The sequence below is a fragment of the Telluria sp. ZB2R32 genome (assembly GCF_059685715.1).
The window spans coordinates 57,672-113,686 of sequence record NZ_JCASIG010000010.1 but is presented as its reverse complement, the minus strand read 5'-3'; the positions used below and the strand labels follow the sequence as shown (position 1 = coordinate 113,686).

Annotated in this window: 51 protein-coding genes (1 of these 51 only partly in view); 25 read left to right on the top strand and 26 right to left on the bottom strand. The window is 66.3% G+C overall.

The annotated features are described in order from the left end of the window. Positions 1-461 precede the first annotated feature (461 nt). Positions 462-2,564 carry a TonB-dependent receptor domain-containing protein gene (locus AC56LG_RS23395; protein WP_497168434.1) on the top strand — a complete coding sequence of 701 codons (2,103 nt, stop codon included), beginning with the start codon at positions 462-464 and terminating at the stop codon, positions 2,562-2,564. After that, the gene (locus AC56LG_RS23390; protein ID WP_497168433.1) at positions 2,564-2,959 is read left to right on the top strand and encodes a MerC domain-containing protein; all 396 of its coding nucleotides are present in this window, start codon (positions 2,564-2,566) and stop codon (positions 2,957-2,959) included. Before AC56LG_RS23395 ends, AC56LG_RS23390 begins: the two co-directional genes overlap by 1 nt. Here the strand turns inward: AC56LG_RS23390 and AC56LG_RS23385 are convergent. Continuing rightward, on the bottom strand, positions 2,956-3,324 hold the full coding sequence (locus AC56LG_RS23385; RefSeq protein ID WP_497168432.1) for a Fur family transcriptional regulator: 369 nt from the start codon (positions 3,322-3,324) through the stop codon (positions 2,956-2,958). The genes AC56LG_RS23390 and AC56LG_RS23385 overlap by 4 nt on opposite strands. Positions 3,325-3,654: 330 nt before the next feature. On the opposite strand from AC56LG_RS23385, the gene AC56LG_RS23380 reads away from it, so the two are divergent. The 3 genes from AC56LG_RS23380 to AC56LG_RS23370 are packed head-to-tail and all read left to right on the top strand — an operon-like array spanning position 3,655 to position 7,183. Continuing rightward, the gene (locus AC56LG_RS23380; protein WP_497168431.1) at positions 3,655-4,398 is read left to right on the top strand and encodes an ABC transporter ATP-binding protein; all 744 of its coding nucleotides are present in this window, start codon (positions 3,655-3,657) and stop codon (positions 4,396-4,398) included. After that, on the top strand, positions 4,395-5,831 hold the full coding sequence (locus AC56LG_RS23375; protein ID WP_497168430.1) for a DUF3526 domain-containing protein: 1,437 nt from the start codon (positions 4,395-4,397) through the stop codon (positions 5,829-5,831). Before AC56LG_RS23380 ends, AC56LG_RS23375 begins: the two co-directional genes overlap by 4 nt. After that, on the top strand, positions 5,831-7,183 hold the full coding sequence (locus tag AC56LG_RS23370) for a DUF3526 domain-containing protein (RefSeq protein ID WP_497168429.1): 1,353 nt from the start codon (positions 5,831-5,833) through the stop codon (positions 7,181-7,183). Before AC56LG_RS23375 ends, AC56LG_RS23370 begins: the two co-directional genes overlap by 1 nt. Before the next feature lie 201 nt (positions 7,184-7,384). On the opposite strand, the gene AC56LG_RS23365 is transcribed toward AC56LG_RS23370, so the two are convergent. Then, positions 7,385-9,799 (bottom strand): TonB-dependent receptor plug domain-containing protein, encoded by a 2,415-nt coding sequence (locus AC56LG_RS23365; RefSeq protein WP_497168428.1) that lies wholly within the window; start codon positions 9,797-9,799, stop codon positions 7,385-7,387. A gap of 362 nt (positions 9,800-10,161) precedes the next feature. Here AC56LG_RS23365 and AC56LG_RS23360 point away from each other — a divergent pair, with 362 nt between their 5' ends. Both AC56LG_RS23360 and prfH read left to right on the top strand, forming a co-directional pair. Then, positions 10,162-11,355, top strand: coding sequence for an RNA ligase RtcB family protein (locus tag AC56LG_RS23360; RefSeq protein ID WP_497168427.1), 1,194 nt, complete (start codon positions 10,162-10,164; stop codon positions 11,353-11,355). Then, positions 11,355-11,978, top strand: a complete 624-nt coding sequence (gene prfH, locus AC56LG_RS23355; RefSeq protein WP_497168426.1) for a peptide chain release factor H — start codon at positions 11,355-11,357, stop codon at positions 11,976-11,978. Before AC56LG_RS23360 ends, prfH begins: the two co-directional genes overlap by 1 nt. Positions 11,979-11,989: 11 nt before the next feature. Here prfH and AC56LG_RS23350 read toward each other — a convergent pair whose 3' ends face one another. The 4 genes from AC56LG_RS23350 to AC56LG_RS23335 form a co-directional block, all read right to left on the bottom strand. Next, positions 11,990-12,598, bottom strand: coding sequence for a PH domain-containing protein (locus AC56LG_RS23350; protein WP_497168425.1), 609 nt, complete (start codon positions 12,596-12,598; stop codon positions 11,990-11,992). A 43-nt stretch (positions 12,599-12,641) separates the two neighbouring features. Next, positions 12,642-13,241: a hypothetical protein gene (locus tag AC56LG_RS23345; RefSeq protein ID WP_497168424.1), complete on the bottom strand. Its 600-nt coding sequence runs from the start codon at positions 13,239-13,241 to the stop codon at positions 12,642-12,644. 24 nt (positions 13,242-13,265) lie between these two features. Next, on the bottom strand, positions 13,266-15,095 hold the full coding sequence (locus AC56LG_RS23340; protein WP_497168423.1) for an acyl-CoA dehydrogenase: 1,830 nt from the start codon (positions 15,093-15,095) through the stop codon (positions 13,266-13,268). Positions 15,096-15,160: 65 nt separating this feature from the next. Beyond that, on the bottom strand, positions 15,161-16,126 hold the full coding sequence (locus AC56LG_RS23335) for a hypothetical protein (protein WP_497168422.1): 966 nt from the start codon (positions 16,124-16,126) through the stop codon (positions 15,161-15,163). Between the two features lie 225 nt (positions 16,127-16,351). Here AC56LG_RS23335 and zwf point away from each other — a divergent pair, with 225 nt between their 5' ends. Then, on the top strand, positions 16,352-17,827 hold the full coding sequence (zwf, locus tag AC56LG_RS23330; protein WP_497168421.1) for a glucose-6-phosphate dehydrogenase: 1,476 nt from the start codon (positions 16,352-16,354) through the stop codon (positions 17,825-17,827). A gap of 11 nt (positions 17,828-17,838) precedes the next feature. Here zwf and AC56LG_RS23325 read toward each other — a convergent pair whose 3' ends face one another. After that, positions 17,839-18,411: a hypothetical protein gene (locus tag AC56LG_RS23325; RefSeq protein ID WP_497168420.1), complete on the bottom strand. Its 573-nt coding sequence runs from the start codon at positions 18,409-18,411 to the stop codon at positions 17,839-17,841. Positions 18,412-18,747: 336 nt separating this feature from the next. On the opposite strand from AC56LG_RS23325, the gene AC56LG_RS23320 reads away from it, so the two are divergent. From AC56LG_RS23320 to AC56LG_RS23305, 4 genes are all read left to right on the top strand, one after another. Further along, entirely contained in the window at positions 18,748-21,780 is a 3,033-nt protein-coding gene (locus AC56LG_RS23320) for a reprolysin-like metallopeptidase (RefSeq protein ID WP_497168419.1), read from the top strand. 94 nt (positions 21,781-21,874) lie between these two features. Then, the gene (locus AC56LG_RS23315; RefSeq protein ID WP_497168418.1) at positions 21,875-22,477 is read left to right on the top strand and encodes a cohesin domain-containing protein; all 603 of its coding nucleotides are present in this window, start codon (positions 21,875-21,877) and stop codon (positions 22,475-22,477) included. A 270-nt stretch (positions 22,478-22,747) separates the two neighbouring features. Continuing rightward, complete coding sequence (gene mqo / locus AC56LG_RS23310) at positions 22,748-24,337, top strand: malate dehydrogenase (quinone) (RefSeq protein ID WP_497168417.1); 1,590 nt, start codon at positions 22,748-22,750, stop codon at positions 24,335-24,337. Between the two features lie 226 nt (positions 24,338-24,563). Continuing rightward, positions 24,564-25,259: a trimeric intracellular cation channel family protein gene (locus tag AC56LG_RS23305; protein WP_497168416.1), complete on the top strand. Its 696-nt coding sequence runs from the start codon at positions 24,564-24,566 to the stop codon at positions 25,257-25,259. Here the strand turns inward: AC56LG_RS23305 and AC56LG_RS23300 are convergent. The 9 genes from AC56LG_RS23300 to AC56LG_RS23260 form a co-directional block, all read right to left on the bottom strand. Then, positions 25,256-26,152, bottom strand: a complete 897-nt coding sequence (locus AC56LG_RS23300) for a cupin-like domain-containing protein (RefSeq protein ID WP_497168415.1) — start codon at positions 26,150-26,152, stop codon at positions 25,256-25,258. The two genes, AC56LG_RS23305 and AC56LG_RS23300, sit on opposite strands and share 4 nt — an antisense overlap. A gap of 258 nt (positions 26,153-26,410) precedes the next feature. Then, positions 26,411-27,544, bottom strand: coding sequence for an FMN-dependent L-lactate dehydrogenase LldD (gene lldD / locus AC56LG_RS23295; RefSeq protein WP_497168414.1), 1,134 nt, complete (start codon positions 27,542-27,544; stop codon positions 26,411-26,413). 227 nt (positions 27,545-27,771) lie between these two features. Further along, a complete protein-coding gene (locus AC56LG_RS23290) occupies positions 27,772-29,088 on the bottom strand; it encodes an MFS transporter (RefSeq protein WP_497168413.1) in 1,317 nt (438 codons plus the stop codon). 390 nt (positions 29,089-29,478) lie between these two features. Then, positions 29,479-30,864, bottom strand: a complete 1,386-nt coding sequence (locus AC56LG_RS23285) for a beta-barrel domain-containing protein (protein ID WP_497168412.1) — start codon at positions 30,862-30,864, stop codon at positions 29,479-29,481. Further along, positions 30,861-32,459, bottom strand: coding sequence for an FHA domain-containing protein (locus AC56LG_RS23280; protein ID WP_497168411.1), 1,599 nt, complete (start codon positions 32,457-32,459; stop codon positions 30,861-30,863). Before AC56LG_RS23280 ends, AC56LG_RS23285 begins: the two co-directional genes overlap by 4 nt. A gap of 12 nt (positions 32,460-32,471) precedes the next feature. Continuing rightward, on the bottom strand, positions 32,472-33,893 hold the full coding sequence (locus tag AC56LG_RS23275; RefSeq protein WP_497168410.1) for an efflux transporter outer membrane subunit: 1,422 nt from the start codon (positions 33,891-33,893) through the stop codon (positions 32,472-32,474). Between the two features lie 24 nt (positions 33,894-33,917). After that, entirely contained in the window at positions 33,918-35,870 is a 1,953-nt protein-coding gene (locus tag AC56LG_RS23270; RefSeq protein WP_497168409.1) for an HD domain-containing phosphohydrolase, read from the bottom strand. 6 nt (positions 35,871-35,876) lie between these two features. Continuing rightward, positions 35,877-36,305: a DUF4399 domain-containing protein gene (locus tag AC56LG_RS23265; RefSeq protein ID WP_497168408.1), complete on the bottom strand. Its 429-nt coding sequence runs from the start codon at positions 36,303-36,305 to the stop codon at positions 35,877-35,879. Positions 36,306-36,347: 42 nt separating this feature from the next. Then, positions 36,348-36,824 (bottom strand): DUF4399 domain-containing protein, encoded by a 477-nt coding sequence (locus AC56LG_RS23260; protein ID WP_497168407.1) that lies wholly within the window; start codon positions 36,822-36,824, stop codon positions 36,348-36,350. Between the two features lie 119 nt (positions 36,825-36,943). Here AC56LG_RS23260 and AC56LG_RS23255 point away from each other — a divergent pair, with 119 nt between their 5' ends. Beyond that, positions 36,944-38,083 (top strand): formylglycine-generating enzyme family protein, encoded by a 1,140-nt coding sequence (locus tag AC56LG_RS23255; RefSeq protein ID WP_497168406.1) that lies wholly within the window; start codon positions 36,944-36,946, stop codon positions 38,081-38,083. Positions 38,084-38,093: 10 nt separating this feature from the next. On the opposite strand, the gene AC56LG_RS23250 is transcribed toward AC56LG_RS23255, so the two are convergent. Then, positions 38,094-40,175 carry a serine/threonine-protein kinase gene (locus AC56LG_RS23250; RefSeq protein WP_497168405.1) on the bottom strand — a complete coding sequence of 694 codons (2,082 nt, stop codon included), beginning with the start codon at positions 40,173-40,175 and terminating at the stop codon, positions 38,094-38,096. A gap of 338 nt (positions 40,176-40,513) precedes the next feature. On the opposite strand from AC56LG_RS23250, the gene AC56LG_RS23245 reads away from it, so the two are divergent. The 11 genes from AC56LG_RS23245 to AC56LG_RS23195 all read left to right on the top strand — a co-directional run bounded on the left by AC56LG_RS23245 (position 40,514) and on the right by AC56LG_RS23195 (position 45,025). Continuing rightward, the gene (locus tag AC56LG_RS23245) at positions 40,514-40,789 is read left to right on the top strand and encodes a hypothetical protein (protein ID WP_497168404.1); all 276 of its coding nucleotides are present in this window, start codon (positions 40,514-40,516) and stop codon (positions 40,787-40,789) included. 51 nt (positions 40,790-40,840) lie between these two features. Continuing rightward, positions 40,841-41,140 carry a hypothetical protein gene (locus AC56LG_RS23240; RefSeq protein WP_497168403.1) on the top strand — a complete coding sequence of 100 codons (300 nt, stop codon included), beginning with the start codon at positions 40,841-40,843 and terminating at the stop codon, positions 41,138-41,140. A 17-nt stretch (positions 41,141-41,157) separates the two neighbouring features. Next, positions 41,158-41,409, top strand: coding sequence for a hypothetical protein (locus AC56LG_RS23235; protein WP_497168402.1), 252 nt, complete (start codon positions 41,158-41,160; stop codon positions 41,407-41,409). Positions 41,410-41,486: 77 nt separating this feature from the next. Beyond that, positions 41,487-41,690 (top strand): hypothetical protein, encoded by a 204-nt coding sequence (locus tag AC56LG_RS23230; RefSeq protein ID WP_497168401.1) that lies wholly within the window; start codon positions 41,487-41,489, stop codon positions 41,688-41,690. A gap of 246 nt (positions 41,691-41,936) precedes the next feature. Then, a complete protein-coding gene (locus AC56LG_RS23225) occupies positions 41,937-42,128 on the top strand; it encodes a hypothetical protein (protein WP_497168400.1) in 192 nt (63 codons plus the stop codon). A 464-nt stretch (positions 42,129-42,592) separates the two neighbouring features. Then, complete coding sequence (locus AC56LG_RS23220; protein WP_497168399.1) at positions 42,593-42,868, top strand: hypothetical protein; 276 nt, start codon at positions 42,593-42,595, stop codon at positions 42,866-42,868. A 51-nt stretch (positions 42,869-42,919) separates the two neighbouring features. Beyond that, entirely contained in the window at positions 42,920-43,195 is a 276-nt protein-coding gene (locus AC56LG_RS23215) for a hypothetical protein (protein WP_497168398.1), read from the top strand. Positions 43,196-43,268: 73 nt separating this feature from the next. Continuing rightward, positions 43,269-43,517 carry a hypothetical protein gene (locus AC56LG_RS23210; protein WP_497168397.1) on the top strand — a complete coding sequence of 83 codons (249 nt, stop codon included), beginning with the start codon at positions 43,269-43,271 and terminating at the stop codon, positions 43,515-43,517. Positions 43,518-43,564: 47 nt separating this feature from the next. Beyond that, positions 43,565-43,843 (top strand): hypothetical protein, encoded by a 279-nt coding sequence (locus AC56LG_RS23205; RefSeq protein WP_497168396.1) that lies wholly within the window; start codon positions 43,565-43,567, stop codon positions 43,841-43,843. Between the two features lie 100 nt (positions 43,844-43,943). Then, positions 43,944-44,228 carry a hypothetical protein gene (locus AC56LG_RS23200; RefSeq protein ID WP_497168395.1) on the top strand — a complete coding sequence of 95 codons (285 nt, stop codon included), beginning with the start codon at positions 43,944-43,946 and terminating at the stop codon, positions 44,226-44,228. Between the two features lie 38 nt (positions 44,229-44,266). After that, positions 44,267-45,025 carry a PP2C family protein-serine/threonine phosphatase gene (locus AC56LG_RS23195; RefSeq protein ID WP_497168394.1) on the top strand — a complete coding sequence of 253 codons (759 nt, stop codon included), beginning with the start codon at positions 44,267-44,269 and terminating at the stop codon, positions 45,023-45,025. Positions 45,026-45,383: 358 nt separating this feature from the next. Here the strand turns inward: AC56LG_RS23195 and AC56LG_RS23190 are convergent, their stop codons facing one another. The 5 genes from AC56LG_RS23190 to AC56LG_RS23170 form a co-directional block, all read right to left on the bottom strand. Further along, positions 45,384-46,664 (bottom strand): sigma-54 interaction domain-containing protein, encoded by a 1,281-nt coding sequence (locus AC56LG_RS23190; protein ID WP_497168393.1) that lies wholly within the window; start codon positions 46,662-46,664, stop codon positions 45,384-45,386. Next, positions 46,661-49,723 (bottom strand): peptidase domain-containing ABC transporter, encoded by a 3,063-nt coding sequence (locus AC56LG_RS23185; protein ID WP_497168392.1) that lies wholly within the window; start codon positions 49,721-49,723, stop codon positions 46,661-46,663. Before AC56LG_RS23185 ends, AC56LG_RS23190 begins: the two co-directional genes overlap by 4 nt. A gap of 49 nt (positions 49,724-49,772) precedes the next feature. Next, complete coding sequence (locus AC56LG_RS23180) at positions 49,773-50,534, bottom strand: peptidylprolyl isomerase (protein ID WP_497168391.1); 762 nt, start codon at positions 50,532-50,534, stop codon at positions 49,773-49,775. A 69-nt stretch (positions 50,535-50,603) separates the two neighbouring features. Next, on the bottom strand, positions 50,604-52,061 hold the full coding sequence (locus tag AC56LG_RS23175) for an FAD-binding oxidoreductase (protein WP_497168390.1): 1,458 nt from the start codon (positions 52,059-52,061) through the stop codon (positions 50,604-50,606). Between the two features lie 36 nt (positions 52,062-52,097). Further along, on the bottom strand, positions 52,098-52,394 hold the full coding sequence (locus tag AC56LG_RS23170; protein ID WP_497168389.1) for a hypothetical protein: 297 nt from the start codon (positions 52,392-52,394) through the stop codon (positions 52,098-52,100). Here AC56LG_RS23170 and AC56LG_RS23165 point away from each other — a divergent pair. Next, entirely contained in the window at positions 52,369-52,806 is a 438-nt protein-coding gene (locus AC56LG_RS23165) for a group III truncated hemoglobin (protein WP_497168388.1), read from the top strand. The genes AC56LG_RS23170 and AC56LG_RS23165 overlap by 26 nt on opposite strands. On the opposite strand, the gene AC56LG_RS23160 is transcribed toward AC56LG_RS23165, so the two are convergent. The 4 genes from AC56LG_RS23160 to AC56LG_RS23145 form a co-directional block, all read right to left on the bottom strand. Beyond that, positions 52,736-54,406 (bottom strand): phytoene desaturase family protein, encoded by a 1,671-nt coding sequence (locus tag AC56LG_RS23160; protein WP_497168387.1) that lies wholly within the window; start codon positions 54,404-54,406, stop codon positions 52,736-52,738. The genes AC56LG_RS23165 and AC56LG_RS23160 overlap by 71 nt on opposite strands. A gap of 68 nt (positions 54,407-54,474) precedes the next feature. Beyond that, positions 54,475-54,906, bottom strand: a complete 432-nt coding sequence (locus tag AC56LG_RS23155) for an HD domain-containing protein (protein ID WP_497168386.1) — start codon at positions 54,904-54,906, stop codon at positions 54,475-54,477. Positions 54,907-54,963: 57 nt separating this feature from the next. Next, positions 54,964-55,449: a hypothetical protein gene (locus AC56LG_RS23150; protein WP_497168385.1), complete on the bottom strand. Its 486-nt coding sequence runs from the start codon at positions 55,447-55,449 to the stop codon at positions 54,964-54,966. Positions 55,450-55,653: 204 nt separating this feature from the next. Further along, on the bottom strand, positions 55,654-56,015 hold the 3' end of the coding sequence (locus AC56LG_RS23145) for a T6SS phospholipase effector Tle1-like catalytic domain-containing protein (RefSeq protein WP_497168384.1). Its footprint extends 1,753 nt past the window's final position; the window shows 362 of its 2,115 coding nt (coding positions 1,754-2,115); its start codon lies beyond the right edge, outside the window; it ends in the stop codon at positions 55,654-55,656.

Below are 56,015 nucleotides of genomic sequence, written 5' to 3'. Positions count from 1 at the left end.
GCATGGTCGATCGGCGTCGCGTGTCCAGCCTGCCTGTCTCCAGCCTGCCTATCTTTTCTTGCGCCTGCCGGCCGCACGCCCCGTGGCTCGCCTGCCCTGCGCTCCCCGCCGCTTCCGGAACCGGCGCGATGCGATTGCGACGAGCAGGAAGATGGCGATGTAGGCGCATGCGCTCCACCCGATTGCCGCCATCTGCGCGTCGGATAGCGTGTGGCGATGGTGGTGTTGGTGAGGCTGCTCGTCATGCCCAGCGTCGTGGATCGGGGTGGGCATCGCCACGACCGCTTTTGTGCCAGATTCCATTGCTCCTCGCGTATCGACCACGTTTCGATGAACAAAAAGCATACCTGTTTCTTGAGGAATGAGTGAGAATAACTTATCATTACCATCTAGCCATGCCATTCACGCACCGGCATCAACCAATCTTTCGTTCACTCGCACCCAAAAAAGGAAGCTGTTCCATGCACCTACTTCCCTACCAACGCAGCCGCCTCGCCGTGGCAATTCTGTGCGCCTTCGCCGCGCCGCTGGCGTGCGCCCAGACCGCCTCGACGCGCACCCAGTCCGATCCGGACAGCGTGCCGACCGTGTTCATTTCGGCCAGCGCGCTCGGCCTGGTGAGCGACGACATGATCACGCCAGTGACCTCGCTCGCGGGTGGCGAGCTTGTGCGGGCACGCGAATCCACGCTGGGCGAAACGCTGGCCAACCAGCCGGGCATCACGTCGAGCCATTTCGGCGCCGGCGCCAGCCGCCCGGTCATTCGCGGCATGGACGGACCGCGCGTGAAGATCCTGTCGGATGGTTCGGAAGTGCAGGATGCCTCGACCATCAGCCCCGATCATGCCGTGGCCTTCGAGCCGGTGCTGGCCGAGCGCATCGAGGTGCTGCGCGGTCCATCGGCGCTCGCCTATGGCGGCGGCGCGGTGGGCGGGGTCGTGAATATCCTGGACCGCAAGATTCCGACCCAGATGCCGTCGAAGTCGATCGAAGGCAGCGCCGAGTTGCGCGCCAATTCGGTGGCGCGCGAAAAGACCGGCGCTTTTGAAGTCACCGGTGGATCCGGCAACATCGCAGTGCATGCGGAAGGCGTCAAGCGCGACGCCGGCGAATACCGTGTCGGCAAAGGCTGGGACGAGGGCAGGCGCGTGCATGGCAGCTACAAGGACACCGAAACCGGTACGGTCGGCCTGTCCTGGATCGGCGAGCGCGGCTACCTGGGCGCAGCCTACACCAAGGAACGCACCGAATACGGCATTCCCGGCCATAACCACGAGTTCGAGAGTTGCCATCCGCACGGCACCGAGCTGCACTGCGGCGGCCATGGCCACGAAGGCGAGGACGAAGAAGGGCACGACCACGAGCACGAACATGAGCACGGCGCCGAGGAAGTGCCCGTCGTAAAGCTCGACAGCAGCCGTTGGGACGTGCGCGGCGAGTATCGCAATCCGGTCGCCGGCATCACCAGGGCGCGCCTGCGTGCATCCTTCACCGACTACCGTCACGACGAACTGGAAGAAGGCGCCATCGCGACCAGCTTCATGAACAAGGCGCACGATGCACGCCTCGAGTTCGAGCATGCGCCGCTGGGTGGCTGGCGCGGTGTCTTCGGCATGCAGACCACGCGCCGCGATTTCACGACCGAGGGCGAAGAAGCCTACGTGCCGCCGACGGTCACCAAGCGCCATGCCGCGTTCATCACTGAAGAATACAAGCTCGACAACTGGCGCTTCGAAGCGGCCGCCCGCCACGAATGGCAGGACATCAAGGTCGACAATGCGCGTTTCACCAACGCACGCGACTCCGACGCTCGCGGCACCTCGGTGGCGCTGGGCGCGGTCTGGAAATTCCAGCCCCAGTACTCGCTGCGCGCGGGCGCTTCGCGCACCCACCGCCTTGCGACCGCCGAAGAGCTGTACGCCGACGGCGTGCACCTGGCCACCGCGACCTACGAGATCGGCAACCAGAACCTGGACAAGGAGACCTCCAGCAATGTCGACCTGACCCTGCGCAAGTTCGAAGGCGATACCACCTTCTCGCTGAGCGCCTTCCACAACCGGGTCGGCAACTACATCTACGCCCACACGCTGGACGAACACGAAGGCTTCCAGCTGGTGGAATATGCGCAGCGTGACGCCACCTTCACCGGCCTCGAAGGCGAAGTGCGGCACAAGTTCTCGAACGTCATCGAAGGCACCCTGTTCGGCGACTACGTCCGCGCACGCTTCGACGACGCCGAAGGCAGCCGCAACATCCCGCGCATTCCGGCGAGCCGCATCGGCGCGCGCGTCAATGCCCATTGGAACGCCTGGCACGGCATGGTCGAGGCATACCGCGTCGGCACCCAGGACAAGGTTGCGGAATTCGAGAACCGGACCGCAGGGTATAACGTGCTCAACATCGGCACCCACTACACGACGCGCATCGGCGGCGTTCCCGCGCAGATCTACGCCCGGATCAACAACCTCACGGACGAGCTGGCGTTCAGCCACACCTCCTTCATCAAGGAAGCCGCCCCCCTCCCGGGCCGCAACCTGACGGCGGGCGTGCGTTTCCTCTTCTGATGAAGAAGCTGGTCAGGTTTGCCGACTACGCCGGCATGGCGGCGTCGGCCCTGTGTCTGGTGCACTGCCTGGCAATGCCGCTGCTGCTGGCGGCATTTCCCCTGCTGGGCCTGGGCAGCGACCATCACGCCCTGCACGATGCGCTGTTGGTGGCTGCGACCGTACCGGTTTTGCTGGCGCTGGCACCGGGTTATCTGCGCCACCGGGACCCCATCGCGCCGGCGCTCGGCATCGCCGGGCTGGCGCTGTTCCTGGCGGCGGTCTTGGTCATCGGACCGCGTGCCGGCCATGGCGCCGAGACGGCGGCGGCCGTCGTCAGCAGCCTGCTGCTATTGTCCGCCCACGTACGCAACCATCGCCACTGCGGGCAGTGCGCAGCGAACGGAGGCCACTAGCGGCAGTCTCCGCACAGGCCGTAGAGCGTCAGTTCATGCGACTCCAGCACGAAGCCTTTCGGGGCCAGCTTGCGCATGTCGCCGGGACAGGCATCGACTTCGTACATGCGGTCGCACAGCCGGCAATGGAAATGATGGTGGTGGCCATGGCCGGCGATCTCGTAGCGGTCGCCACCGCCGGGCAGGGACACGGCCGTGATCTCTCCGGACTCGAGCATCGATTTGATATTGCGATAGATCGTCGCCATGCCGATACCGGGCACGACACCTTGTGCCTGCTCGAGAATTTCCTGTGGGCCCAGGGGCCGACCAGCGTCGGCGATGCACTGCTGGATCGCCCTGCGCTGGCGTGTGTTTCGTTCCATATGTCTGATCTGGATGTGTGAGCTGGCTGCCCAGCGTAGCGAACCCGGCACCGAACCGGCGATGTCGACGGGGGGCGGCAACCGTGCCCGCTTCGTAAAACGCCTATTGTAGTACCTTGTCCCGCCTCCGGCCGGATTACCCCCATGTGGCGACGGCGCGCATCGGTTCAAGTGCAAGGACCAGGCAGCTGGGTCTTGCGGCCGCTATCGATAACGATATATCATTATCTAGCAGAAAAAATTCCTTGTGCCGATCGTTCATCTGCCCGTCGGTACTGCGCACTACATGACCGGACCCCGAAGGCCCGGTCGCCCCAAGAAAGGACGAACATGCATTCCTCTACCCTTGCGCTCGAAGCGAGCGGCGTCTCGGTTGCCTATCACGGCAATCCGGTCCTGCTCGACCTGAGCCTGCAGGTGCGCCGCGGCGAGATCTATGCCCTCCTCGGCGGGAACGGCGCCGGCAAATCGACGACCCTGAACACCTTCCTCGGCTTTACCCGGCCGGATGCGGGAACCGTGCGTGTCTGCGGTATCGACGTCGGCGCCGACCTGCTGGCGGCGCGCGCCCAGCTGGCCTATGTACCCGAAAACGTGGCGCTGTACGAACACCTGGATGCGCGCGAGAACATCGAGTACTTCCTGCGCCTGGCCGGCAGCGCCTGGACCGATCGCCAGATCGCCGACGCCCTGCGCGCAGTACGACTCGACGAAGGCGCCTGGACACGCCGCCTGGGAGGCTACTCGAAAGGCATGCGCCAGAAAGTGGCGATCGCGCTGGCGGTGGCGCGGGCAGTGCCGGTCCTGCTGCTCGACGAGCCCACCAGCGGCCTGGATCCGCAGGCGACGGCCGAATTCAACGTCCTGCTGCAAAACCTGCGCGCCCAGGGCGCCGCGATCTTCATGGTGACCCACGACCTGCTCGGCGCGGCTGAAGTCGCCGACCGCATCGGCTTCCTCGACCACGGCCGCATCACCCACCATTTCAGCGCGAGCGGCGAAGAACGTTTCGACGTGCGCGAGCTGTACCGCCGGTACGCCGGCGCCCACGAAGCCGCAGGGGTAGCCGCATGAGCGGGCGCTTCACCGCCACCGTGACGGCCGTCGTCGGGACCGAATGGCGCGCCCTGCTGCGCAACCAGGTGGCGGTTGCGGCCGCCGCCCTGATGCTGGCCCTGACGCTCGCTGCGATCCTCGTCAGCCACGAGCGCGTGCGCGCCGTGAACGCCGAGCGCGCGCAGTTCCAGGCCAGCGCCGACGCGCAGTGGCATGACCAGCCTGACCGCCATCCGCACCGCGTCGTCCACTACGGCCACTACGTGTTCCGCCCACTCAGTCCGCTGGCCTTCTTCGACTTCGGCGTCGATCCCTTCACCGGCCACACCCTGTTCCTCGAAGGGCACCGCCAGAACAGCGCCAATTTCAGCGACGCCGGTCAATCCTCGGTGCTGCTGCGCTTCGGCCAGCTGACACCCGCTTTCGTGCTCCAGGTGCTCACTCCGCTGTTGATCGTGTTCCTGGCATTCGGCAGCGTCGCGCGCGAACGCGAACGCGGACAGCTGCGCCTGCAGCTTACACAAGGCGTCAAGGGCGGCACCCTGCTGGCCGGCAAACTGGCGGCGCATGCCGCCATCGCCATGCTGGTGGCGGCGCCCGCATTCGTCGCCCTGGCGGCGATCGCGGCGCTGCATGGCGCGGTCGCGGCCGAAGCGCTGACGATCCTGGCCGCCTATGCGCTCTACCTGCTGCTGTGGGCGGCGGGCGCGGTACTGGTGTCGGCGATGCTGCCGCGTGCCCGCGACGCCCTGCTGGTGCTGGTGGGCGCCTGGATCGTCACCACCATCCTGCTGCCGCGCATCATGCCGGACGTGGCCATGGGCGGCACTGCGCGTCCCACCAGAATCGAGACGGAAGTGGCGATCCACACGCGTCTGAAGGCGCTGGGCGACAGCCATAATCCGGAGGATCCCTACTTCAACCGCTTCAAGCAACGCGTCCTGGCGCAGTACGGCGTGAGCCGCATCGAAGACCTGCCGGTCAATTATGGCGGTTTGGTGATGCAGGAAGGCGAGCGCCTGACCAGCGAGCTGTTCGACGAATTCATGCGCGCCGACTACGCGCGCCAGAGCGCCGAGAGTGCGGTCGTCCAGCGCGCCGCGCTAGCCAGCCCCGTGATCGCGCTGCGCCGCCTGTCGACCGCGCTCGCCGGCACCAACCTCGACAGCCACACCCGCTTCCTGTTCGAAGGCGAAAAATACCGCTATGCGTTCGTGCAGTCGCTCAACCGCCTGCACGCGACGGAAGTCAAATACGACAACGACCGCGAACAGCGCGTCGACCGCGCTCACTGGGACGAGACCCCGCGCTTCGGTTATGCGCCCGAGCCTTTCGGTGCGGTGGCGGCGCACCACGCGTGGCCTGCGTTTGCCCTGCTGTGCGGCTGGCTGCTGGCGCTGTGCGCCGCCGCCGCCGTCATCGCCCGACGATTGGAAAGGACTGGAAAATAATGAAGACCCTGATGTTCGAGCTGCGCCTCGTGCTGCAGTCGCGCCTTGCACTCGGTGCGCTTGGCTTGCTGCTGGCGCTGTCGGCGCTGGCAGCATGGAGCGGCCTCCAGGCCGTCGCCGCCCAGCGTGAAGCCCTGGCCCGGGTCGAGGCCAGCCATCGCGCCGAAATCCAGGCCATGGGCAGGCAATACGCCAGCGGCGCCGATCCCGGTTCGGTGGCTTACTACACGCCGCACCTGACGGTCAATCCGCCCGCGCCGCTCGCATTTGCGGCGATCGGCCAGCGCGACCTGCAGCCCGCGGCATTGCGCGTGCGCCTGCTGGGCCTGCATTCGCAGTTGTACGAGTCCGAAACCATCAATCCGGAGCTGGCCATGGCGGGCCGCTTCGATTTTTCGTTCCTGCTCGTGTACCTGGCGCCGCTGTTCGTCATCGCCCTGATGCACGACCTCGTAACGGGCGAACGCGAAGCCGGCCGCCTGCGGCTCCTGTCTTCGCTCCCCGGCCGCACCATCGGCCTGTGGCGGCGGCGCATCGGTCTGCGTTACCTGCTGGTGTGGCTGGCGCTGATCCTGCCGTTTGCCGCCGGCGTCGCAGCGGCAGGCGCCGGCGTGCTCGCTTTCGGCCAGGTCGCGCTGGTTGCGTCGCTTTACCTGATGTTCTGGTTCGGCCTGGCCGCCTGGGTCGGGGGCCGGGCACTGACCTCGAGCAGCAGCGCCGCGGTGCTGCTGGCCTGCCTGGTCGGACTGACCATGATCCTGCCGACCGCGATCGACGCCGCGATCACCCGCAGCCTTCCCGTGTCGAAAGGCGTCGAGCTGTCGCTGGCCCAGCGCCAGGCGGTGCATGGCGCCTGGGACATGCCCAGGGCGGACACCCTCGAGAAGTTTTTCCGAACCCACCCCGAATGGAAGGACACGCCGCCCGTGACCGGCCGCTTCCACTGGAAATGGTATTACGCGATGCACCAGGTAGGCGACGAAGCTGTGGCCGGACAGGTCGCGCAGTACCGCGCCAGCATGCTCGCGCGCGAAGACTGGACCGCGCGCGCGGGCCTCCTGCTGGCCCCGGTCAGCGTGCAGGTGCTGCTGCATCGCCTGGCCGACACCGACCTGCGGGCGCAGCTGGCCTATCAGGAACGCATTGGCGGCTTCCACACCGCCCTGCGCCGTTTCTTTTACCCCTACTTCTTCAACGAGCAGAAGTTCGGCAAGGAAGATTTCGCCCGCATGCCGGCGTATGTGCCGGCCGCGACAGCCGGCCACCTGCCCGCAGCCTCGCTTGCCGCCCTCGCGCTGCTGGCCATCGCGGCGGCCATGCTCGGCCTGCGCCAGCTGGCGCGGCTGCGCTGATACGTGCTCGAACACCATTGACCTGCCAGGGCTGGTCCAGGCGCATGCCGATCGGGAATACCACGAAATCCCCGTCGATCGTCGCCGTCAGGCGCTCATGGTGAACCATGCTATGTCTCCGTGAACGAGCAGTTCAAAAGGCGGCTTGACTGCAATGTAAAGCATCGACGCTGAACTGCTCACGCAAACCAGCCGTGGCCTTTACCAGGAGTAGCCGGCCTTCAGGTAGAAGTAGCGGCCGTTGAACCCGTTCGGCGCCCACACGCTGTACGGCTGGGTGCCGTTCACGTTCAAGTTGGCGAGCGAGGTCACTTGCGCCGGATAGCGGTTGGTGACGTTGTCGATGCCGGCGCTCAGGCGCCAGCGGTCTCCGACGCGCACGCTGGCGGCCAGGTCGAGCACCCATTGCGGATCGTAAGTCTGGTCCAGCGCCGCATCGTTCTGGGGCACGGTGAACTTGCCGTAGCGGGTCACCGCGGCGCGGGCGTTCCAGGCGCCCTGCGTCAGGTCGCCGCTCAGGCTCAGCTTGTCCTTCGGCGAACCGACGGTCAGGCGGTTGACGCTCTGGCGGTCCACCAGCAACAGGTTTTGCGCCGCCAGCACCGCCGGCGTGTCGGCCACGTGCTTCACTTCGTTGTCGTTGTGGTTGTAGGCCAGCGTCAGGTCGGCGCGCGTGCCCGGGCGTAGGCTCAGGCGGTAAGTGCTGACGATGTCCACGCCCTTGGTGCGGGTGTCGACCGCGTTGGTGAAATAGCGCGCGGCGCCGACGTACACGCCTTGCGCGGCCAAAGCACTCCCCAGCGCCGGGGCGTTCGCCAGTTGCAGGTTCGACGAGAAGACGATGCGGTCGTCGATGTCGATGCGGTACAGGTCGACGGTCGTGGTCCAGTTGCGCGTCGGCTGCCACTGCGCGCCGATGCTCAGGTTGCGCGCCTTTTCCGCTTCGAGCGGACGGGCGCCGAGCGCCCTGGCGGCGGCGCTGCCGACCGGGAAGGTGCCGGTTTCGACCAGGGCGCTGGCGCCGTTCACGAGCAGCGAGTTGGTGGTCGTGATGGTGTAGAACGATTGCGCCAGCGACGGTGCGCGGAAGCCATTCGACGCCGTGCCGCGCAGCGCGAAGCTTGGGGTGAACGCGTAGCGGGCCGAGGCCTTGGCCGAGTTGGTGGTGCCGAAATCGCTGTAGCGTTCGTGGCGCAGCGCGAGCGCGCCCGACAGCTCCTGCGTGATCTCGCCTTCCAGGTTCAGGTACAGCGACTTGTTGTTGCGGCCGTTCTCCCCGGCGTTCTCGCTGCGGAAGCCCGAATAGCCCTGGGCGCCGGAACCGAAGTACGAATTAGCTTCGCCCGCGCCGATCTCATACGATTCGAAGCGCGCTTCGGCGCCAAGCGCCACCGTAAGCGGACCGCTCATGAACGATACCGGGATCTCGCGCGCGACATCCAGGTTGGCCAGGCTTTGCGTCGAGGTCAGTTCGCCCGCATGTAAACGGGTCGGGCTGGTGCTGCCCAGGCTGTAGTTGACCGTATCGGCGACGTCCAGCGAAAAGCGGTTGCGGCCATGGTTCAGGCTCGCGTCCCAGCGCCAGCCGGCCAGGTCGCCGCGCAGGCCGGTGACGATCGACGCATCCACCGATTTACTGTCGAGCAGCGGCTGGAAGCCTTCCGGATACAGGGGCGAGCGCAGCGTCGCGCGGGTGTTGTCGGTATAGGCGGTGCGGAAGGTCGCCGCCGACGAGGTCTTGCGTTCGCCGTAGTTGGCGAAGGCGTACCAGTCGATCGCATCGTTGACGCGCACCTGGCTGTTGACGAACAGCGCGCGCGGGCGGCTGTCCGGATCGCCGTAGCGCTGGGTCACGGTGCCCTGGCGCGCACCGGCCGAAGGACGCGGATCGGCGAACGACCGGTTGGTCGCATTGCGGTCGGCCGCCTCAATCGCCACGCGCACCCAGCCGTCGTTGCCGAGATCGAAACCGCTCGATGCGCGCACGGTGGCCTGCTCGCCGTCGCCCTTGTCATATTGGCCGTAGACGACTTTGGCTTCGCCGCCCTTCGCACCCTTTTTCAGGATGATGTTGACCACGCCGGCGATCGCATCCGAGCCATACTGCGCCGCGGCGCCGTCGCGCAGCACTTCGATGTGGTCGATGGCGGCCAGCGGGATCGCATTCAGGTCGACCGGGGCCGAGCCGCGGCCGAGCGTGCCGTTGACGTTGACGACGCTCGAGGCGTGGCGGCGCTTGCCGTTCACCAGCACCAGGGTCTGGTCGGGCGACAGGCCGCGCAGCTGCGCCGGACGCACGGCGTCGCTGGCATCGGCGCCGCTCGGGCGCGGGAAGTTCATCGACGGCAGCAGGCGCGACAGCACGGTGGCCAGTTCGCCGGAACCGGTGCTCAACAACTCCTTGCTGCCGATGACGTCGACCGGCGACTCCGAATCGAGGGTGCGGCGGTTGAGCGAACGGGTGCCGGTGACGACGACGGTCTGCGGCTGTTCGGCGGCGGCGCCTTCTTGTGGCTGCGCCTGCTGGGCGAGCGCAACTGGCGGCGCCAGCGCGGCGATCAAGCCGAGAATGAGGACGGCGCGGGCCGGATCGGCGTGGGTGTGTTTGCAGCTCATGGGTTTTTCCTGTTGTTCTTGCTTGGGTGGCGGCGGCGCTACGGCTGCCGGGGGGGGCGCAAGCTTAACAGGGGCTGCGTTGCGATACCAATACCGAATACGACTATGCTTATGCGCGGCCGTCAGCAGTTTTTGTCGTTACTCAGCAACAACGCTATCGCGCGTCTTGCCCAGTTTTTACTTGTCGAATACTATTGCCCTTCTTTCAACCGACCCTACAGGAGGCACCCATGCGTTACCCAAAAAGCCCAGCAGCCTCCAATCTCTGGGTCGGTGTCGTCGCGTAGGCATTTAACAACCAACAACCAGCCTCGCTGCGTCCCGCTCCCGGAATTCCAAAAAAAAATGAATACGGGAATTAAATGGGAAATTTTATTTCTCCGGTCGCCAATCGCGCGACCCTCGTTGCCGCCCCACGCCTGTGGATCGAGGGTGCGGCGATCCAGCAATTAGCAAAAACGGTTCAACTGCCGGGCATGGTCCGTGCTGTCGGCATGCCCGACCTTCACCCGGGCCGCGGCTACCCAATCGGCGCGACCTTCTTCACCCAAGGATGCTTCTACCCTGCACTCGTGGGCGGCGACATCGGCTGCGGGGTCTCCGTATGGACGACGGACCTGGCGGCCGCGAAAGTCAGGCTCGACAAGCTCGACCGGCTCATCGGCAATATCGACAGCGCGCTCGACGGCCACGAACTCGCACGCGTGGCCGCCGCCTTCCCGGAAGTCGAGACCAGGATGGCGCAGGTCGAACTGACGCTGGCGAACGCCGGACTGGATGTGGGCTTCATGCGCACCCTGGGCACCCAGGGTTCCGGCAATCATTTCTGCGAGTTGCAACGCTTGGAACGGATCATCGGCGCCACCGATGAAGCGCCGGATTTACTCGACCGGAAACGCCTGAACCTGGTCGTGCACAGCGGCTCGCGGGGCCTGGGCTCGGCGATCCTGCGCGAACACGTCGACCGCTTCGGGCACCAGGGCCTCGACGAAGCGACGCCGCAGGCCGTGGACTACCGGCGGCGCCACGATGCCGCAGTCGGGTTTGCCGAACTGAATCGTTGGCTGATCGCGGTGCGCATCCTGGTCCGCCTGGGTGCGCAGGGCATGGTGCGCCTGGATGTGAACCACAATACCGTCACCCGCGCGCGCTTCGACGATATCGATGGCTGGGTGCATCGCAAGGGGGCGACGCCGATGGCCAGCGAACTGGTCCTGATCCCCGGCTCGCGCGACCACCTGAGCTTCCTGGTCAAGCCGCTGGACGCTGCGGTGCAGGCAAGCCTCGGCTCGCTTGCACATGGCGCCGGACGCAAGTGGATGCGCTCCGACTGCAAGGCCCGCCTTGGCCGCAGCATCGACGGCCGCGACGTCTCGAAAGGCGTCCTGGGAAGCAGGATCATCTGCAACGACAAGGCGCTGGCCTATGAGGAAGCCGGCGCTGCCTACAAGCCGATCGATACCGTGATCGATAGCCTGGTCGGTGCCGGCCTGGTCGACGTGGTGGCGACGTTCCGGCCGGTCCTGACCTACAAGACGCGTGGGGAGTGCTGCTGATGACAACCTTGATCCAGATCTCCGCCAACACTGGTCCGGCCGAATGTTGCCTGGGTGTCGCCAAGCTGCTCGCGCACCTGGAAGCAAAGGCCGGCGCCGGCAAGCTCGGCATCACATTGGTCGAGGAGGTACGGGCCGGGGGGAACGGCCTGTTGCAGTCGGTCCTGCTGGCGCTCGAAGGCGACGATGAGGCTTGCCGGCGCTTCGCCGCGCCGTATGCCGGCACGATCCTGTGGGTTTGTCCGAGTCCCCTGCGCCCGCAGCACCGGCGCAGGAACTGGTATCTGGACGTGACGCTGTTCGCCGAACCGCCACGCGATTTCGGTAGTGGAATCAGGCTGGAGACCATGCGCTCTTCCGGACCCGGCGGCCAGCATGCCAACAAAACCGAAACCGCCGTGCGCGCAACGCATGTCGCCACGGGCCTGTCGGTAAAGGTCGGCGGATCGCGCAGCCAGAGTGCGAACAAGGCGGCCGCGCTTGCCCTGCTCGGTGCGAAGGTACAGGACCACATCGACCGCGCAAGCGATGCCGACAGGGCTCAGCGCCGGCTGCGGCACTGCGCGAGGGCGAACGGCGCCGTGGCCAAACGCTTTGTCGGCAACGACTTCAGGGAAGCTTGATCAGCGCGACATCAGTTGTGAATATACTTCGCAAACACGTCGCTGAAATCGCGCTTGGTATGCGTCTCGAACATCGCCTTGTTCAAACCCGCGAGCAATTCCTCGAACTGGCTGGTCAGGCTGCCCGTGCCCGGTGCAATGTTCAGCTTGTGCACCGAAGCCGTCGCATCGAGCGTGCGCAGCGCGTTTTCGCGCGATACCGCATCGCGCTGCTGCTGCTTGCCGATCGTGATCAGGGCTTTATAGATGTCCTTCAGCTGTTCGATGAAGGTCTTCTTGACGTCGATCGAAAACGCCGTGCCGTCGAGCTTGAACTTGAGTTCGATGTCCATGTCGAGCGTGCCGGCGGTTTCGATGCTGACGCCCGACACCTGGTAGGACGCATAATCGTAGCGCTTGATGGTGCGTTTCGAAGAAACGGCGGAGTCGCCGTCGACGTGGATCAGGGCGAGGTTGGTGAAGCAGTATTCGTCTTTCTTGCTCTTGATGAGGAAGAAGATCTGTTCGCCGTCTTCGCTGAACAGGTAATCGTCGGCGTCGACCTTGCTGTAGTCGGCAGGGCCGACGATGATGCCGATATCGCTGATGCCCAGTGCTTCCGCCGCCAGTTTCTTGAACATGATCGCCTCAGGTAGTGAAAGCGATCACATTACCACTGTTTATTCACGATGTGGCCGCCTCGAATGCCGCTCGCGCCGCCAGGTAACGACGGAGCGCCGTTTCGGGATCGAGCCCGGCCATCACCAGGTTGACGACTTCGCGCTTGTCGCCCGAGGCGATGCCCTTGCAGGCCTCGCGGTGCGCGCTGAACCAGGCATACCAGGACACTTCGGCGGGACGTTCCTTGCGCGGCTTGAAGCGTACCGGGACGGTCGCCTGCGTCGTTCGCACATAGGCACGCAACTGCTCGGCCAACTGCGCTTGCGCCGCCGTCCAGTCGTAGGCGGCGACGGCGGCGAGGTTGCCCTCGGCAGCCGGCCGCAGCGTGGCCGGATGCACGGCCAGCACGGCCAGGTCCGGGCAGCCATGCGCCGTGCAGAACTGGGTCACGAAGCGCAGCTTCAGCGCGATGCCCAGCACCTCGGCGCGCGCCATGGCCGCGTCGTGCGGGTCGAGGAAGCGGCCCAGTTCCAGCAGTTCGGCATAGGCGATCGGCACCGCGCCGTTCTTCTTCACGTGGTGCAGCAGCGCCTCGACCAGGCGCGCGCCGATCTCGATATCGTTCAGGGTGAGTTGGGTCGTGGGGTCGAAAGGGTCTGCCATTAGCTATCCATCAAATCAAAAATCTCAGAACCAGGCGTCCTGCATGTCGAGCGTGGTGGTGTCGACAGTGGCCAGCAGGTCCAACTGCTGCGCCGCCTTCGGCAACTCCCAGTGGAAGAAGTAGCGGCAGGCCTGCAGCTTGCCGCGATAGAAGTCATCTTCGCCTTTCGTCGCCACCATGGCCTGCTCCAGCCACATCCACGCGATCACCACGTGTCCCACTGCTTCCAGGTAGAGGCTGGCGTTGGCCAGGGTCTTGTTCATGTCGCCGGCGCCGTAGAGCGTGGCGGTGACGGCGCCGATGCGCTGCCACAGCGCGTCCAGCTGGCCGGCATGGGCGTGCAGGTCGGCGTCCTCGGTTGCGCGCGCTTTGGCGATGCTGGCGCCCACCTCCTCGCTCACCGCCTTGAACAGCGCGCCCTGCCCGATCGACACCTTGCGGCCCAGCAGGTCGAGCCCGTGGATGCCGTGCGTGCCTTCGTGGATCGGATTGAGGCGGTTGTCACGGTAAAACTGCTCGACATTGTATTCGCGCGTGTAACCGTAGCCGCCGTGGACCTGGATGGCGAGACTGTTCGCTTCCGTACACCACTGCGATGGCCAGGACTTGGCGATCGGCGTGAGGAAATCGAGCAGCATGCCGGCGCGGCTTTGCGCCTCGGGCGAATCTCCGGTGCGCTGTTCGTCGACCAGGCGCGCGCAATACAGGATCAGGGACAAGGCGCCTTCGGTGTACGCCTTTTGCGCCAGCAGCATGCGGCGCACGTCGGTGTGCTCGATGATGGCGACCTGCGGTTTGGCCGGGTCCTTTTCGGCCGGATGGCGCCCCTGCGGGCGGTTGCGCGCGTAGTCGAGCGCGTGCAGGTAGCCGGTCACGCCAAGGACGGTGGCGCCCAGGCCGACGCCGATGCGCGCCTCGTTCATCATGTGGAACATGTTGGCCAGGCCCTTGTGCGGTTCGCCGACCAGGTAGCCGATGGCGCCGGCCTTCCCTGCCGGCTTGAACTTGCCTTCGCCGAAATTGAGCAGGCAGTTGGTGGTGCCGCGGTTGCCCATCTTGTGATTCAGGCCCGCCAACGCGATGTCGTTGCGCGCGCCGATGGCGCCGTCTTCACCGACCAGGTACTTCGGCACGATGAACAGCGAAATACCCTTTACGCCCGGGATCAGCTTGCCGTCGGGACCGGGAATCTTGGCCAGCACCAGGTGCACGATGTTTTCGGCCAGTTCGTGTTCGCCGGCCGAGATCCACATCTTGTTGCCGGTGAGGCGGTACTGGCGCTCGCCCTCGGGGCCGGCGACCGGGTCCGGCTCGGCACGGGTGGTGATGTCGGACAGGCTGGAACCGGCCTGCGGTTCCGACAGGCACATGGTGCCGAAATAGCGCCCCGCCAGCTGCGGCCGCACGAAGCGCTCGACCTGGCGCGGCGTGGCGGTTTTCAGCAACGTGTTGGCGTTGCCCATCGTGAGGAAGGTATAGGCCGAGGTGGCGACGTTGGCGGCCGTGAAGTACGCGGCGATCGCGCGGTCGACCACATAGGGCAGCTGCATGCCTTCGTAGTCGTAGTCCTGGCCGGCCGCCATGAAGCCGGCCGCGCAGAACGCGTCCAGTGCGGTCTTGACCTCCGGGATGATCGTCACCCGCGCGCCATCGAAGTGCGGCTCGTTGGCGTCGCTCTTCTTGTTATGCGTCGCGAACAGGTCGGTCGCGATCTGCTCGGCCGTGTCCAGCGCCGCATTGAAGGTTTCGCGGCTATGGTCCTGGTAGCGATCGCGTGCCACCAGCGATTCGACGTTCAACCATTCGTAGAGCAGGAAGTCGATGTCGCGGCGGTTCAGGATGGTGGATTGCATGGTGTCCCTTGATGAGGTCAGTCGGCTCGACCAAGGATAACGCATGCGTCATTGCAAACCAAGCATCACATTTTGGCTAGCACTGGGCCGGGCTGGCGTTCGGCTTCCGTTTGACCGAACCAGCGACGTAACAGCGCGTCCGGGTCCGGCAGTGGCACGCGCAGGAATTCAACGACGGGTTGCTCCCAGTAGCACTCCACATCTGATGCACCGGCCGCCATCGCGCCGACCACCTCGGGCGGCAGCGGTATATTTTCCACGGCCTTTTGTTCACAATGCGAAATCGTGATGAACGACTCCGGTCCCGCACAGACAAACAGGGTCACGCGCGTGTGGCTTCCAACTGCGTCTTTCGCGCGCGGCACCAGCATGGACGCAAAGCGGCCCGGTTCGGCTTCGAGCAGCCGCTGCGCCGCCTCGGGGTCCGCGAACGGCTCAAAGTCGGCCTCCACCTCGATTTCCTTCGCCCACTCGTTACTTACCTCGCAGAACGGCGTCCCCGCCCGGTTGCGTCCCGATAGCAGCGGCGGCACGACATGAACGCAGAACTCGACGAGCCAACACAAGACCAGGCCGCATTGCGTGAACACCGACTTGTCGATCAAGGGAATCGTATAAGCCCAGTCGAACATCGCGACCGGACGCAGGCACAGGCGTGCGATGAATTCAAGCGCCGAGAAACCGAGTCCATCGCCGCTGGCGCGTATTCCCTCCATCACGATATAGGCAGCCCACTGTACGTACCAGGCCAACAGGCCAAGGACGGCGCCGGCGCGTCCCATCCAGGCCGGGTTACGGATCTTGCCGGCAGTTGCGGCACGGTGCGCGAACACATACATCGATATGCCGACGCCCAGCAGCGCGACGAGGGTCAGGAGAGGCCCCGCGTCGGCCCCCACGGCTGGCCGGGCATACGCCATCAGCCAGGCGTACACCAGGGCCGAGCCAACGACGGCCAGCCCGGCCATGCCGAGTGAATGGAGTCCCGCGCGCGGGACGCGGCCTGACGGGTGGTAGGTCGATGCTGTCATGGGTATCCGATCGAATGAAAGAGACGCCTGCCCGCCTCGACCGCCCACTCTAACGTCACTGCACCATCAGAAAATTACGGTATCGCAACTTAAACGATCCGTGCAGCGTATCCCGCTCATGGCACCACGCCCATCGCTCCTTGCGATCTAGGCTATAGTATTCGGCACGACCACCCGTCGGCGCCCTGCCCGCAGGACGCCGGCACGACTTTTTGAGCCACGAACATGACACAACCGACCGCGCCCACCGCGCCCAACAGCGCCCTCCCCCTCGACATGACCATCTTCGGCGGCATGGGCGACCTGGCCATGCGCAAGCTGCTGCCGGCGCTGTACATGGCTTACCTGCACGGCAACCTGCCGTCCTCGACCCGCATCCTGTCGACCGGCCGCCAGCACATCGGGCGCGACGCCTACCTGGCCCACGTGGAAGCGCATTCGCGCAACTTCATCGCCGCCGAGAACTTCAACGACAAGACCTGGGACGGCTTCCTGCAGCTGCTGCAGTATGTCGAGCTCGACGTGCAGGCCGCGCCCGACTTCTCGGCATTGGCCGAGGCCTCGCGTCCGGACGCCGAGCGCGTGTTCTACCTGTCGACTGCGCCCGCCCTGTTCACCACTATCTGCGACAAGCTGGCTGCCTCCGGCCTGGTCGACGCCAACGCGCGCGTGGTGCTGGAAAAGCCGCTGGGCACCGACCTCGCCTCGGCGATCGAGATCAACGAAGCCGTCGGCAAGCACTTCGCCGAGTCGCAGATCTACCGCATCGACCATTATCTCGGCAAGGAAACCGTGCAGAACCTGATGGTGCTGCGCTTCGGGAATTCGATCCTGGAACCGATCTGGCGCGCGCCGAACATCTCGAGCGTGCAGATCACGGTGGCCGAGGAAGTCGGCGTCGGCAGCCGCGCCGGCTTCTACGACAGCACCGGCGCCATGCGCGACATGGTCCAGAACCACCTGTTGCAGCTGCTGTGCATCGTGGCAATGGAGCCGCCGACCTCGCTCTCGCCGGACGCCGTGCGCGACGAAAAACTGAAGGTGCTGCGCTCGCTGCGCCGCTTTGGCCTGGCCGACATCGCGCGCGACACGGTGCGCGGGCAGTACGGCCATGGCGTGTCCGGCAACCAGGAAGTCGACGGTTACCTGGAAGAGCGCAACGTCCCGCCCGACTCCGGTACCGAGACCTTCGTCGCGCTGCGCGCCCACATCGATACCTGGCGTTGGTCGAAAGTGCCGTTCTACCTGCGCACCGGCAAGCGCATGGCGCGCCGCTCCTCGAAGATCGTCATCGAATTCGCCAATCCGCCGTTCCCGCTGTTCCCCGGGGCGCAGGGCGGCGTCGCCAACCGCCTGGTGATCGAGCTGCAGCCGGAAGAAGCGATCAAGCTGCAGATCATGGCCAAGGAGCCGGGCAGCGGCATGCACATGCAGCAGGTCGCGCTCAACCTCGACTTGCAATCGGCCTTCCAGCAGCGCCGCGCCGAAGCCTACGAGCGCCTGCTGATCGACGTCGTGCGCGGGCGCCTGACCCACTTCATGCGCCGCGACGAACTGGAAGCCGCATGGGCCTGGGCCGATCCGATCATCGACGGCTGGGGCACGCTGGGCGAAAAGCCGCATGCCTACGCCGCCGGCTCCTGGGGCCCGCCTGAATCGTTCGCGCTGCTGGCGCGCGACGGGTTCAGCTGGGTCGAATAAAGCCGGACCGTCTACACCATGCTCGTGACGTGCGCATCGCGCCGCGCCGTCCAGCCCAGCTGCCGGGCGATCGCGCGCCGATAAGGCGTGTCGATGTGCGCCGGCGTGCGGCGCACGTATTCCTCGGCCTGCGCGCGCTGTTCCGGCGCCAGGCCATCGAGCCGGGCCACGATCTCGCCGGCCGTCGCCAGGCGGCCTTCGCGGCCGTCGAACTTGGCCGGCACGGCGGTCCATACCGCCGCATCGATGCCGCGTTCGCGCATCCAGGCGCGCACGCGCGCATCTTCCAGCGCCCCTTCCCTTGACGGAATGCTGCCGATCCAGTCCGGCCGCGCGGCCGTGATCTTTTCGCGCGCGCCCAGCATGGCGCGGGCGGCCTCGATGCTGTCGGCCGCCAGGTACGCCCAATAGGTCGGCATGAGCGGCGCGGCCTCGCACAGCACCAGGGCCACTTCGGCACTGTCGTCGCTGTCGCGCGCGAATTCGAGCGGCAGGCGCGGCCCGCCCGGATGCCAGCCCGACGCCAGCTTCAACGGACCCGGCTTCCACAGCAGCGAACCCCAGGCGATACAAACGATATTCATGGTGACGACCTCGACTGTAAAAGGGACAGTCTAGTGTGCATCAGGAACACGCCGTGCACGCTTGCCGGACCACGCTTTGTCCACCGTTTTTCCTGCACCGGGACGGTGCGGCCGCCCCGTTCCCGACCACAAAGCGCACCGTCACCGACAATTTGTCTACACGAATTACAAAAAGAAATAATTTGCTTGCGCTAAATATAATTTCAGCAATATTATCGGGACAGCGACGTTGCATGGATTGCATCGGAGCCGCAGCCTCCCACGGGGCGCATCGCCAAACAGGAAAGAAAAGCACAACAACGCACCACATCCCAAATAGTCGCGAAAGGACATTGCATGAGCAAGAAAGCCTCACACCTGCCCGTCAACGGCAGGCTGCAACAGATGCGCACTTCCCCCCGCAAGCCAAGCTTGCTGGCCCTCTGCATTGTCCTCGCCTTCTCGGCCGGAGCGCCTCTCGCGCAAGCGGCCGTGGCCGATGTGCCGGGCGCGTCGGTCCAGCGCGCCGCGTCTTTCTGGCAAGACGCGGCCGCACCCGCCGAAGCCGCGACCAACAAGGCGATGATGGGTACCCAGAACGCCACCGCCGGCAAGGTCCCCGCCCTGCAACTCAAGCGCGTGCGCGCCGCCACTCTGGACATGGGCGGCATGCAGGCGCTGGCCGCCGGCGCCCCGAGCGAGAGCGTCCAGCGCGCCATCGCCAGCCCGCTGACGATCTCGCTGCCGCATCCGGACGGCGGCTACCAGCGCTTCACGCTGGTCGAGTCGTCGATCATGGAACCGGGCCTGGCCGCCAAGCATCCCGACATCAAGACCTACCGCGGCCAGGGCATCGACGACCCCAACGCCACGCTGCGCATGGACATCACCCCGCTCGGCCTGCACGCCTCGGTGCGCTCGCCGAACGGCGGCTACTATGTCGATCCGTACTACCGCAACGACACCAGCGTCTACGTCAGCTACACCCGCGCCGACCTGATCAACACGCGCGGCCCGCTGATCGAAGGCGACCTGCATGAAGCGCAACTGAGCCTGTCGCGCTCGTTCTACAAGGAAGGCGACACGGTCGAGGTGCGTGGCGCCGGCTTCGCGCCGGGCGCCCGCGTCAGCGTGAGCGTGCGCGGCCAGGAAGACGCGGTCGTCGTGGCCAACGCCAGCGCCACCGCCGACAAGAACGGCGCGATCACCGTCAAGCTGCCGGCAGGCGCGGCGCGCATTGGCGCCTACGAACTGGTCGCCACGGCCGGCGCCCAGACCACCTCGGCGCCGTTCCAGGTGATGGACGCCACCATGTCGGCCGATGTGGCGGTCGGCGGCGCCCTGCGCACCTACCGCCTGGCGCTGGTCACCGACCCGAGCTATGCCAACTACTTCGGCGCGGCCAACGTTACCGCGGCCAAGACCACGCTGATCAACCGCGTCACGCAGATCTACGAAGACGAAACCGCGATCCGCCTGGTGCTGATCGAAGGCAACGATGCGCTGAACCTGAACACCCAGGCCGAGATGACCGGCGCCAACGGTCCTTGCGGCGGCGCCGCCTGCTTCACCCCGACCCAGGCATCGACCTGCGGCAGCTCCACGCTGCAACGCAACCGCATCGTCGCCGGCCTGCTGGTGGGCGCCAGCAACTTCGACGTCGGCCACATCGCCCTCGGCGTGGACGGCGGCGGCATTGCCAGCCTGGGCGTCGTCGGCGGCAGCGCCAAGGCGCAGGGTTGCACCGGCCTGCCGCAGCCGACCGGCGACTTCTTCGCCGTCGACTACGTCGCGCACGAACTGGGCCACCAGTTCGCCGGCAATCACACCTTCAATGGCGTGAACGGCAGCTGCGCCGGCGGCAACCGCAATCCGGGCACCTCGGTCGAACCGGGCAGCGGCTCGTCGATCATGGCCTACGCCGGCATCTGCAGCACCGACAACCTGCAGAACCACAGCGATCCGTACTGGTCGCAGCGCAGCTTCGACGAGATCGTCGCCCTCACCTCGAGCGCCGAGTCGACCCTGAGCGAAATCCAGATGGCCGCGCTGACCAACTTCACCGCCAACGGCCAGCAGTTCCGCATCCGCTTCAACGGCGGCCTGTCGGCGCCGATCGTGCGCGGCACCAACTTCACCGCAGCCGGCATCCAGGCCGCGATCCAGGGCATCGCCGGCTTCCCGGCGGGCGGTGTCGTGAGCGTCACTTCGGTACTCGATACCGGGTTCCAGGTGAGCTTCGGCGGCACCCTCGCGGGCACCAACGTGGCCAACCTGCAGCTGGAAAGCTGCACCGGCGGCTGCAGCGGCTACTTCGGCGAAATCACCGCCGGCGGCCTGACCAACCGCCGCGGCGCCGTCTCGGATCTCGCCAATACGCCGCCGGTCGTGAACGTCCCGAGCACCTACACGATCCCGGTGCGCACGCCATTCGCCCTGACCGGCAGCGCGACCGACGCCGACAGTGACGCGCTCACCTACATGTGGGAGCAGAACGACCGCGGCGCCGCCAGCGGCACGGCCCTGACCAGCAACGTCAAGACCAACGGCCCGCTGTTCCGCCAGTTCGGCACCCGCGCCATCGTCTCGAATGCGGCAGCGCTCGAGTACAACTCGCCGGGCCAGAACCAGGTGACGCCGAATCCGACCCGCGTGTTCCCGGACATGGCGCAGATCCTGGCCAACAACACCAACGCCGAGACCGGCGCCTGCCCGGCAGCGTCGACGCCGCTCACCGCCGACCAGATCGAGTGCTACTCGGAGTTCCTGCCGACCCCGGCCTACGTCGGCTTCAGCGGCGTGAATGCTTCGCCGGCGTCCCTGAACTTCAAGATGACGGCGCGTGACGGCCGCGGCGGCGTCAACAGCGCCACCACGACCCTGGTGCTGGCACAAGGCGCAGGTCCATTCCTGGTGACCTCGCAGAACACGGCGGCGACCGTGGAAGCGGGCACCAACCAGACCGTGACCTGGAGCGTGGCCAACACCAACGCGGCGCCGGTCAATACCGCCAACGTGCGCATCACGATGTCGAGCGATGGCGGCCAGACCTTCCCGTACGTGCTGGCCGCATCGGTCCCGAACAACGGCAGCGCCAGCGTCCGCCTGCCGTCGCTCGCCACCCAGGCTGCGCGCATCAAGGTCGAAGCCATCGGCAACGTCTTCTTCGACGTCTCGAACGCCAACTTCACCACCGTCGTGCGCGGCGATGCGAACGGCGACGGCACCCTCGATTGCGCCGACCTGGCAGTGGTCAAGGCTTCGCTCGGCAAGCGCGTCGGCCAGCCAGGCTTCGATCCACGCGCCGACCTCACCGGCGACGGCGTGGTCGACCTGCGCGACGTCGTCTTCGTGACCCAGCGCCTGCCGAAAGATTCGGCCTGCAACTGACAGGGCGCCCTCGCGGGCACTAGTGAAACCCGGCCGGCCGGATCTTCATCCGGCCGGCATTCGAACCGAACATCCGATTTTCAAGGAATAACAGATGACCAAGTGGAAAAACCTCCTGGCTGCCGCCCTGCTGGCCGCCACCTCGCAAGCCTGGGCCGTGCCGACCCTGTCCGCCAGCACCACCCCTAACCCGACCACGCCGGGTTCGTCCGTCAACGTCGACGTGCGCATCAACGATATCGTCGACCTGTATGCCTACCAGTTCACGCTGAACTACAACGCCAGCCTGCTGCAGGCCACCGGCGTCACCGAAGGCGGCTTCCTGGGCAGCGGCGGCTCGACTGACTGGTATGTCAGCGATTTCGACAATACGACGGGCACCATTTCGCTGATCCTCGGCAGCCTGTATGGCGACAGCGCCGGCGTATCGGGCAGCGGCAGCCTGGCCAGCATCATGTTCCAGACCACCGGCACCGGCAACGCGTCGGTCTCGTTCTCGGACCTGCTCTTCCTCGACAGCGCCCTCGGCGACATCGGCGTGACCGCCACCTCGCTGCAGATCGGTATCGAAACGCCGACCGGCCCGGTCGATCCGACCGACCCGGGCGAAGTGCCGGAACCAGCCAGCCTGGCGCTGTTCGCGATCGGCCTGGCCGGCGCATCCGCCCTGCGCCGCCGTTCGCAGGCACGCGCCTGATGGCCGAGGCGGGCTGACACACAGCCCGCCGTAGTATCCGACAGGGCCGCCGCGCCCTGTCGTCATCTCTGCAGCATCCCTCCCCCCAAGCATGTCACCCATTCCCCGCACTCGCCCGCCGGTCTCAGCCGCGTGTTTTAAGGCAATACTACATCCCTGAAAGATTCAGTAGTAAAATATAGGGATGTAACCGGATTACACCGTTATCCAGCCGCGTCTTCCAGTTTTTCAGTGCCTTTGTAATACCAGTCCAAGATTCGGAAATATCCCATGCGTAAATTGCTACCTGTTGTACTCTCCTGTTCGCTCGTCGCCGCCTGCGACAAGGCGCCGCCCGCATCGAACGACAAGCCGGTCGACGTGGTCCTGGTCGGCGCCGGCGTGATGAGCGCCACCCTCGGCACCATGCTCACCGAACTGCAGCCCGACCTGAAGGTCGAGATGTTCGAGCGCCTCGATTCGGTCGCTGCCGAAAGTTCCGACGCGATGAACAATGCCGGCACCGGCCACTCGGCGTTCATGGAGTTGAACTACACGCCCGACCTGCCGGACGGCAGCATCGAGACCAAAAAGGCGGTCGACATCAACGAACAGTTCGAAGTGTCGAAACAGTTCTGGGCCTACCAGGTCAAGCAGGGCTACATTCCCGACGCGCGCACCTTCATCAACAACGTGCCGCACATGAGCTTTGTCTGGGGCGACGACAACATCAACTTCCTGCGCAAGCGCTACGCCGCCCTGCAGCAGGAAAACCTGTTCAAGGGCATGCTCTACAGCGAAGACCATGCGCAGATCGCCAAGTGGGCGCCGCTGGTCATGAACGGCCGCGACCGGAACCAGAAAGTCGCCGCGACGCGCATGGACATCGGTACCGACGTCAACTACGGCACCCTGACCCGCACCATGGTCAGGAACCTGACCGAGAACAAGCACATGGGCCTGCACCTGCGCAATGAGGTGCGCGACATCAAGCGCGGCGCCGACGGCATCTGGAACGTCACCGTCAAGGACCTCGCCAGCGACAAGCTCTCGACCGTGCGCGCGAAGTTCGTGTTCGTCGGCGCCGGCGGCGGCGCGCTGCCGTTGCTCGAGAAATCGGGCATCCCGGAAGCCAAGGGCTTCGGCGGCGTGCCGGTCGGCGGCCAGTTCCTGGTGACGAACAATCCCGAACTGGTCAACCAGCACCATGCCAAGGTCTACGGCAAGGCATCGGTCGGTTCGCCGCCGATGTCGGTGCCGCACCTCGACACCCGCATCATCGACGGCAAGAAGACCCTGCTGTTCGGCCCGTTCGCGACCTTCTCGACCAAGTTCCTGAAAAACGGTTCGTGGATCGACCTGCCGGCCTCGATGGGTAGCGGTAATGTACGTCCGATGCTGCAGGCGGGTTACGACAACATCCCGCTGACCAAGTACCTGGTCGAGCAGGTGATGCTGAACCCGGAAGACCGTTTGGCGACGCTGAAGGAATACCTGCCGAACGCCAAGCTGGAAGACTGGACCCTGGCCACCGCCGGCCAGCGCGTGCAGATCGTCAAGGATTCGCCGAAGGGCGGCCTGCTGCAGTTCGGTACCGAAGTCGTCGGCGCCGCCGACGGCAGCATCGTCGCCCTGCTGGGCGCCTCGCCGGGCGCCTCGACCGCCGCGCCGATCATGCTCAAGGTGCTCAAGCAATCGTCGTTCAAGGGCCAGCTGGAGACCCCGGCCTGGCAGGCGAAGATGAAGGAAATGATCCCTTCGTACGGCCTGAAGCTCAACAACGATCCGGCGCTGGCCAACCGTGTGCGCCGCGCCAGCAGCGAAGCGCTGGGATTGAAGGCGATCACGCTGGACGAGCCGGCGGTCGTAGCGCAGCAATAAGACGTAGGATGGGCTCTCGAGCCCACGCGGTCGTCCCTTCGCGTTTCGACATGCGTGCGTTGTACCGCGTGGGCACAAGTGCCCACCCTGCAAAACCGGTACCGCGCATGCATGTCGAGAAACCAGGCCCCTGTTCGCAGGGGCTTTTTTTATGCGCTTCTCAACCCCTGTACAGACGCGCTATCATGGCGGGTTCCGCCGCAATCCCACAGCAAAGGTAGTCACAGTGTTCGATGTTCTCTCGCTCGACATGGGCGCCGCCATGAAGACCCTCGTGCTCACGCTCGACCTGGTCGGCACCTTCGTCTTCGCCCTGTCCGGCGCCACTGCCGGCGCGCGCCGCCGCCTCGACATCTTCGGGGTGCTGGTGCTCTCCTTTGTCGCGGCCAATTCGGGCGGCATCGTGCGCGACCTCCTGATCGGCGCCGCGCCGCCGGCCGCGATCAGCGACTGGCGCTACCTGGCCGTCTCGCTGCTGGCCGGCGTCGTCATCTTCTTCTGGTATCCGCTCATCAACCGCCTGCGCTCGCCGGTGCTGTTCTTCGACGCCGTCGGCCTGGCGCTGTTCTGCGTGGCCGGCGCGCAAAAGGCGCTGGTCTACGGGTTGGAACCGATGATGGCGGCCCTGCTCGGCATGCTGACGGGGATCGGCGGCGGCATCGCGCGCGACGTGCTGCTGTCGAACGTGCCGGCCGTGTTCCGGTCCGACATCTACGCCGTGGCCGCGCTCGCGGGCGCCGCCGTGGTGGTGGTCGGCGACGCGCTGCAGCTGCCGACGACCGCCACCGCGGTGGCCGGCGCGGCGCTGTGCTTCGCCCTGCGCATGCTGGCGGTGAAATACGACTGGCACCTGCCGCATGCGCGGGTGCCGGAACAGGCGAGCAGCCAGCGCGAAGTCGACGAGCGCGACGATAACCGCTAGACCAGCACCGCCGGCATGGTGCGCGACCAGCGGTTCGACGACAGCGAAAAACTCAGCGAGCGCACCTGGTGATACCACCCGGCCGGCACGTACAGCAGGTCGCCCGGTTCGACCACGAGTTCCAGCAGCGCCGCCTGGCGCGCCAGCGGGAACCGCTCGTAGTCCGGCGCTTCCGGATCGAAGGGCGAGCCGAACAGCAGCGCATTCGCTTCCACCGGATACAGGAATGCGTCGTGGTGCGGCGGCGCCAGGAAGATCCGTTTCGATCCCCACAGCTGCACGAAGATGTTGTCGTCGTAATCGGCATGCAGCGGCGTGACCGTGCCGGCCGGTCCCAGCCAGAAGCGCGGCGGGCCGGGCTTGTCGAACCAGGCGGGCCAGTGGCAGAAGCGGTTCAGTTCGCGCAGTTCGAGGTTGCCGAGGTAGGGCGGCAGGCCGGCGGCGTCGCGCGCCGCCAGGTCCAGGTATTCCAGCATCGACATGTCCTGCATCGCGCGGTCGGCCGCGAAGGCCGTGCCGACATAGTCGCCGACGCGGGCGCGCACGGGAATCGTGCTGAACCGCTCGCGCAGGGTCTGCGGAGTGAGGCTTGCCAGCGGCCAGTGTGCGGCCAGGCCCGGCACCAGGAATGGCAGGCCCTCGGCGGCCCGTGCGCGGAAGGCCGCGGCGTCGAGTTTACCGAGGCGCGGCACCTGCGCAATGTGCGGCAGCGTGCGCGCCACTTCCTTGATCGCGGCGCGCATGGCGTCGATCGAGGTCACGCCGCGCATGTCGGCATCGCGCCGTTCGCGCGCTTCCTTGCGTGCCCTGGCGGCCTCGGGCGAGAGGCGCGGCGGCAGGCGCCGTTGTGGCGACTGCCCTTCTGCGGATGAGGCTTGGGTCTTCACCATCATGAAACGGCTCCCGTCCGACTTTCCATCGCTCCCATCGCTTTCCTTGCTCACTCACACGTTCAACAGAATCACACGCTATTGTACGCGGCGCGTCTGCGGTCTCTTCACTGGCGTGCCGCAGCGCTGTAGACCAGGGTTTTCTTCCTGTTCGTCTCTTCTTGTTGGTTAGTTACCTATTTTGGTGGAACGCCGAAGCGATTTTCTGCGTGCGCACCGCGGTGGCGGTACGCGCCCTTCTTCAGTACAAGCGCAACGCCGTCAATCGGCCAGCAGGTGCGGCCCGATCTCGCGCACCGACTTCACGCCGGTCAGCACCATGTTCGTGCGCAGGTCCTTTTCCATGATGGCGAGCAGGCGTTCGACCCCGGCCTGGCCGCCGCTGGCCAGCGCATAGATATACGCGCGCCCGAGCAGGACACCGTCGGCGCCGAGCGCCAGCATGCGGAACACGTCGGTCCCGGTGCGCACGCCGCCATCGGCGAAGATCGTCAGCTCCCCCTTCACTGCCGCGGCGATCGCCGGCAGCACGCGGGCCGAGGACAAGGTGCCGTCGAGCTGGCGCCCGCCGTGGTTGGAGACGACGATGCCGTCGGCGCCAAAGGCGAGCGCGTCGCGCGCATCGTCCGGATCGAGGATGCCCTTCAAAATCAGCTTGCCCTTCCATTCGTCGCGGATCCATTGCAGGTCTTGCCAGGCGATGTCCGGGTCGAAGTTGGCGCCGAGCCAGCCGATGTAGTCGGTCAGCCCGGTGGCGTGGCCGCGGTAGGCGGTGATGTTGCCGAGGTCGTGCGGGCGCCCGTGCACGCCGACGTCCCAGGCCCAGCGCGGATGCAGCATGGCCTGCAGCACGCGCCGCAGCGGGCCGTTGTCGCCGCTCATGCCGCTGTGGGCATCGCGGTAGCGGTTGCCCGGCACCGGCATGTCGACCGTGAAGACGAGCGTGCGCGCACCCAGTTCCCAGGCGCGCCGCATCACGTCGCGCATGAAGGCGCGGTCCTTCAGCACGTACAGCTGGAACCAGATCGGCCTCGACGCCTGCGCCGCCACCTCGGCCAGCGAACACACGGACACGGTCGACTGGACGAAGGGAATGGCGCGCGCGCAGGCCGCGCGCACCGCCTGCACCTCGCCGCGACGCGCATACATGCCGGCCAGTCCGATCGGCGCCAGCGCGACCGGCAGTGCATATTGCTCGCCGAAGTAATCGACGCCGAGTTCGAGCTGCTCGGAACCGCGCAGCACGCGCTGGCGCAACCGGACTGCCTGCAAGTCGTCGACGTTGCTGCGCAGGGTCTGCTCGGCGCCGGCGCCGCCGTCAAGGTAGTGGAACAGGAACGGCGGCAGCTTGCGCCGCGCGGCTTCGCGGAAATCGGTTGCGGACGAAATGATCATGGCGGTAAGCGAATCGGATGAGGCTTCAGCTTACGGTAACACGTGACCGTCTGGCAACAAAAATCCGGCTATCGTAGTACGGCGGATGCACACTGATGACGTTCGCAAACGACGGGTGAACACGCATTGCGGCTTATGTCCAGGGGCGCGTCGTATCAATGGGTGATCCGCGCGGGCACAAGTGCCTTTCGTGGCCCGGCCCACCCTACGGTGCTCGACGGTTCACCTTATTCCAGCGCCCGGTTGCGCGACTCGACGTCGACGCAGGCGATCGCCAGCGCGCCCACGGCCAGGAATGCGGCCAGCATCGCCAGCGACAGCGTGAAACGGGTCGCCATCACCGGCGCCACGATGGTCGGCGCGAACAGGCCGCCGAAGCGCGCCACGGCGCCGGCCATGCCCATGCCGCTGGCACGCAGTTCGGTCGGATACACCTCGGGCGTAAACGCGTACAGCGCGCCCCAGGTGCCGAGCAGCGCAAAACTCATCAGCAAGGTCGAGCCGACCACCACCGCCGTGGCGCTGCCCAGGCTGTAGAACATGCAGCCGGCGGCGCTCAGCAACAGGAAGCCGATCAGCGTCGGCTTCCTGCCCCAGCGCTCGACGCCATAGGCCGACAGGGCGAAGCCGGGCAGCTGCACCACGGCCAGCAGGATCAGGAATTCCTGGCCGCGCATGAAGCCGAAGCCCTCCCCGCTCAGCTTCACCGGCAGGTAGACGAAGATGCCGTAATAGGCGATCGAGATCAGCGCCCAGGCCGCACCCAGGGCCAGGCTGCGCCGCCGCAGCGTGCCGGAAAACAGCGCGCCGAGCGAGCGCTTGAGCGGGATCTCGGGCTTGAGCGCAGGGATCGTCACGTGGCGGCGATTGGTCGCGGCGACGCGCGCCAGCACCGCGCGCGCCGCTTCCGGCTTGCCGCTGCGGTTGAGGTACATCGGCGACTCCGGCACGAACAGGCGCAGCACCACGCCGACCAGCGCCGGCAGGCCGGTGACGAAAAAGATCACGCGCCAGGCGTCGTCGCCCCAGCCGAGGGCCACCAAGGCCAGCACCGCCAGCAGGATGGTGCCGACCGCCCAGAACGATTCGAGCAGTACCAGCCAGCGCCCGCGCCGGTCGCTGGGCAGGAATTCGGCCATCATCGTGTAGTCCACCGGCAGCGTGCCGCCGACGCCGATGCCGGTCAGGAAGCGCAGCACCAGCAGCCAGGTGAAGTCCGGCGCGAAGGCGGAGGCGACGCCGAAGCAGGCGTCGATCACGACCGCCATCATCAGCACCGGGCGCCGCCCGATGCGGTCGGCCAGCCGGCCGAAGACGAAGGCGCCGACCAGCATGCCGATGAAGAACAGCGTCCCGGTCTGCAGCGCCTCGGGCACGGGGATGCCGAAAGTCCTGGCGATCGAAGGCGCGCTGAAGCCGATCGAGAGCACCTGCATGGCGTCGGCCATCCACACCAGGCCGAAGATCGCGAACAGGCGGTACTGGAACCTGCCGACGCCTGCGGTTTGTATGCCCTGCTCTACCGTGATCGGCGATGTCGACATCCTGTGTTCTTTCTGATTAAGTTTTTTTGATGGTTTGGTGGGTTCGTTAAGCGTAGCTTCATCGGTGCATACCTGGAACCGGGCGTTGCACTGATTGTGCATAAAAACTTGGCTGAGAACAGTGTAATAGGAAACAGAGAGACAACGAAAATGCTGGGAACGCAGGTATTTTCATGCACTGTGTTGACAGGCGGAGGTGCGGATGCGCGAACGGTGAACCGCGTGGGCTCGAGAGCCCACCCTACGGTGCACTACGTTCTCGGGCTACGGAACAATTGACCGATACGCGAACGTGATCGCGTGGACATGTCCACCGTTCGTGCCCATGCACACCGCAACGCCGGCAGCATGGCCGCACATGCCTACCCTGGATCGGCGGCGGGCCCGCCCTCACCCGCCGATATTCCTGAACGGGTCCAGCGCCAGGTCGATCAACCTCCGCTCCCTCACCACGATCTCGGCCACCGCGGTCATCCCGTAGCGCAGCGGATAGGTGGTCTCGCCCACCGTGTACTCGGTCCGGTCGAGCGAAACGCGGCCCTCGTACACCGGCTGTCTGGTCGCCAGCGACGGCCGCGTGGATGGCGAGATGAATTGCAGGGTGCCGCGGATCAGGCCATAGCGCTGGTAGGGAAAGGCATTGAATTTCATCTGCACGGCCTGGCCCTCGCGCAGGAAGCCGCGGTCGTGTTCGGCGATCTCGATCTTCAGGATTGGTTTGGCGTTGCGCGGGGCGATGCCGCCCAGCGGCGCGTTGGCCTGGATCTTGTCGCCGGGCTGGGTCGAGGTCACTTCGGTGATCACGCCGTCGACCGGCGCGACGATGCGCAGGAAGTTTTCCTTGTCGATGTTTTCGAACTTGATGCGCGCCGCCGCGTCAGCCACCAGGCGCGCGGTCTGCACCTGCAGGCGCAGCTTGTCCTCGGCATTCGCCACCTCGCGGTTGGCCGACTCCGATTGCAGGCGCAGCTTGTCCAGTTCCTGGCCGCTGGTTTCGAGTTCCGAGCGCGCCTGGGTCGATTCCAGGCCCTGGCGCGCGGCCAGTTCGGCGATGCGCGCGTCGGCCACGCGCACGGCGTTTTCCGCCGCCAAGAAGGCGTTCTTCTTGCTCTCGACCTGCAGCTGCGAGACCCCGCCGCCGCCCGGCAGCGCGAACAGGCGCGCGAACTTGTCGGCTTCCAGCCGGGCCGCGTCGCGCGCGCGGCGCGCGTCTTCCAGGTTGGTGCGCGCTTCCTGCTGCTGGGCGCCCTGGCCCTGCGCCAGGCGGCTGGTGCCCTCGGCCAGGCGGCGCCGGTGCTGGCGCTCCTCGATCTCGGTCGCTTCGCGCAGCGCGGCGGCGTTCCGCTCCAGCAGCGCTTTCTTTTCGGGGAACTCCTTCCACTCGCGCTCGGCGTCCTCGAGTTTCAAGCGTGCTTCCAGCGCATTGCGCGCCGCTTCGATGGCGCCTCTAGCGTAGATGCGCGCCACCACGTCGCCCGCCTTGACCGGCTGGCCGGCGGCGATATAGATGTTGCTCAGTTCACCGTCGATGGGCGCGTACAGGCGCCGCACCTCGGACGCCGGCGCCAGCGTGCCGTTGGCCGTCACCAGCACGTCGGCATGGCCGAAGAAGGACCAGACCAGCGCGGCCAGCACCAGCGCCACCATCGCATACACCAGTGCGCGCGTGTAGCGCCAGGGGTTGGCGGTCAGGATCGAGATCCCTTCCGCGCTGTGCTCTTCCAGCGCCTCGGCCAGCGGCGTCAGGCCTTGCGGCTTGATCCAGTCGCGTTTCATCGCTCACTCCCTGCTGCAGGTTCCTCATCGTTCGGTTGCGCCGGCTGGCTGCGCGCCAGCGCCAGAGCGCGCACGTTGCTGAGCGCGTCGGCGTAGGCGTCGCGGTAGGCCGGCACGTGGGCCGCCATGGTTTCAAAAGCGCGCTGATACGCCTCGTTGCGCGCTTCCCAGCCATCGAGGAATTGCGCGATGCGCGCGCCATCCTGCGCATCGCGGCTCGGCGCCTGCGCCCCGCCGCGGCCCGCCACGAAGGCTTGCAGGGCGACGATCCAGTCGAGCTGGTCGAGCAAGGGGCCGAGCTCGGGATTGCTGCGCGCACGACCGCGCATGGCCGCCACCTGGCGCGCCGCGGCGTCGAACTGCCCTGCCTTCAGCGCCGCCATCCAGGCCGGCAGGTTCGCCTTCAACAGCGCCTCGGTGGCCAGCGCGCGCAGCCGGCCGTCGCCCGGATCGGCCGCCAATGCATCGCTTGCCCGTGCCGCCGCCTGCGCATAGGCGCGCTCGGCCAGTAGGCCCTCGACTTCGCGCGCGGCGCCGCCGATGCCCAGCGCCGCCCATACCAGTACCGCGGCTGCCGCCAGCGCGCCCAGGCCAACCAGGCGCAGGCGGCGCAGGTCGAGCGGCCCCTTGCCGCCGAGTGCGGCGTGCAGGCCGGCCAGCATGACGGCGGCCTTGCCCTGTGCAGGCCGGCCGACGGCATCCGGCGACTCCGCCGGCGGCGCGTCGGCCTTCGGCGTATCCTCGGCAAGCGGCGCGGCGTCGACACAAAAGATGTCGAGAAAGGAGTCGGCCGCGGCGACAAAGGTGGTGCGGTCGGCATCCAGTACCGGCTGGGCGAAGACCCCGATGCGCGTGAGCGTCGGGTCGCGCGCGCTCGCATCCCAGGCCAGCGCGATGCGGTAGACGAAATGGCGTCCGCCAAAGGCGAGCACGTCGCCCTCGTGCAGTGCGGGCGCATGTTCGTCGAGGCGCACGCCGTTGACAAAGGTGCCGTTGGTGCTGCCCAGGTCTTCGATGTGGGGCTGGCCGCCGCGCAGGAAAATATGCGCGTGGCGACGCGACAGGTAGTTCACCTGGGCCGGGTCGACGTCCTTGTAGCGCGCAAAGGTGTCGTCGGCCTTGCTGACCATGAAGGGGAATTCGGTGACGACGATCGGCTGCAGGCTGGCGGCCGGGTCTTCAGGAGTGAGCGTCAGGCTGGCTAGCCGCGCCGAGGCCTCGGACACGCGCGCGGCGGAGTCGAACTGCACGCGAAAGCTCAGCGTCTTGCCCAGTCCCAGCAGGTCACCATCCTGCAGCGTGACGATCGCCTGGCGCACCGCCACGCCGTTGACGGTGCAGCCGTTCTTGCTGCCCAACTCGGCGAAATAGACGGCGCCGTGTTCGCAGAAAATGCGCGCATGGCGGCGCGACAGGTCGGCGGCCAGCATCGCCGGGTAGGCGTCGAACGGCGCTTCGGTGCGGCCGATGGCAAACAGCGACTCCTGGATCTGGATCGGCGCCAGCTCGGGATGCGCCACCGGGACCAGCACGATTTTGAAGCGCCCGGCCGGCGCCGCGCGTGCGGCGGCCGGCATCGCGTCCGACGCCGTCATGGCGCGCTCCGTTCAACGTATGGCGGACGCATTACGGACATCCACCGGCGGCCAGCCCCCGCCCAGCGCCTTGTACAGCGTCACCGTATCGGACAGGATCTGCTGGTGGTTCGCCAGCAGCGCCAGCTGCGCGGCCAGCAGCGTGCGCTCGGACTCGAACACTTCCAGTTGCGACACCATCCCTTCCTTCATCTGCGCCTGCACCTGGGCCGCGACCACGCCGAGGCGCTCGGACTGTTGCTGCAGTTCGACGCGCTGGCGGCGGTGGGCGTCGAGATTGACCAGTGCGTTCTCGACTTCCTCGAAGGCGGACATGACCACGCGCCGGTATTCGTTCTCGGCGACCTCGGTGCGCGCCTCGCTGGTTTTCAGGCGCGCCTTGACGCTGGGGTCGAAGATCGGGAAGTTAATGCTGGGCAGGAGGCCGAAGGTGAACGATTTTAATAGCGACCCGAGCGCGAAACTCGACGAGCCGCCGCGCCCGGTCAGGCTGATCGAAGGCAGCTGCGCCAGCTTGGCCTGCCCGACCAGGTCGTAGGCCACCAGCACCCGGTACTCGGCGGCGACCACGTCCGGCCGGCGCTTGAGCAGTTGCGAGGGCAAGCCCTCGGGCACGGTCGGCAACTGCACCCGCCCCTGCAGCGCGCCCGGCGGCACCGTGAATTCGCCGGCCGGGGTGCCGAGCAGGGTCGCCAGCGCATTGCCGGCCAACGCGCGCAGGCGTCCCAGCTCGATCAGGTCGCGGCTCAACTGGTTGATCTCGGCGCGCTGCTGCAGCACGCGCGTCTGCGGCAGCAGGCCCTGCTCCATCATCGCCTCCAACGTGGTCAGGATCGCGCGGTTCTTTTCCAGCGTCTCCTGCTGCTGGCGCATCTGCTCGTCGAACTGCATGATCTGGAAATAGGTCGTCGAGACGTCCGACACCAGCGACAGGTAGCCGGCGCGCCAGTCGGCCTCGGTCGCGTTGAACGCCGCGGTCTGGGCCTCGACGCCCTTGGCCACGCGGCCCCAGACGTCGATCTCCCAGTTGACCTGGGTGCCGAGGTTGAACTGCTTGCTGAACGGTTGCCCGGTGCTCTTTTCGAAACTGGCGCCGGCGCCGGCGTCCAGGGTCGGCAAGGCGCCGGCGCGCGCTTCGCCGATTTCCGCGCCGGCCACGCGGATGCGCGCGGCCAGCACCTTCAGGTCGAAATTGGAACCAAGCGCGCGCTCGACCAGGCCGTCCAGGTAGGGATCGCGGAACTGCTTCCACCAGTCGGGTGCGATCATTTCAGCCGGGGCCACCGGCAAGTCCTGCTGGCTCGACCAGGCCGATTTACCGGGGCTGTCGGGCGTGCGGTAGGGTTTCATGCTGACGTCGGCGCAGGCTGCCAGCAGCAGGGTCAGTGTAACGGCCAGCGTAGCCTTGCCTCTCGATTCGATATGTGAATTCATGATGCCACCTCGTCGGCCAGCCCCTCATGCGTGGGTGCGCGCCTCCCATCCCCGCGCATCGACAAACACCTTGAACAGGCGCGCATCCAGGTGGCCGGCGCGGCATTCCTCGGCGATCAGGTCGAGCGCGCGTTCGACCGGCACCGCTTCCTTGTAGGGACGGTCGCGCGCGGTCAGCGCGTCGAAAATGTCGCTGATGGTCAGGATCCGCGTCTGCAGGCTGATTTCGCTGCCCTTGAGGCCCATCGGATAGCCCGAGCCGTCGAGCTTTTCGTGGTGGCCGTGGGCGATCGCCGGCACGCCGGCCAGTTCGCGCGTCCAGGGAATCAGGATCAGGAAGGAATAGGAATCGGCCACGTGCGCCTCGATCTGGCGCCGTTCTTCGGGCGTCAGGCATCCTTTGCCGATGCTGAGCGCCGCGAATTCGTCGTCGCTCAACAGGTGGAAGCTCGTATCGTCGTGCCCGGCGCAGGCGTGGCCGCGGATCGCCTCGAGTTCATGCAGCGGATCGGTGTGCGACACCGAGGGCTCGTTGGCACGCACGATCGTGGCGTAGAAAGCATCGAGACGCGCGCCCTCTGCGCGCAGCTCGTCCTCGATGCGCTCGCAGGCATGGCGGAAGGCGCCCATGCCGAGTTCGCCCTCGAGGTGCTGCTGCGCCAGGTTGCGCCAGGCTTGCCGTTCGAGGCAGGCGCGCGCGTAGCGGAAGCGCTGCTCGAGCAGGCGCATGTCGGCATGGTGCAGCTTCTTTTCCTTGCGCAGCACGTGTTCGCGCACGCCGACCTTGCCGAAGTCGTGCAGCAGCGCCGCATAGCGGATCTCGCGCAGCTGGGCCGGCGTGAAGGCGGCGCGGCGCAGCGAGGCGTCGTCGGCGCGCTCGATGGCGATCGCCAGGCTTTCGGCGTAATCGGCGACCCGGAACGAGTGGCCCGCCGTGACCGGGTCGCGTTCCTCGATCGCCTGCACCGAGGCGCAGACGAAACCATCCAGCAGTCCCTTGATGTCGGAATACAGTTGGAAGTTCTTCAGCGCGACCGCGGTTTCGGCGCAGACGCCGCTGAGGATCTCGAGGTCGGCTTCCTGGAAGGCGTGCGGATCGGACGAGGTATCGACCTGGATCAGGCCGAGCACGTCGTCGCCCAGGATCAGCGGCACGCACATGACCGAGAGGATGGCCTGGGCCACGATCGATTCGTGCGCGGCGTAATTGCGGTCGGCCAGGGTATCGACCGAGAGGATGGCGCGCTTTTTCACCAGTACCTGCTCGACGATGGTGCGCGAAACCCGTACCTGCGCCAGGTCTTCGGCGCCGCCGCCGCGCCGGCGCGCGGCCACGGGACGCGGCGGGTCATGCTCGTTGCCGAGCATGATGAAGGCGCGCTCGGCCGGGGGGAACAGGTCGAAGATGAAGTTCATGATCTTTTCGACCAGCGTGGCCTGGTCGGTGACGGCGCCGAGCGCGATGCTGACCTGGGCCATGGCGTGCAGCCGGTGCACGGTTTTCTCGAGGTCGGTGCGGGCGGCATGCCTGGCGTCGACCACCGGCGCGAAACAGGTGGCGTCGACCGAACCGGTGATGACGGTCGGCGCATGGCCGTGCTCGGGCAGCATCAGCGAATGGAACACCAGCTGCGCCGAGGCCAGCGCCAGCGCGTCGCCGTCGCGCAGCAGGTGCCAGGCGCCAGGCGCGAGGCGCTCGCCGCCGACAAAAGTGCCGTTGCGCGAGTGCAGGTCCTCGATAAAATAATTCGCGCCGCGGCGGCGGATGCGCGCGTGGCGGCGGCTGATGGTCGCTTCGGGAATGCAGATGTATTTGTCGGAAGCGAGCGCATCCTGGCGGTCGCGCCCCAGCACTGCTTCGTCGTGCAGCGGAAACACGCCCGGCCCCGGCGTTTGCGCGTCCAGCCATTCGAGGTAGGCGCTGACCGGATCGCTGGCGTCGGACGCTGCTGCGGACAATGCGGGATGCGCTTCCATGCCGGCTCACTTGACGGTGATCGTGATTTTTTTCGAGGTCACGGGCGGCGTGTGCGGCACGTGGTTTTCGTCGCCCATCAGCAGTTGCAGCGTGTGCCTGCCGGGCGCGAGTTCGATGGTGGTTTCGGTCTCGCCGGCGCCGTAGTGCAGGTGGTTGCGGTCGTTCGGGATCGGCTGGCCGGCCGGCGGCAGTTCGGTATCGATCAGCAGGTGGTGGTGGCCGGTATTGGCAATGGCGACGCCTTTGGGCGCCACGCCCATGTGGCGCAGGCCGAACCACACGCGGAAGGGTTTGCCGGCTTCCAGTACCTGGCCGTCGTTGGGCCAGCCGATGTAGCAGTAGGCGTTCGCCGGGGCGTTGGCGGCGCCCGTCGGTGCGGCGGCAAGCAACGCGCTCAGGAAACCGGCGGCGACGATGGCGAGGAGTGTGCGCATGATTGTTCCAATGAGGTCTCCATGGATTCCATTGAGCGCAGTCTAGCGGACCGTGATCGTGATCTTTTTCGACACCACGGGTGGCTTGTGCGGCACATGGTCCTTGTCCCCCAACAGCAGTTGCAGCGTGTGGGTTCCGGGCGGTAGCTCGATGCGCGCCTCGGTTTCGCCGGCGCCGAAGTGCAGGTGGTTGCGGTCGTTCGGGATCGGTTCGGTCATCGACGGCAACCCGGTGTCGATCAGCACGTGGTGGTGGCCGGTGTTCGGTATGTCGACGCCTTTTGGCGCGACGCCCATGTTGCGCAGCCCCATGCGCAGCCAGAACTTGCCGCCCGTGATGACGGTGCCGTCGTAGGGCCAGATGAAGTAGACCTGGGGAGCGGCAGCGTTTGCAGCGGGCTTCGCGGCAGGCGCGGGCGCAGGCGTCAGAGCCGGCGCTGCCGCTTGCGGTGTCGCGGTCGCGCCGCCGGTGTGCAGGACTGCCGCTAGCAACGCGAACATGGAGGCAATGTGGCGCATGATCGAAAACTCCAGCCGAGGTCGTATGGATGTGCGCATCGAACCATCTCAATCTGTCACACTCTGACTCAGATCGCAAGTCAAATCCTGTCGAAGTCAGTACGGACGAGGAGCCGGTCATGTGGCACGAGCGCTTGGTGGTGGGTGTACTGGCTGGGCCTGCTTTTGCATGCGGCGCGCTTGCGGCCGCGCCTGCCGACCGGCCTGCGCCGGACATGCAGGCGCCGGGCATTGTTCCCCGCGCAAGCCCGGAACAGTTCGAGCTGGCGTTCTGGAATTCGATCAAGGACAGCCCGCACGCGAGCGATTACGAGGCCTACCTGAAGGCTTATCCGAAGGGGCGTTTCGCCGCGCTGGCGCAGGCGCGGATGGCGCGCCTGCGCGCACCGCCCGCCGCCACGTCACCTGCCGCCGCCACGCCACCTGCCGCCGCCACGCAGGCGCCCGCGGCAACGCAGAGTGCGCCTCCTTCGAAGCCGAAGACCGCGCCGCCGAAGCCGGTCGCCCCGGCCCCGAGGGCGCCCGTGGTCGTGGCGCGCAACGGCGGCGAAATCCGCGATTGCCAGTCCTGCCCGGCGCTGGTCGCCCTGCCCACCGGATCGTTCACGATGGGGAACAATGCGAGCGACCCCAGCGAACGGCCGGCGCACCAGGTCACGATCGGGGCGCCGTATGCGATCGGTAAATTCGAGGTCACGGTGCAGCAGTGGAATGCCTGCGTCACCGCCAACGGCTGCCCGCGGGTGCCGCTGCCGCCCAACACCAGCCCGAGCGCACCGATGCGCGACCTCAGCTGGGACGATGCGCAGCAGTACGTCAAATGGCTGGGCATGATCAGCGGCCAGCCCTACCGCCTGCCGACCGAGGCCGAATGGGAATTCGCCGCCCGCGGCGGCGCCGCGACGCCCTATTGGTGGGGCGCGCAGATGGCGCAGGGCAAAGCCAACTGCAAGGAGTGCGGCCAGCCCTGGAGCAGCGAGCGGCCGGCGAATGCGGGTTCGTTCCCGCCCAACGGCTACGGCATCCACGACACCAGCGGCAGCGTATGGGAATGGGTGGCCGACTGCTGGCACAACAATTTCAAGGACGCGCCATCCGACGCGCGCGTCTGGGACGAACCGAATTGCCGGGTGCGCGTGATCCGCGGCGGCTCCTGGCGCGAAGGCGCCGCCTACATGGTGACCTCGACACGCTTTCGCTACGACGCCAGCGTGCGCCAGCCGCAGAACGGCTTCAGGGTGGCGCGCAATATCAAATGAAGCGACCTGACTAGCGCCGCGCGCGGATGTCGACCGCCAGGAACTCGACCCCGATCGCGCCGGCGCCGCTGCGCGCACGGATCTGGCGCAAGTTGTCGGCCACGCTCGCCAGGTAGTCCGCGCTCGGCTCGGCTTCGCGGCGCAGCGTTCCGAACAGCGGCGCCGGCGTCGTCACCAGCACCACCACCAGGCCCGAACCGGACGACTTGCCGATGCGCCAGTCGCCCGGCCGGCCGACGGTCGCGCTGTGGTTCGGCGGCGCTCGGTTGTCGAGCGCCAGCGCATTCGGCAGCAGGTGGATCACGCTGGCGTCGGGCGAATAGGCGTCCACCGTCATGAATGAAGCGGCGGACGGGGTTTTGACCTCGACCATCAGCGAATCGCCCTCGCGCCTGGCCGGGACGCCGGCCCCGGCGCCGGCCAGGCGCAGCGCCGCGCCGCCGCCGGCCTGGCGGTGCGCGCTCCAGTAGGGAGCATAGGTCGCGAGCACCGGGCAGGTGGCGGGATCGACCTCGCGCACGTCGAGCTCGACCGCCGCCACGCCGGGCAGCGCCAGCAGCGGCTGCCTGACGGCGGCGGCGCCGCCCGTGCGCGACACCAGCCCCTGCACCGCCACGGTGTTGGCGTTCACCCTGCCGGCCAGCGCCGAGCAAGGAATGCGCGCGAGGACGGCGGCGACGGCCGCCGCCGTGGGCGCGGCGACAGGTGGTGCGGCGGGCGCATCCTGCACGGGAACGGGCGCCGGCTGGGTAGCGGCCTGCTGCTGGACGGGATCGGGGGCCGCAGGCGAGCGCCCCATCCAGTACCAGCCCGCCAGCACCAGCGCACCGAGCGCGGCGCCCCCGGCGCACGACGCCGCCAAGAGGGCCGGACGCGACATCAGTCCGCCGGCGCTGAAACCGGCAAGGAAGCGCGCCACCGTCGGCGTGCGCGCATCGCGCTCGAGCGCCAGCCCGCATTTGAGCGCCTGCCACTGGCTGCGCCCCAGATTCGGTGGGCGCAGCGGCTTCATGCCGGTGCCGCGCGCCTGCGCCGACGACAGGCGGTTGAACGGATGGTGGCCGGTCAGCAGCTCATACGTGATGCAGGCCAGCGCATAGATGTCGTCGCGTGGGTCGGGATCGCGCTGCTCCAGCATTTCGGGGCTGGCGTAGGCGGGCGTGAGCGCGCCCAGGCTGCCCGGGTCGAACACGGTGACGTCGACGTCGGTCTCGGTCTTGTGGAACACGCGCGCGATGCCGAAATCGATGACCTTGGCGACGCCGGCATTGGTGACGATCACGTTGCCGGGCTTGAAGTCGCAATGGACGAAGCCGCGCCCGTGCGCATACGACAGCGCATTGCCCATGCCGATCACGATCGGCAGCACCTGGGCATACGGCATGCCGTTGAAACCGGGCGCGCGCAGCACCTGGCTCAGCGGTTTGCCCTGCAGGTATTCCATGGTGAGGTAGACCATCGGCCCGTCGCGGTCGAAGTCGTAGACCGAGACGATGTTCGGGTGCGCCAGCGCCTGCGCCTTGCGCGCTTCGCGCTGCAGCGCAATGAGCGACTTCGGATGCCCGCGGAACTGCACGTTGAGCACCTTGATGGCGATATACGGATTGCGGTCGGACGCCTCGAGCTTGCGCAGGTCGAGCGCCTTGTAGACGGTGCCCATGCCGCCGAAGCCGACGCACTCTTCCAGCACGAAGCGGCCGTTCAGGGTTTCGCCGACGCCTTTCATGCGCTCGGGCTCGCCGCCTGCCTGGCTTGCCTGTGCGGCCTGGTCGGCCTGGCGCCGCGCGGGCGGGACCGATGCTGCGTTCGCGCCGGCGTTGGGGCTGGCGTGCGCGCCGGGCCGGGTCTGGACAAAGGTATCGTCGCCGCCCAGGCGCTGGCGCGCCGCGATCAGGCGCCCGATGCGCACCTGCACCTCGCGGTAGACGTCGCCCGGCAGCGGATGGCGCGCGTGCTCTTCGCTCAGCAGCTCGAGCAGGCGGCCGGGGCTCTCGGGCGCGCTTTCCAGCACCCGGTCGAGCTGTGCCAGAAACGCGGACTGCTGCAAGGCGCCGCTCTGCAACTGCTGGAGCGCATGCGCGAAACTGTCCATGGTGTGATTGTGTGAATCCCGGGCTTCTTATGAGATTAGCATGAAGCGGCCGCCGATCAAGCGTTTGCGGCATCTCAATCCGGCCGGGCAACAGCGACTGTCCGGTGCGGCCCAACACCTGGCGTCGGAGTGGTTGGTGCGGCCGTTCACCCGGCATCCCGCGCGCGCTGGCGGACCCATCGCACCCAGCCCGGCAACAATGGTATAAACCGTTTCTTTTCAAGGACTTGGCGCCGGATCGCTGGCATGCACTCGGACCTGGCACGCCTCTCGCTATATGTCCATCGAGCGCAAACCACATGCCTCGACCAACCAAACCACACTTCAGGAGAATCACCATGAAAAGCTTGATCATCACCGACCTGGCCCGCACCGAAGAACTCGATTCCGCAGCGATGGCAAGCGTGCGCGGCGGCTTCAAGATGGGTCCCGGCCATTCGCTCGGTGACGTGACCTACGCCCCTTCGTTCGACTCGTCGATCAAGGCGACCCAGAACCTGGTGCAGATGCAGGAGGTGCTGACCGCCACCGCCAACGGCTCGGCCTTCATCGACGGCGTGCACGTCAACAGCAAGGTCGACCAGGATGGCGAAAACAAGATCATCCGCCGCTGATCCGTCCAGACACGATTTACACATTCATTCTTATTCTCGAGGAGCATCACCATGAAAACCCTGACCATCAAGGACCTGGCCCGCACCGAAGCACTGGACGGCCGCGCCATGGGCGCCGTACGTGGCGGCTACAGCATGTACTCGCCGGCTTACCTGGCCGCGTACTCGCCCGGCTACAAGGCGGGCAACCTGAGCTACACGCCTTCGTTCGACTCGTCGATCGATGCAACCCAGAGCCTGCTCCAGCAGCAAAGCGTGGCGACGGCCACCGCCAACGGTTCGGCTTTCGTCGGCGGCGTGCACGTCAGCAGCGACGTGAACCAGCGCGGCGAAAACAAAGTCATCGGCTAAGCCAGGGAACCACGACCATGTCTTCCATCGCCATCTCCGACCTGGCACACAATGCCGAACTGGACACCCGCGCAATGTCGGCGGTACGAGGCGGCAGCGCCTTTGGCCAGGACGTCAACGTGAACGTGGAACTGAACCAGCAGATCGGCCAGTTCCAGCAGATCGGCATCAACGTCCTCAACAACAACGGCGTGATCGGCGCCGGCTTCAAGGGCCCGGACATCGATGTCGCCGCCGCGCTGCGGGCACAGAACAAGGTGATATTCTGACCTTGGCCCGCCTTGCAGCTTTACTCCATCCCGGAAACGGGATGGACTCCGTTAACGTTTCTTTTCCAGGAGGTTCCATGGCTACCATCGTGATCCATGATTTACCGGAAAGCAGCGAACTCGATCGGCAGGCGATGCACGCCATTGCCGGCGGTTCGCGCTTTCGTTCGGGTGGCGCCGGCGCCGCCCTCGCCCGCGTCAGCCAGCGGCGGGTGCGCCTGTTCGACCTTGCGCCGGGCAGCACCGCGGCGCCGCCGGCGTCGCATCCGCAGCAGCGCTGACGAACGCGCGCCGCACGGCAAACCGTCCAGTCCGCAGCTGGACGGTTTTTTTTCGTCCATTGCCGTTCGAGACAGGTGTTGGACCGGAAGCGACAGCTCGGCGCAGCTTGTTGGGCGCGTGCCGACGATCTTGCCGCCTTCCCCCTTGTCATTCCCTTTTCCAGGGCTGGCACGCCGCATGCTCCATCGGAGTCGTGGGCGACACGCGCTCGCATCTTTCGATACCAGCCAATCAAGGGGAACATCATGAACATGCACAAGCACATGGAAGCCATCTTCGTCGTCACGCTTGCCGTCGTCGGCGTCGGGACGTTCGCGCTCGACAGCCTGCCGGAGGCGCAGGCAGAAGCCGGCAAGTCGGCGGCGGTGACGCGCGATGCCGTGCCCGACGCGCGGGCGATCGTCGTGCGCGCGCCCACGCTGCCGCGGCGTGCTTGAGCGCGGACAGGCAGCCGCGTGCAATGCGCGGCTGCCTGTGGTTGTGAGTAGATGCGATTCCTGAGCTGGACCCTCCCCGTTTTTCTCGTTGTTCTTGCCCCATCGCGGGCGCCCTCCTATCCAATGACCTGAGGCGGTGCCGTGTGGCGCGCATCGCGTTCCGACGACGCGACGCTGCCTAACGGTGGGCATGCCCACCCTACGACCGACGTGTACGCCGCCCTCTGTTGTCGGTGCCATACAGCTGCAAAAAACTGTTGGATTTTTCCCGCCATCGCTGGCTGTCCCCGATCGCCGGGATCTTCCCGTAACTGCTGGGAATTAGGAATACAAACCGTTTATATTCAATGACTTAAGCTGCGGCACCGATCTCCACGAACTACCTGGCACGCCTCTCGCTATATGTCCATCGAGCGCAAACCAAATGCCTCGACCAACCAAACCACCACTTCAGGAGAATCACCATGAAAAGCTTGATCATCACCGACCTGGCCCGCACCGAACAACTCGATTCCGCAGCGATGGCAGCCGTGCGCGGCGGCTTCAAGATGGGTCCCGGCTACTCGCTTGGCGACGTGACCTACGCCCCTTCGTTCGACTCGTCGATCAAGGCGACCCAGAACCTGGTGCAAATGCAGGAGGTGCTGACCGCCACCGCCAACGGCTCGGCCTTCATCGACGGCGTGCACGTCGACAGCAATGTCGACCAGGACGGCGAAAACAAGATCATCCGCCGCTGATCCGTCCAGACACGATTTACACATTCATTCTTATTCTCGAGGAGCATCACCATGAAAACCCTGACCATCAAGGACCTGGCCCGTACCGAACAACTCGACAGCGGCGCCATGGCGCAAGTGCGCGGCGGCTGGAGCATGCTGGCACCGTCCTACAAACTGGGCGACGTAACCTACGCGCCGCGCCACGACTCGTCGATCGACGCCGTACAGAACCTGGTGCAGCAGCAAAGCGTGGCGACCGCCACCGCCAACGGCTCGGCCTTCGTCAAGGGCGTGCACGTCAACAGCGACGTCGACCAGCGCGGCGAGAACAAGGTTGTCGGTTAATTCATCGACACATGCCGCGGTTGCGCGGCGGCCCGCCCGCCGCGCAGCACCCACTTTCATCAAGGAGAAACCCATGTCTTCCATCGTCATCCGCGACCTGGCCCGTAACGCCGCACTCGACAAGGGCGCCATGGCGCTGGTCCGCGGCGGCAACGCCTTCCCCAAAGTCAACGTCAATGTCGACGTCAACCAGCAGATCGCCCAGTTCCAGCAAATCGGCATCAACGTCCTCAACAACAACGGCGTGATCGGCGCCGGCTTCAAGGGCCCGGACATTAATGTCGCCGCCGCGCTGTGGGCCGAGAACAAGGCCGTGTTCTGACGGCGTCGTCATCCATACATTCGAATCATTCATTTCAGGAGAATCACATGCACACCTTGACCATCACCGACCTGGCCCGCAGCGAACAGCTCGACCGTCCGACCATGGCCGCCGTGCGCGGCGGCTGGAAAATGGGGTCGCCCGGCTATGCGTTCGGCGACGTGAAGCTGGGCGGCACCTTCGACGCGTCGATCGACGCCGCCCAGAGCCTGGTGCAGATGCAGGAAGTCGTGACCGCCACCGCCAACGGCTCGGCCTTCGTCGACGGCGTGCGCGTCGACAGCAAGGTCGACCAGCATGGCGACAACACGATCGTGCGGCGCTGACCTGCCAAGTGCGCAAACTTGATCTACACTGGAGAGAGGAGCCCCTGTCTCTCCAGTGCGGATCTTCCCCTCGTTTTTTTCCTGACTACGGAGACGCATCATGGCCAGCATTACCATCGGCGACCTGCCGACCAGCGCCGTGCTCGACCGCAAGGCGATGTCCGCGATCCGCGGCGCCGGCGCGCCCTGGGTATTCGGCTGGATCCGGCCTTTCGTCGCCGCTTCGCCCAGCCAGGTCCCGGTCATTAATTTTTACCAGATCAATAATTTCGCCGACCAGCTGATCAACCAGTTCCAGACGGTCTCGGTGAACAATGCCGGCAACGGCGCAACGCTGAATGTGGTCGTGGACGAGAGCAGCGTGAACAATGCGCTGCTGCGCTAGCAGCAAGGAGTCGAGCAGCAACCAGCCCGGACGATGCGATGGACTTCGACAGTCAATTGCTTTGGACTTCCGTTGGGCGCACCGACGTCGGCCTGGTGCGCAAGCGCAACGAGGATGCGCACCTGGTGCATCCGCGCTACGACCTGTGGGCGGTGGCCGACGGCATGGGCGGCCATGCCTTCGGCGACTTCGCCAGCAGCGCCGTGGTCGACGCGCTCGCCGCCCTGCCGGCGCCGGCCAACCTGGCCGATTTCATCGCGCTGGCACGCGACCGGCTCGAGCGCGTGAACGAAGCGCTGCGCCTGGAAGCGCGCACGCGCCTGGTGCCCGTGATCGGCAGTACCGTCGTTGCCCTGTACGCCTGCGGGGGCGAGGCCGCCTGCCTGTGGGCCGGCGACAGCCGCATCTACCTGTTCCGCCAGGGCCGCCTGCAGCAACTCACGCGCGACCACAGCCAGCTCGAAGCCCTGAAGGAGAGCGGCGCCGACCTGACCGTCACAGCGGCCAGCCCCAACATGATCACACGCGCGGTCGGCGCCGCGGACAGCATCGAGTTCGACGTGACGACCCTCCCCGTGCGCGACGGCGACGTGTTCCTCCTCTGCAGCGACGGTCTCAGCACCCCGGTCGACGAAGCGGCGATCGCCGCCACGCTCGCGCCGGGCGACTGCGCGCGGGCCGCGAGCGAACTGATCGCGCTGGCGCTGGCGAATGGCGGGCGCGACAATATCACGGTAGTGGTGGCGCGGGCGGACGACCAGTCGGGCGACAAGACGGTGGTGAATCCAGCGCTGTGAGGTGGCCAGGCGAATGTTGGCTCGTCGCTCTCACTCGTCGCTCTCACTCGTCGCTCTCGCTCGTCGCTCTCGTTAACCGCCGCGTACCGTAGGGTGGACTCCTGAGTCCACGCGTTACGTGCACATCCTTTCGTCGGCCCGGCTGAATCTCCACGAGCACAGTATCCGACTACGATATCTCTGTTGCTTGTCACCATGGTTTCGTACCACGCACGATCACCGCTGCGTCGGTATGAGGCGCACGTAACGCGTGGACTCAGGAGTCCACCCTACGTTACTCATGTTCATCGTCACCTATACAAGAGACGTCCGTAACGCGTGGGCATGCCCACCCTACGGTGTATCTGACATTACTTGGTCAGTGCTCCTTGCGAAAGTCTTTTGAGTGCAAGCCGTGCTTCTTGAGCAGGATCTGCAGATGCGATCGGTTCATGTCCCAGCGCCGCGCCAGCTCGGCCACGGTCCCCCCGACTTCCTGCAGGCCGCGTTCCAGGCAGCTGCGTTCGGCTTCGTCGCTGGCAACCCGCTTTGCCTCGGCCATGGAAATGCCCGCCGCTGCATCGGGCGCTGCGATCGCCCCGGGCGCCGCCGGCCGGATATCTTCCGGCAGGTGCGCCAGGTCCGCCGTGTCGCCGGCCAGGCAGGAGATGCGGTACATGATGTTGCGCAGTTCGCGGATGTTGCCCGGGTAGGCGTACCCGAGCAGGAAGGTGCGCAGGCGCGGCGTTAGCGCGACCGGGCGCCGTTTCAGGGCTTCGGCCGATTCGTCGCCGTACCAGGCGATCAGGAGCGGGATCTCGTCGCGCCGCTCGCGCAGCGGCGGCAGCGTCACGTGGATCACGCTGAGGCGGTAGAACAGGTCTTCGCGAAAGGTGCCCGTCTCGATCAGCTTGCGCAGGTTCTTGTTGGTGGCGGCGACGATGCGCGCATCGACCGAGATCGTTTCGTCGGAGCCGACGCGCTGGATTTCGTGCGACTGCAGCACGCGCAGCAATTTCACTTGTCCGATCAGCGGGAGCTCGCCGATCTCGTCGAGGAAGATTGTCCCCTTGTGCGCGCTTTCGAACTTGCCCTTGCGGTCCTTGTCCGCGCCGGTGAAGGCGCCGCGCTTGTGGCCGAACAGTTCCGATTCGAGCAGGTTGTCGGGAATCGCGCCGCAGTTGACCGAGATGTAGGGCTTGTCGGCGCGCGTGCCGTTGGCGTGGATGACCTTGGCCATCAACTCCTTGCCGGTGCCGCTCTCGCCGTCGACCAGCACCGGCAAATCGGTCGGCGCCGCCTTTTCCGCGATTTCGAGGGCGTCGAGCAGCTTCGGGTTGTCGCCGAAGGTGCCCTCGAACACGAAGCTGCGCGCCAGCAGCGCCTGGCGCCGTTCCCCCGTCGAGAGGTCGACCGGCGCCGGTTCGGCGGCCGTCTCCGTGCGTCGTTCCGCGCCGATGGCTTGCACGAAGCGCTCCTTGTGCGACAGCCCCATCACTTCGTCGCGCAGCGCATTCGCCTGGCGCAGCAGCTTGTCGATGTCCGGCCGCTCGATGCGCGTCGCCCAGCGCAAGGTCGAGCGCATGATCTCGATCTTTTCCAGCAGTACCGCGTACGACATCGCGGAACCGCGCTCGCCGCCAGGATTGTAGAGCTTCATGTTGAACCCAGCTGTTTCTGCACCAGTTCGTAATACATGCCGCGCCGCGCCAGCAATTCCTCGTGGCGCCCCTGCTCGACGATCTTGCCCTCGTACAGCACGACGATCTTATCGGCGCGCATGATCGTGCTCAGGCGGTGCGCGATGATCACGGCGGTGCGCCCGGCCAGGATCGCCTCCATGTTGGTCATGATGTTGCTCTCGGACTGGGTGTCGAGCGCGGACGTCGCCTCGTCGAACACCAGCAGGCGCGGATCGTGGTAGAGCGCGCGCGCGATGCACAGGCGCTGCACCTGGCCGCCGGACAGCCCGACGCCGCGCTCGCCCACCACCTGCTCGTACCCGAGCGGCATCTTGGAGATAAAGGCGTGGGCATCGGCCATTTTTGCGACTTCCTCGATGCGGCGCCGGTCCGGGCTGTCGTCGCCGCTGGCGATGTTCTCGGCGATCGTCCCGGAAAACAGCAGGTTGCTCTGCATGACATAGCCGACCTGGGCGCGATAGTAATCCTTGTCGATCGTGCCCATCTCGTAGCCGTCGACGATGATCTTGCCCTCAACCGGCGGATAGAAACCCACCAGCAGCTTGGCCAGCGTGGTCTTGCCCGAGCCGCTGCGCCCGACGATCGCCACCAGTTCGCCCGGCTTGATGTCGATGCTGACGTCTTCCAGCACCCAGGGCGTGTCTTCGCCGCCGTAGCGGAAGTACATGCGCTCGAGCTTCAGCTCGCCCTGCAGGTCGGGCAGCACCACGCGCGCGGCCAGGTCGCCCGGCTTTTGCTCGGGCTCGATGTCGAGCACGTCGCCGAGGCGTTCCATGGCGACGGTGGCGTCGGCCATGCGGCTCCACAGGCCGACCAGGCCCATCAGCGGCCCCAGCACGCTGCCCATCAGGGCATTGAAGGCCATCAGCTGGCCGATGGTCAGTTCGCGCGCCAGCACCAGGGTGGCGCCGGCCCACAGGATCACGATGGTGGTCGCCGAGTTCAGCACCTGGCTGGCCAGGCCGACCAGGATGTTGAACTGTTGCGAGCGGTACTGCACTTCCAGCGCCTTGACGTATTTCTTTTCCCATTTCAGGCGCACCGGCCGCTCGCTGCCCATCCCTTTCACCGTCTCGATGCCGCCCAGCGCTTCCATCAGGAAGGATTGGGCATCGGTCGAGGCATTGAAGACTTCGCGTGCGTAATCCTTGATCTTCGGCGTCACCAGCACCGTGAGCGCGATGATCGGGATGACGAAGCCGATCAGCAGCAGCGTCAACTTGACGTTGTAGAGGAACAGGATGGTGAAGTAGATGAACACCATCAGCAGGTTGAGCAAGGTGGTGACGGTCGATTCGGTGAGAAACGCGCGAATGGTCTGGTTCTCGGAAAAGCGCGCCAGGATGTCGCCCGTCTTGCGCTTGGCGAAGAAGGAATACGGCAGCGACATCGTGTGCTTGAAGAATTGCGCCATCATCGAAAAATCGAGGTTGCGCACCATATAGTTCGACAGGTAGGCGCGCAGCGTCGACATCACCTGGCTGAACACGGTCGAGATCACCAGCCCCAGGATCAGCAGGTGCAGCAAGCCCAGGTTCTGGTGCACCAGAACGCCGTCGAGGATGTTCTGGATGATCATCGGCGGCACGATGCCGAGCATCTGGATGACGAAGGTCGCCAGGAACAGCTGCAGCAGGATTTTTTTATAGGGCCGCAGGTAGCTGACGAACCGCAGCCAGGGCGAGCGCGCCGCTTCCAGGTGCACCAGTTGCTGGCCCGGCGTGAACACCAGGCAGGTGCCGCTCCAGCCGCGTTCGAACTCTTCCACACTCATTTTCCTGAAACCCACCGCCGGGTCGGCCATCCACACCTGGCTGGCCGAGACGCCGTAGACGATCACGTAGTGATAACCCTCCCAGTGCACGATGAAGGGCAGCTCGAAGCCGAGCAGCGCGTCGAAGGTGCATTGCACGCCGCGCGCGCCGAAACCGAGCGCCTCGCCGGCGCGCGCCAGGCTGTCGAGCGTGGCGCCTTGGGTGGTGACGTTGGCCAGTTCGCGCAGCTTACCGAGCGTCATGTTGATGCCGTAGTGACGGCACAGCATCGCCAGGCAGGCCGCGCCGCAATCCATCTCCTCGGCCTGTTCGACCAGGGCAAAGCGCTTGATGATCTTTTCGCCGGCTTTCGGTGTCGACGCAAGGTCGAGCACGACCGGGCGCTTGCGCCGTTCGGCCAGGCGCTTCTGGCGGTGCAGTTCGCGCTCGAAAAAGCGCACCCGTTCCTCGATCACTTCGCGGAACTTCGCGTTGCGCTCGAGGATGAAGTGCGCCGACTTTTCCGGGATCACCAGCAGCACCGCTTCGCCGGCCGCGACCACGCTGGCCGGCTGTTCCTGGCGCATCAAACACGCCTTTTCGCCGAAGATCTCGCCGGGGCCGAGCGTGGCCAGCACATACTCGTCGCTGCCGTCATGCACCACCACCCGCACCTGGCCCTGGCGCACCACATACAGGCGGCGATCGTCGCGCGCGTTCTGGCGCAGGATTTCCTTGTCCGGCCCGACCCGTTTGACGCCCACGCTGCGCACGAATTCTTCGAGCTCGGGTTTATCCACCTTGCCGCGCAGGTCGAACAGGCGCGCCACCAGGCCGCCGGCCGAGCTGATCGCCACGTAGTTGTTGATGAAGTCGAGCGCCGCGCCGTTGCGCGCGACCAGCGGCTCGATCGCCGCGCGCGGAATGAGCCAGAGTTCTGTCTTCAGCGCCGCGCGCGCCGACAGCTCGTGCCGGTACGGGCGCAGCATGGCGATCTCGGCAAACACCTCGCCGCTCTTGCGCACGCCCATGCTGATTTCCTTGCCGTGCTCTTCGCCGAACACGCGCACCGAACCGGACTTGATGACGTACAGCCCGTCGGCCGCGTCGCCGGCGCTGCAGATGGTATCGCCAAAGGCATAGGCGCGCATTTCGATGGCCTCGGCCAGCCCGTCCAGCTCCTCGGGCGTGAAGACCGAGAGGATTTCGACCGAGGACAGGAATTCGGTCGAGGCGTGGCGTTGTTGCGCGGATGATTCCATGATGGCGGCTGCATTCCTTTTAGGGAAGTGCCGATCACCGAGAGCTCTCTCAGCGCGGCGGGCAGGCTTCGATGATGTGCTCTTGCGCCCGCGCCGCCAGCCATTCCTCGCGCAGCAGGCGGCGCACCTCGACCGCGGTCTCCTCATCGAGCGCGGCGGGATGCCTGGCGTTGACCATGAAAATCTCGAACAGCGCCCGGTCGCCCGATGGAAACGGTCCGAGCAGGTCGCCGGCCGCGGCATTGAAGACGCGCGCCTCGAGGTCGGGTTTCAGGGAACCGCGCAATACCTTGCCGATCACCCCGCCGTTCTCGCGCGCCTCGCCGACCGAATACTCGCTCACCATCTCGGCGAAACTGTCGGGATCGTCGTCCAGCGCCGACATCATCTCCTTGGCCTTGCCTTCCGAATCGAGCACGATATGGCTGATCTCGACGCTGTCGAAGCGCGGCGAATTGAGCTTGAAATACTGTTCGACCGCTTTCTCGCTGCAGACCTGTTCCATCATCCTTTCGTGGTACAGGCCGTCGGTGACGAACTCTTCGAATTCGTCCAGGCTGACGCCGAGCGCGTCGAGATAATGGTTCATGTCGGCGGCCCGGTGCAAGCCCTGGGCGCGGCGGAACTGGTCGGCGCGCTCCTGGATATCCGCGGGCGCGATCGGCAAGCCGGCCTTTTTCGCGGAATGCACGGCCAGCTTCTCGCGCACCAGCTGCTCGACAAGTCCCTCGAACTGTCCGGTGAGCTTCAGTGTTCGGATGAAGACATCGGTATCGATGACTTCATCGTCGATGCGCACGATCGCGGCCATACGGTCTCCTCGGCATGTGGCTCCATAAGCTTCGGACTCTCGTAAGCGCGATTTGTTCCTCCGATGACGCTAGGTCCGCTTCGTAAACCCGTCCGCGCTCCACGCCTCGCTGCCGACGCCGTGGTGTACGAAGAACAGCCCGCCAGGGTCGATCGCCTGCTTGACCCGCGCCAGGCGCGCGTAGTTGGCGCCCCAGTAGGCATCCTGCCAGCGCGCCTGGAAATAATCGCTTTCCGAGACATAGGTGCCTGCGTTGGGCGCGACCGTGCGCAAGGCGTCGATCGCACTGCCGATGCGCGCGGCCGCGCGGCGTGCGCGCTCGGCGTCCACTTGCGCGCCCGGCATGCCGGGAAAATCCGGGCCGCCGCCGCCCGCGACGATGGCCAGCGCAAAGGCATCGAGCACGGCCGGGTTCATCGCAGTGTCGCGCGTGGACTCCAGCGCCGCCGCCGGCGCACCCGCCAGGCCCTTGTTGAAGTGCAGTTCCACATCCCACTGCGCGGCGGCGGCGCAGAGCGCATCGACCAGCGCCCCTTGCCGCTGCGGCGCCAGCAGCCCGGCCGGCAGCCAGGTCGACTGGTAGGCGTGGATGAACCAGCCGGCCTGTTCGCCGTCGCCGGTCCAGAAATGGTGGTCGGGCGACGCGCCGGCCCGCCCATCCATCGTCGTCAGGCCGGGCGCGTGTTTCTGGAAGAAGCGCGGATCCCAGAAATGGCGCGCCGGGATCGCCATGACCGTCGGCTCGGCGAAACTGTACTCCGCCCGCTCGCGCACCCAGGCGAAGAACGGCGCCCACGTGGCACGTGCCTGCGCTTCGTCCAGGCCCTGGAACACCATCGACAGCTTCAGCTTCTTGCCATCGCGCAGCGAGACCGTTTCGCCCCAGTGCTCGTTGAACAGGCTGGCGCGGTAGAAGTCGACGAAGCGCGCCAGCAGCGCGCGCAAGGCCTCGTTCGAGCTGGCCGTGATCTCGCCGAACACGCCACCGAAGAAGGCCGGCAGCGCATGCGTGCGCAGCGTCAGGCGCGTGACGACGCCGAAGCTGCCGCCACCGCCGCCTTTCAAGGCCCAGAACAGGTCCGGATCGGTGCAGGCATTCGCGATGCGGATTGCGCCGTCGGCAGTAACGACTTCGGCTTCGATCAGGCCGGCAGCTGCCGTGCCGAACCCTTTCGAGAAGTTGCCGAAGCCGCCGCCCTGCACCAGCCCGGCCACCCCGACCGTGGTGCAGCCGCCGCCCTGCACGTAGCGCCCGCCGCGGGTGGTCACCTCGGCATAGGCATCGGCCCACATGGCGCCGGCGCCGACGTGCACGGCCGGCTGGGTCGATTCCTTCGGACAGCCCTGGGCGACGAAGGCGTCGACCATCGTGACCCGGTTCATCGCGCGCGTCCACACCAGCAGCGAATCGGGCGCATTCGAGGCGCCGAAGTAGCTGTGGCCGCCGCCCTTGACCACCAGGCGCAGGTTGTGGCGCCGTGCAAACCTGACGGCGGCCGCGACGTCGGCGGCATCGCGCGCAGCCACCGCATAGGTGCTGGCGCGCGAGGTCCAGGCCTCCTGCTAGCCGCTGGTCTGGGTCAGCGCCGGGTGGTCGCCGACGTAATACGGGTTCTTGAGGCCGGCCAGCGCTTCGTTACGCACGGCTTCGCTCTGACCGCGGGCGAAGGGCGAACTGAGGCCCAGCAGGCGGCCACCGGTCCGGGTGCGCAAGGCTTGCCACTGCTGCGCGCTCGGCCATGCGGGCGTGCCGGGACGGGCGCGGCTGCGGCCTGTACTCTTGGCGATCGCCGCACCCGGCAGCACGCCTTGCAGCAGCGCCGCCGACATCGTCATGCCCAACAGATCCCGTCGTTTCATCGCGTCTCCTGTTTTTGTGAGCGGCCCATCAGCGCCGAGTTTCTTTGAGGATAGCAATTTCGCAAGCCGCGGACAAAGGATTTCTGGTACCGGCCGGCATGGTCCGCCGTTGCAGTATCTGCCACAATTCGCCCGCCCCTTCCTCTACCGAACACCACCACGCCTGGAACGCATGGTCGATTTCCGGTGCTCGGTGATGCTGGCCAGCGGCGAGTTCAAGGGGAATGTCTATGGCAAGCACATGCAGATCCAGGGCGTCGAGGTCGCACACTTCCGGCGCTGGCTGGGGCGGTTCGAAACGCATGCGCGGCGCTTGTTTCAGCCGGAAGTGGCGGACGAGTTCATGGTGGTGGCGCGGCGGATTGCGGCGAGCTTGCAGTATGGGTATTTTGGGCGGGCCGAGGTGGTTTGAAGCCGCTGCGCCTGCTGAAGTCCTTTAACACCTCCCGCGCCGCATTGTGCCCGGGCGCCCCGGTCACGCCGCCACCCGGATGCGTCCCCGCGCCGCAGGTGTACAGCCCCGCCACCGGCCCGCGGTAGTCCGCATGCCCGAGCATCGGCCGCGCCGCGAACAGCTGGTCGAGCCCGAGTGCGCCGTGGAAGATGTCGCCGCCGACCAGGCCGAAGGTGCGTTCCAGGTCGAGCGGGCTCATGATCTGGCGGCCGAGCACCGAGCGCTTGAAGTTCGGTGCATGGCGGTCGACGGTATCGATCATCAGGTCGGCGACGTGTTCGCGGTGGGTATCCCAGCTCGCGCCGTCGGGCAGCCGGGGCGCGACGTGCTGGCAGAACAGGCTGGCCACGTGCTGATGCGGCGGCGCCAGCGCCGGGTCGAGCGTGGATGGAATCAGCATCTCGACGATCGGTTCGCGCGACCAGCCGAACGCGCGCGCGTCGTGGTAGGCGCGCTCCATGTACCCCAGGCTGGGCGCGATGACGATGCCGCTGCCGTGGTGCTCGGCCGCCTCCCTGCCGGGCAGGCAACTGAAACTCGGCAGCTCCGCCAGCGCCACGTTCATGCGGAAGGTGCCGGACCCGCAGCGCCAGGCCCCCATGCGGCGCCGGAAATCGTCGGGCAGCGCGGCGGGGTCGACCAGCTTCGTGTACAGCAGGCGCGGGTTCAGGTTCGAGACGACCGCGCGCGCATCGAGGCGTTCTCCCTTGGCAGTGACGACGCCGGTTGCCCGCCCCTGCGCCAGCAGCACCTCCCGCACGGCGCAACCGGTGCGGATCTCGGCGCCCAGGCCTTCGGCCGCGCGCGCCATCGCCTGCGTGATCGCGCCCATGCCGCCGACAGCGTGGCCCCAGGCGCCCTTCTTGCCGTTGACCTCGCCGAACACGTGGTGCAGCAGCACGTAGGCCGAACCGGGCGAGTACGGGCTGGCGTAGTTGCCGACGATGCTGTCGAAGCCATAGGCCGCCTTGATGGGCGCGCTCTCGAACCAGCCGTCGAGGTAGTCGCCGGCCGATTTGGTGAACAGGTCGAGCAGTTCGCGCTGGCTCGCGAGCGGCAGCTTGCGCATGCGGTTGCCCAGCTTGCCGGCCTTGATCAGCTCGGGCAGCGCGCTGAGCCAGCCGCCGTCGGTCCGGTTCGGCGGCGTCTGCAGCACCAGGTCGCGCAGCAGGTCGGCGGCGCTGTCGAGGTGGCTGGCGTAGGCGTCGAGCCGGGTGGCGTCGCGCGCCGAAAACTTCGCGACTTCGGCGGCCGTCTTGCCGGCGCCGACCTTCAGGTAGCCGCCGTCGCCCAGCGGCAAAAAATTCGACAGCGGCCGCTCGACGATGCGCAAGCCGTGCGCGGCCAGGCGCATGTCGGCGATCACCTTCGGGTTGAGTAGCGAGACCGTGTAGGCCGCGACCGAATTGCGAAAGCCTGGATGGAACTCCTCGGTCACCGCCGCGCCGCCGACGACGCCGCGCGCTTCCAGCACGGTGACTTTCAGGCCGGCGCGGGCCAGGTAAAAGGCGCACACCAGGCCGTTGTGGCCGGCGCCGATGATGACGACGTCGCGCATCCGTTTCTCCTCCGTTTGACAGGCGCATTGTGCGCCGCGCGCCGGACGGCCGCCAGCTGGCAGGACCGTCAGGTCGCCCTGGGTTCGCGCAGCCGCGCCAGCGCAGCCACGTAGCGCTGCATGCGCGCGGCGTCCTTGTCGTCGAAGGTCGTCAGCCGCGAACAATCCATGTTGTCCAGCAGGTCCAGCGTCTTCACGCGCCGCGCCAGGGGATTGGGCATGAGGCGGCCGATGAAGTCGGCGTAATGCTCTCCCTCGGCTTTGGTCAGGCAGCGCAAGGCCGCGATGACCTCGTCGCCGAAGCCCGCCTGGCGCAGGTCCGCCTCGGTCACCTCGGTGTCTTCCAGCACGTCGTGCAGGATCGCGACGATCCGTTCGTCGTCGCTCGCACAGCCGTGCATGACGCGCAGCGGATGCAGGATATACGGCCGCCCGGCCTTGTCGCGCTGGCCGGCATGCGCGCCGACGGCGACGGCGATGGCTTTTTCGAGGATGCTCATTCTTTTTCGGCTTTCTGTGCGTTCATGTACGTCGCCCCGGATCTCTTTCCGCACCGGTTACGGATCCTCCGGACGATGACTTGCACTGGCGCGGCCTTTGTCCGTAGCGCGAGGATAGTGCGTCGAAACGACCAGTTCAACCGTCTCGTCAGGGTAGATATGCATGGAGAGATAGCGCGTTTCTCGTGGAACATTGTCCAGTCGCGGCGAGTTCCTTGCGTGTTCGGTCTCTCCGTTACGCGGGGTTCCAGGCGGCCCATCGAGCCGCCACGATATTTTTTTAGGACCTGAAGTCAAGCCGACGCCTGCGATGGTGCCGCCCCCGGTAGCGGGATAGGGATCCGAGCTGTCTCCGGCTTTACCATCGATATAGACGTCGAATATTGGCCGGTCAAGGTAATTGAACAATACGACATCGAGTGTCACGCCCATTGGTGGTGCTCCGCTTCCCGTCAGCGTAAAAACACTGCACGCGGCAAGTAACAATAGGCTTCGGTGGATATTCATCGTACCGGAACTCTCATGAGCTTCGAAGCCATTCATGGTTTCCCCTCAGCTTGACGCTTCCGCGGCCTTCGACGGCAGGTTGTTGACGCCGACGCTGGTCACGCGCAGCACGGTGTAGCCGGCCGCTTCTCCGAGGGCGCCGCTCTCGACTTTGACAACCTGATGCTGACGCGCTCGCGCGCGGTATCCTGTGTCGTGTTCGTCGAACCAGCCTGTTGTCGACTATTGATCGTCGCAGCATTATGTCGTTTCATGCGACGGGTGATCCGTATCCCGGCCTTGTGGATGATCGGCACTTGCGACTACCGGCGTATGACGGGATTGTGGAGGTTGCCAGTTCGACAGCAAGACGGTATCCGAGCCACCATAGATTTTGCGAAAACGGAAATAGCCAGCGCTCCCGAACCGGTATGGTTCACGTCCGGCCGTCATATAGCGCGGAACCGTGCCTGTTTTATCGTAGTCCTCGGCTGCCATGCGTTCATTCGTTCCCATGCCGTAGTCTGGTGGCCCGGGGATCGTTGCGCCGTCGCCGTAATAGGCGCTGCTTTCGTAGCGACGCTTGGCATCTCTTAGTCGGCGTGACCATTTTCCGAGCGTGA

Bases quoted from the DNA above. Each gene is read 5' to 3' on its own strand.
- AC56LG_RS23385 (WP_497168432.1), bottom strand. From the start codon at position 3,324: ATGGAACGAAACACACGCCAGCGCAGGGCGATCCAGCAGTGCATCGCC.
- AC56LG_RS23340 (WP_497168423.1), bottom strand. From the start codon at position 15,095: ATGCAATCCACCATCCTGAACCGCCGCGACATCGACTTCCTGCTCTAC.
- AC56LG_RS23240 (WP_497168403.1), top strand. From the start codon at position 40,841: ATGAAAACCCTGACCATCAAGGACCTGGCCCGCACCGAAGCACTGGAC.
- AC56LG_RS23365 (WP_497168428.1), bottom strand. From the start codon at position 9,799: ATGAGCTGCAAACACACCCACGCCGATCCGGCCCGCGCCGTCCTCATT.
- AC56LG_RS23180 (WP_497168391.1), bottom strand. From the start codon at position 50,534: ATGGCCGCGATCGTGCGCATCGACGATGAAGTCATCGATACCGATGTC.
- AC56LG_RS23320 (WP_497168419.1), top strand. From the start codon at position 18,748: ATGAGCAAGAAAGCCTCACACCTGCCCGTCAACGGCAGGCTGCAACAG.
- AC56LG_RS23235 (WP_497168402.1), top strand. From the start codon at position 41,158: ATGTCTTCCATCGCCATCTCCGACCTGGCACACAATGCCGAACTGGAC.
- AC56LG_RS23300 (WP_497168415.1), bottom strand. From the start codon at position 26,152: ATGATGGTGAAGACCCAAGCCTCATCCGCAGAAGGGCAGTCGCCACAA.
- AC56LG_RS23205 (WP_497168396.1), top strand. From the start codon at position 43,565: ATGCACACCTTGACCATCACCGACCTGGCCCGCAGCGAACAGCTCGAC.
- AC56LG_RS23185 (WP_497168392.1), bottom strand. From the start codon at position 49,723: ATGGAATCATCCGCGCAACAACGCCACGCCTCGACCGAATTCCTGTCC.
- AC56LG_RS23325 (WP_497168420.1), bottom strand. From the start codon at position 18,411: ATGAATATCGTTTGTATCGCCTGGGGTTCGCTGCTGTGGAAGCCGGGT.
- AC56LG_RS23380 (WP_497168431.1), top strand. From the start codon at position 3,655: ATGCATTCCTCTACCCTTGCGCTCGAAGCGAGCGGCGTCTCGGTTGCC.
- AC56LG_RS23395 (WP_497168434.1), top strand. From the start codon at position 462: ATGCACCTACTTCCCTACCAACGCAGCCGCCTCGCCGTGGCAATTCTG.
- AC56LG_RS23150 (WP_497168385.1), bottom strand. From the start codon at position 55,449: ATGAATGGCTTCGAAGCTCATGAGAGTTCCGGTACGATGAATATCCAC.
- AC56LG_RS23375 (WP_497168430.1), top strand. From the start codon at position 4,395: ATGAGCGGGCGCTTCACCGCCACCGTGACGGCCGTCGTCGGGACCGAA.
- AC56LG_RS23200 (WP_497168395.1), top strand. From the start codon at position 43,944: ATGGCCAGCATTACCATCGGCGACCTGCCGACCAGCGCCGTGCTCGAC.
- AC56LG_RS23195 (WP_497168394.1), top strand. From the start codon at position 44,267: ATGGACTTCGACAGTCAATTGCTTTGGACTTCCGTTGGGCGCACCGAC.
- AC56LG_RS23275 (WP_497168410.1), bottom strand. From the start codon at position 33,893: ATGAATTCACATATCGAATCGAGAGGCAAGGCTACGCTGGCCGTTACA.
- AC56LG_RS23260 (WP_497168407.1), bottom strand. From the start codon at position 36,824: ATGCGCCACATTGCCTCCATGTTCGCGTTGCTAGCGGCAGTCCTGCAC.
- mqo (WP_497168417.1), top strand. From the start codon at position 22,748: ATGCGTAAATTGCTACCTGTTGTACTCTCCTGTTCGCTCGTCGCCGCC.
- AC56LG_RS23170 (WP_497168389.1), bottom strand. From the start codon at position 52,394: ATGAAACGACGGGATCTGTTGGGCATGACGATGTCGGCGGCGCTGCTG.
- AC56LG_RS23255 (WP_497168406.1), top strand. From the start codon at position 36,944: ATGTGGCACGAGCGCTTGGTGGTGGGTGTACTGGCTGGGCCTGCTTTT.
- lldD (WP_497168414.1), bottom strand. From the start codon at position 27,544: ATGATCATTTCGTCCGCAACCGATTTCCGCGAAGCCGCGCGGCGCAAG.
- AC56LG_RS23215 (WP_497168398.1), top strand. From the start codon at position 42,920: ATGAAAACCCTGACCATCAAGGACCTGGCCCGTACCGAACAACTCGAC.
- AC56LG_RS23360 (WP_497168427.1), top strand. From the start codon at position 10,162: ATGGGAAATTTTATTTCTCCGGTCGCCAATCGCGCGACCCTCGTTGCC.
- AC56LG_RS23250 (WP_497168405.1), bottom strand. From the start codon at position 40,175: ATGGACAGTTTCGCGCATGCGCTCCAGCAGTTGCAGAGCGGCGCCTTG.
- AC56LG_RS23210 (WP_497168397.1), top strand. From the start codon at position 43,269: ATGTCTTCCATCGTCATCCGCGACCTGGCCCGTAACGCCGCACTCGAC.
- AC56LG_RS23345 (WP_497168424.1), bottom strand. From the start codon at position 13,241: ATGGCAGACCCTTTCGACCCCACGACCCAACTCACCCTGAACGATATC.
- AC56LG_RS23155 (WP_497168386.1), bottom strand. From the start codon at position 54,906: ATGAGCATCCTCGAAAAAGCCATCGCCGTCGCCGTCGGCGCGCATGCC.
- AC56LG_RS23265 (WP_497168408.1), bottom strand. From the start codon at position 36,305: ATGCGCACACTCCTCGCCATCGTCGCCGCCGGTTTCCTGAGCGCGTTG.
- AC56LG_RS23245 (WP_497168404.1), top strand. From the start codon at position 40,514: ATGAAAAGCTTGATCATCACCGACCTGGCCCGCACCGAAGAACTCGAT.
- AC56LG_RS23220 (WP_497168399.1), top strand. From the start codon at position 42,593: ATGAAAAGCTTGATCATCACCGACCTGGCCCGCACCGAACAACTCGAT.
- AC56LG_RS23370 (WP_497168429.1), top strand. From the start codon at position 5,831: ATGAAGACCCTGATGTTCGAGCTGCGCCTCGTGCTGCAGTCGCGCCTT.
- AC56LG_RS23225 (WP_497168400.1), top strand. From the start codon at position 41,937: ATGAACATGCACAAGCACATGGAAGCCATCTTCGTCGTCACGCTTGCC.
- AC56LG_RS23230 (WP_497168401.1), top strand. From the start codon at position 41,487: ATGGCTACCATCGTGATCCATGATTTACCGGAAAGCAGCGAACTCGAT.
- AC56LG_RS23280 (WP_497168411.1), bottom strand. From the start codon at position 32,459: ATGACGGCGTCGGACGCGATGCCGGCCGCCGCACGCGCGGCGCCGGCC.
- AC56LG_RS23290 (WP_497168413.1), bottom strand. From the start codon at position 29,088: ATGTCGACATCGCCGATCACGGTAGAGCAGGGCATACAAACCGCAGGC.
- AC56LG_RS23160 (WP_497168387.1), bottom strand. From the start codon at position 54,406: ATGCGCGACGTCGTCATCATCGGCGCCGGCCACAACGGCCTGGTGTGC.
- AC56LG_RS23315 (WP_497168418.1), top strand. From the start codon at position 21,875: ATGACCAAGTGGAAAAACCTCCTGGCTGCCGCCCTGCTGGCCGCCACC.
- AC56LG_RS23165 (WP_497168388.1), top strand. From the start codon at position 52,369: ATGCCCAACAGATCCCGTCGTTTCATCGCGTCTCCTGTTTTTGTGAGC.
- prfH (WP_497168426.1), top strand. From the start codon at position 11,355: ATGACAACCTTGATCCAGATCTCCGCCAACACTGGTCCGGCCGAATGT.
- AC56LG_RS23350 (WP_497168425.1), bottom strand. From the start codon at position 12,598: ATGTTCAAGAAACTGGCGGCGGAAGCACTGGGCATCAGCGATATCGGC.
- AC56LG_RS23390 (WP_497168433.1), top strand. From the start codon at position 2,564: ATGAAGAAGCTGGTCAGGTTTGCCGACTACGCCGGCATGGCGGCGTCG.
- AC56LG_RS23270 (WP_497168409.1), bottom strand. From the start codon at position 35,870: ATGGAAGCGCATCCCGCATTGTCCGCAGCAGCGTCCGACGCCAGCGAT.
- AC56LG_RS23285 (WP_497168412.1), bottom strand. From the start codon at position 30,864: ATGAAACGCGACTGGATCAAGCCGCAAGGCCTGACGCCGCTGGCCGAG.
- AC56LG_RS23190 (WP_497168393.1), bottom strand. From the start codon at position 46,664: ATGAAGCTCTACAATCCTGGCGGCGAGCGCGGTTCCGCGATGTCGTAC.
- zwf (WP_497168421.1), top strand. From the start codon at position 16,352: ATGACACAACCGACCGCGCCCACCGCGCCCAACAGCGCCCTCCCCCTC.
- AC56LG_RS23335 (WP_497168422.1), bottom strand. From the start codon at position 16,126: ATGACAGCATCGACCTACCACCCGTCAGGCCGCGTCCCGCGCGCGGGA.